The organism is Saccharothrix longispora (assembly GCF_030852425.1).
GTDB classification, from domain to species: domain Bacteria; phylum Actinomycetota; class Actinomycetes; order Mycobacteriales; family Pseudonocardiaceae; genus Actinosynnema; species Actinosynnema longispora.
Genome location: NZ_NSDM01000004.1, coordinates 392,043 through 448,520 on the forward strand (window position 1 = coordinate 392,043; position 56,478 = coordinate 448,520).

General features: G+C 73.1%; 57 protein-coding genes (2 of these 57 running past the window's edge). 40 read left to right on the forward strand and 17 right to left on the reverse strand.

Annotated features, from left to right (window positions below; all coding sequences use genetic code 11):
• Positions 1 to 246, forward strand: the 3' portion of a protein-coding gene (locus tag CKY47_RS12660) for a MarR family winged helix-turn-helix transcriptional regulator (protein ID WP_306745925.1). The gene continues 201 nt to the left of window position 1, outside the view; the window shows 246 of its 447 coding nt (coding positions 202-447); its start codon lies beyond the left edge, outside the window; it ends in the stop codon at positions 244 to 246.
• On the opposite strand, the gene CKY47_RS12665 is transcribed toward CKY47_RS12660, so the two are convergent.
• From CKY47_RS12665 to CKY47_RS12680, 4 genes are read right to left on the reverse strand one after another with little or no spacing between them, the layout of a single operon-like run.
• Positions 243 to 764 (reverse strand): DUF1003 domain-containing protein, encoded by a 522-nt coding sequence (locus CKY47_RS12665; protein ID WP_306745926.1) that lies wholly within the window; start codon positions 762 to 764, stop codon positions 243 to 245. The two genes, CKY47_RS12660 and CKY47_RS12665, sit on opposite strands and share 4 nt — an antisense overlap.
• Entirely contained in the window at positions 757 to 2,010 is a 1,254-nt protein-coding gene (locus tag CKY47_RS12670) for a magnesium transporter MgtE N-terminal domain-containing protein (RefSeq protein WP_306745927.1), read from the reverse strand. Before CKY47_RS12670 ends, CKY47_RS12665 begins: the two co-directional genes overlap by 8 nt.
• 4 nt (positions 2,011 to 2,014) lie before the next feature.
• The gene (locus tag CKY47_RS12675) at positions 2,015 to 2,911 is read right to left on the reverse strand and encodes an aminoglycoside phosphotransferase family protein (protein WP_306745928.1); all 897 of its coding nucleotides are present in this window, start codon (positions 2,909 to 2,911) and stop codon (positions 2,015 to 2,017) included.
• Complete coding sequence (locus CKY47_RS12680; protein WP_306745929.1) at positions 2,908 to 3,243, reverse strand: hypothetical protein; 336 nt, start codon at positions 3,241 to 3,243, stop codon at positions 2,908 to 2,910. Before CKY47_RS12680 ends, CKY47_RS12675 begins: the two co-directional genes overlap by 4 nt.
• Positions 3,244 to 3,356: 113 nt before the next feature.
• Here CKY47_RS12680 and CKY47_RS12685 point away from each other — a divergent pair, with 113 nt between their 5' ends.
• From CKY47_RS12685 to CKY47_RS12700, 4 genes are all read left to right on the forward strand, one after another.
• A complete protein-coding gene (locus tag CKY47_RS12685; RefSeq protein ID WP_306745930.1) occupies positions 3,357 to 4,316 on the forward strand; it encodes an HpcH/HpaI aldolase/citrate lyase family protein in 960 nt (319 codons plus the stop codon).
• A gap of 35 nt (positions 4,317 to 4,351) precedes the next feature.
• Positions 4,352 to 4,906 carry an AAA family ATPase gene (locus tag CKY47_RS12690; RefSeq protein WP_306745931.1) on the forward strand — a complete coding sequence of 185 codons (555 nt, stop codon included), beginning with the start codon at positions 4,352 to 4,354 and terminating at the stop codon, positions 4,904 to 4,906.
• Positions 4,884 to 5,267, forward strand: coding sequence for a DUF4276 family protein (locus tag CKY47_RS12695; RefSeq protein ID WP_306745932.1), 384 nt, complete (start codon positions 4,884 to 4,886; stop codon positions 5,265 to 5,267). Before CKY47_RS12690 ends, CKY47_RS12695 begins: the two co-directional genes overlap by 23 nt.
• Positions 5,268 to 5,365: 98 nt before the next feature.
• Positions 5,366 to 5,527 (forward strand): hypothetical protein, encoded by a 162-nt coding sequence (locus CKY47_RS12700; RefSeq protein WP_306745933.1) that lies wholly within the window; start codon positions 5,366 to 5,368, stop codon positions 5,525 to 5,527.
• On the opposite strand, the gene CKY47_RS12705 is transcribed toward CKY47_RS12700, so the two are convergent.
• Positions 5,517 to 5,804 carry a DUF4190 domain-containing protein gene (locus tag CKY47_RS12705; protein ID WP_306745934.1) on the reverse strand — a complete coding sequence of 96 codons (288 nt, stop codon included), beginning with the start codon at positions 5,802 to 5,804 and terminating at the stop codon, positions 5,517 to 5,519. The genes CKY47_RS12700 and CKY47_RS12705 overlap by 11 nt on opposite strands.
• Positions 5,805 to 5,945: 141 nt before the next feature.
• Here CKY47_RS12705 and CKY47_RS12710 point away from each other — a divergent pair, with 141 nt between their 5' ends.
• The 8 genes from CKY47_RS12710 (at position 5,946) to CKY47_RS12745 (ending at position 14,491) form a co-directional block, all read left to right on the forward strand.
• A complete protein-coding gene (locus CKY47_RS12710; protein ID WP_306745935.1) occupies positions 5,946 to 7,142 on the forward strand; it encodes an acyl-CoA dehydrogenase family protein in 1,197 nt (398 codons plus the stop codon).
• A gap of 195 nt (positions 7,143 to 7,337) precedes the next feature.
• On the forward strand, positions 7,338 to 7,829 hold the full coding sequence (locus CKY47_RS12715) for a general stress protein (RefSeq protein WP_306746017.1): 492 nt from the start codon (positions 7,338 to 7,340) through the stop codon (positions 7,827 to 7,829).
• A 193-nt stretch (positions 7,830 to 8,022) separates the two neighbouring features.
• On the forward strand, positions 8,023 to 9,249 hold the full coding sequence (locus CKY47_RS12720; protein ID WP_306745936.1) for an ABC transporter substrate-binding protein: 1,227 nt from the start codon (positions 8,023 to 8,025) through the stop codon (positions 9,247 to 9,249).
• 86 nt (positions 9,250 to 9,335) lie between these two features.
• Complete coding sequence (locus CKY47_RS12725; protein ID WP_306746018.1) at positions 9,336 to 10,220, forward strand: carbohydrate ABC transporter permease; 885 nt, start codon at positions 9,336 to 9,338, stop codon at positions 10,218 to 10,220.
• Complete coding sequence (locus CKY47_RS12730) at positions 10,220 to 11,065, forward strand: carbohydrate ABC transporter permease (RefSeq protein WP_306745937.1); 846 nt, start codon at positions 10,220 to 10,222, stop codon at positions 11,063 to 11,065. Before CKY47_RS12725 ends, CKY47_RS12730 begins: the two co-directional genes overlap by 1 nt.
• Positions 11,066 to 11,069: 4 nt before the next feature.
• Positions 11,070 to 12,251: an ABC transporter ATP-binding protein gene (locus tag CKY47_RS12735; RefSeq protein WP_306745938.1), complete on the forward strand. Its 1,182-nt coding sequence runs from the start codon at positions 11,070 to 11,072 to the stop codon at positions 12,249 to 12,251.
• A gap of 290 nt (positions 12,252 to 12,541) precedes the next feature.
• Positions 12,542 to 13,432 (forward strand): SDR family NAD(P)-dependent oxidoreductase, encoded by an 891-nt coding sequence (locus CKY47_RS12740; protein ID WP_306745939.1) that lies wholly within the window; start codon positions 12,542 to 12,544, stop codon positions 13,430 to 13,432.
• 87 nt (positions 13,433 to 13,519) lie between these two features.
• The gene (locus CKY47_RS12745) at positions 13,520 to 14,491 is read left to right on the forward strand and encodes a hypothetical protein (RefSeq protein WP_306745940.1); all 972 of its coding nucleotides are present in this window, start codon (positions 13,520 to 13,522) and stop codon (positions 14,489 to 14,491) included.
• Between the two features lie 173 nt (positions 14,492 to 14,664).
• On the opposite strand, the gene CKY47_RS12750 is transcribed toward CKY47_RS12745, so the two are convergent.
• Together CKY47_RS12750 and CKY47_RS12755 are read right to left on the reverse strand one after the other, a co-directional pair.
• Positions 14,665 to 15,504 carry a chromosome partitioning protein ParB gene (locus CKY47_RS12750; protein ID WP_306745942.1) on the reverse strand — a complete coding sequence of 280 codons (840 nt, stop codon included), beginning with the start codon at positions 15,502 to 15,504 and terminating at the stop codon, positions 14,665 to 14,667.
• Complete coding sequence (locus CKY47_RS12755) at positions 15,494 to 16,186, reverse strand: metallophosphoesterase family protein (protein WP_306745943.1); 693 nt, start codon at positions 16,184 to 16,186, stop codon at positions 15,494 to 15,496. The genes CKY47_RS12750 and CKY47_RS12755 overlap by 11 nt, the downstream gene beginning before the upstream one ends.
• A gap of 99 nt (positions 16,187 to 16,285) precedes the next feature.
• On the opposite strand from CKY47_RS12755, the gene CKY47_RS12760 reads away from it, so the two are divergent.
• Entirely contained in the window at positions 16,286 to 17,380 is a 1,095-nt protein-coding gene (locus tag CKY47_RS12760) for a DUF2332 domain-containing protein (protein WP_306745944.1), read from the forward strand.
• Between the two features lie 156 nt (positions 17,381 to 17,536).
• Here the strand turns inward: CKY47_RS12760 and corA are convergent, their stop codons facing one another.
• Positions 17,537 to 18,613, reverse strand: a complete 1,077-nt coding sequence (corA, locus tag CKY47_RS12765) for a magnesium/cobalt transporter CorA (protein WP_306745945.1) — start codon at positions 18,611 to 18,613, stop codon at positions 17,537 to 17,539.
• A 292-nt stretch (positions 18,614 to 18,905) separates the two neighbouring features.
• Between corA and CKY47_RS12770 the strand changes: the two genes are divergently transcribed.
• Positions 18,906 to 19,409: a MaoC family dehydratase gene (locus tag CKY47_RS12770; protein ID WP_306745946.1), complete on the forward strand. Its 504-nt coding sequence runs from the start codon at positions 18,906 to 18,908 to the stop codon at positions 19,407 to 19,409.
• A gap of 81 nt (positions 19,410 to 19,490) precedes the next feature.
• The gene (locus tag CKY47_RS12775) at positions 19,491 to 20,576 is read left to right on the forward strand and encodes a DUF2332 domain-containing protein (RefSeq protein WP_306745947.1); all 1,086 of its coding nucleotides are present in this window, start codon (positions 19,491 to 19,493) and stop codon (positions 20,574 to 20,576) included.
• Positions 20,577 to 20,590: 14 nt separating this feature from the next.
• On the opposite strand, the gene CKY47_RS12780 is transcribed toward CKY47_RS12775, so the two are convergent.
• Positions 20,591 to 21,004 carry an NUDIX hydrolase gene (locus CKY47_RS12780; protein ID WP_306745948.1) on the reverse strand — a complete coding sequence of 138 codons (414 nt, stop codon included), beginning with the start codon at positions 21,002 to 21,004 and terminating at the stop codon, positions 20,591 to 20,593.
• A gap of 143 nt (positions 21,005 to 21,147) precedes the next feature.
• On the opposite strand from CKY47_RS12780, the gene CKY47_RS12785 reads away from it, so the two are divergent.
• From CKY47_RS12785 to CKY47_RS12805, 5 genes are read left to right on the forward strand one after another with little or no spacing between them, the layout of a single operon-like run.
• Positions 21,148 to 21,306 (forward strand): hypothetical protein, encoded by a 159-nt coding sequence (locus CKY47_RS12785; RefSeq protein WP_170185132.1) that lies wholly within the window; start codon positions 21,148 to 21,150, stop codon positions 21,304 to 21,306.
• 37 nt (positions 21,307 to 21,343) lie between these two features.
• A complete protein-coding gene (locus CKY47_RS12790) occupies positions 21,344 to 21,904 on the forward strand; it encodes a PH domain-containing protein (RefSeq protein ID WP_306745949.1) in 561 nt (186 codons plus the stop codon).
• Positions 21,905 to 21,918: 14 nt separating this feature from the next.
• A complete protein-coding gene (locus CKY47_RS12795; RefSeq protein ID WP_306745950.1) occupies positions 21,919 to 22,776 on the forward strand; it encodes a PHP domain-containing protein in 858 nt (285 codons plus the stop codon).
• A 45-nt stretch (positions 22,777 to 22,821) separates the two neighbouring features.
• Positions 22,822 to 23,661, forward strand: a complete 840-nt coding sequence (locus CKY47_RS12800; RefSeq protein ID WP_306745951.1) for a RecB family exonuclease — start codon at positions 22,822 to 22,824, stop codon at positions 23,659 to 23,661.
• 10 nt (positions 23,662 to 23,671) lie between these two features.
• Positions 23,672 to 23,974, forward strand: coding sequence for a hypothetical protein (locus CKY47_RS12805; RefSeq protein WP_306745952.1), 303 nt, complete (start codon positions 23,672 to 23,674; stop codon positions 23,972 to 23,974).
• Between the two features lie 43 nt (positions 23,975 to 24,017).
• Here the strand turns inward: CKY47_RS12805 and CKY47_RS12810 are convergent, their stop codons facing one another.
• The 3 genes from CKY47_RS12810 to CKY47_RS12820 form a co-directional block, all read right to left on the reverse strand.
• Positions 24,018 to 24,890: an alpha/beta fold hydrolase gene (locus tag CKY47_RS12810; RefSeq protein WP_306745953.1), complete on the reverse strand. Its 873-nt coding sequence runs from the start codon at positions 24,888 to 24,890 to the stop codon at positions 24,018 to 24,020.
• 34 nt (positions 24,891 to 24,924) lie between these two features.
• Positions 24,925 to 26,262, reverse strand: coding sequence for an Rv3212 family protein (locus tag CKY47_RS12815; protein WP_306745954.1), 1,338 nt, complete (start codon positions 26,260 to 26,262; stop codon positions 24,925 to 24,927).
• 446 nt (positions 26,263 to 26,708) lie between these two features.
• Positions 26,709 to 28,400 carry a DEAD/DEAH box helicase gene (locus CKY47_RS12820; protein WP_371320661.1) on the reverse strand — a complete coding sequence of 564 codons (1,692 nt, stop codon included), beginning with the start codon at positions 28,398 to 28,400 and terminating at the stop codon, positions 26,709 to 26,711.
• A 353-nt stretch (positions 28,401 to 28,753) separates the two neighbouring features.
• Here CKY47_RS12820 and CKY47_RS12825 point away from each other — a divergent pair, with 353 nt between their 5' ends.
• Positions 28,754 to 29,431, forward strand: coding sequence for a ferritin-like fold-containing protein (locus tag CKY47_RS12825; protein WP_306745956.1), 678 nt, complete (start codon positions 28,754 to 28,756; stop codon positions 29,429 to 29,431).
• A 42-nt stretch (positions 29,432 to 29,473) separates the two neighbouring features.
• Positions 29,474 to 29,704, forward strand: coding sequence for a DUF3107 domain-containing protein (locus tag CKY47_RS12830; RefSeq protein WP_184927778.1), 231 nt, complete (start codon positions 29,474 to 29,476; stop codon positions 29,702 to 29,704).
• 117 nt (positions 29,705 to 29,821) lie between these two features.
• Here the strand turns inward: CKY47_RS12830 and CKY47_RS12835 are convergent, their stop codons facing one another.
• Together CKY47_RS12835 and CKY47_RS12840 are read right to left on the reverse strand one after the other, a co-directional pair.
• Entirely contained in the window at positions 29,822 to 30,127 is a 306-nt protein-coding gene (locus tag CKY47_RS12835; protein ID WP_306745957.1) for a DUF4873 domain-containing protein, read from the reverse strand.
• On the reverse strand, positions 30,127 to 30,849 hold the full coding sequence (locus CKY47_RS12840) for a TetR/AcrR family transcriptional regulator (protein WP_306745958.1): 723 nt from the start codon (positions 30,847 to 30,849) through the stop codon (positions 30,127 to 30,129). Before CKY47_RS12840 ends, CKY47_RS12835 begins: the two co-directional genes overlap by 1 nt.
• Before the next feature lie 75 nt (positions 30,850 to 30,924).
• Between CKY47_RS12840 and CKY47_RS12845 the strand changes: the two genes are divergently transcribed.
• The gene (locus CKY47_RS12845) at positions 30,925 to 31,824 is read left to right on the forward strand and encodes an AurF N-oxygenase family protein (RefSeq protein WP_306745959.1); all 900 of its coding nucleotides are present in this window, start codon (positions 30,925 to 30,927) and stop codon (positions 31,822 to 31,824) included.
• A 20-nt stretch (positions 31,825 to 31,844) separates the two neighbouring features.
• Complete coding sequence (locus CKY47_RS12850; protein WP_306745960.1) at positions 31,845 to 32,753, forward strand: alpha/beta fold hydrolase; 909 nt, start codon at positions 31,845 to 31,847, stop codon at positions 32,751 to 32,753.
• A 161-nt stretch (positions 32,754 to 32,914) separates the two neighbouring features.
• Here the strand turns inward: CKY47_RS12850 and CKY47_RS12855 are convergent, their stop codons facing one another.
• On the reverse strand, positions 32,915 to 33,562 hold the full coding sequence (locus tag CKY47_RS12855) for a TetR/AcrR family transcriptional regulator (RefSeq protein WP_306745961.1): 648 nt from the start codon (positions 33,560 to 33,562) through the stop codon (positions 32,915 to 32,917).
• 138 nt (positions 33,563 to 33,700) lie between these two features.
• Here CKY47_RS12855 and CKY47_RS12860 point away from each other — a divergent pair, with 138 nt between their 5' ends.
• From CKY47_RS12860 to CKY47_RS12910, 11 genes are all read left to right on the forward strand, one after another.
• Positions 33,701 to 34,684, forward strand: a complete 984-nt coding sequence (locus CKY47_RS12860) for an alpha/beta fold hydrolase (RefSeq protein ID WP_306745962.1) — start codon at positions 33,701 to 33,703, stop codon at positions 34,682 to 34,684.
• An 82-nt stretch (positions 34,685 to 34,766) separates the two neighbouring features.
• Complete coding sequence (locus CKY47_RS12865; protein WP_306745963.1) at positions 34,767 to 35,798, forward strand: DUF3152 domain-containing protein; 1,032 nt, start codon at positions 34,767 to 34,769, stop codon at positions 35,796 to 35,798.
• 102 nt (positions 35,799 to 35,900) lie between these two features.
• Entirely contained in the window at positions 35,901 to 37,073 is a 1,173-nt protein-coding gene (gene moeZ / locus CKY47_RS12870; protein ID WP_306745964.1) for an adenylyltransferase/sulfurtransferase MoeZ, read from the forward strand.
• Between the two features lie 174 nt (positions 37,074 to 37,247).
• The gene (locus CKY47_RS12875) at positions 37,248 to 38,051 is read left to right on the forward strand and encodes a TIGR02569 family protein (RefSeq protein WP_306745965.1); all 804 of its coding nucleotides are present in this window, start codon (positions 37,248 to 37,250) and stop codon (positions 38,049 to 38,051) included.
• A 165-nt stretch (positions 38,052 to 38,216) separates the two neighbouring features.
• On the forward strand, positions 38,217 to 40,205 hold the full coding sequence (locus CKY47_RS12880) for a molybdopterin oxidoreductase family protein (protein ID WP_306746019.1): 1,989 nt from the start codon (positions 38,217 to 38,219) through the stop codon (positions 40,203 to 40,205).
• Positions 40,202 to 41,647 carry an FAD-dependent oxidoreductase gene (locus CKY47_RS12885; RefSeq protein WP_306745966.1) on the forward strand — a complete coding sequence of 482 codons (1,446 nt, stop codon included), beginning with the start codon at positions 40,202 to 40,204 and terminating at the stop codon, positions 41,645 to 41,647. Before CKY47_RS12880 ends, CKY47_RS12885 begins: the two co-directional genes overlap by 4 nt.
• Positions 41,648 to 41,747: 100 nt before the next feature.
• Complete coding sequence (locus CKY47_RS12890; RefSeq protein WP_306745967.1) at positions 41,748 to 43,100, forward strand: MFS transporter; 1,353 nt, start codon at positions 41,748 to 41,750, stop codon at positions 43,098 to 43,100.
• A 116-nt stretch (positions 43,101 to 43,216) separates the two neighbouring features.
• Entirely contained in the window at positions 43,217 to 45,733 is a 2,517-nt protein-coding gene (gene nirB / locus CKY47_RS12895; RefSeq protein ID WP_306745968.1) for a nitrite reductase large subunit NirB, read from the forward strand.
• Positions 45,730 to 46,050 carry a nitrite reductase small subunit NirD gene (gene nirD, locus CKY47_RS12900; protein WP_306745969.1) on the forward strand — a complete coding sequence of 107 codons (321 nt, stop codon included), beginning with the start codon at positions 45,730 to 45,732 and terminating at the stop codon, positions 46,048 to 46,050. Before nirB ends, nirD begins: the two co-directional genes overlap by 4 nt.
• The gene (locus CKY47_RS12905; protein WP_306745970.1) at positions 46,047 to 47,162 is read left to right on the forward strand and encodes a uroporphyrinogen-III synthase; all 1,116 of its coding nucleotides are present in this window, start codon (positions 46,047 to 46,049) and stop codon (positions 47,160 to 47,162) included. The genes nirD and CKY47_RS12905 overlap by 4 nt, the downstream gene beginning before the upstream one ends.
• Entirely contained in the window at positions 47,159 to 47,824 is a 666-nt protein-coding gene (locus CKY47_RS12910) for a sirohydrochlorin chelatase (protein ID WP_306745971.1), read from the forward strand. The genes CKY47_RS12905 and CKY47_RS12910 overlap by 4 nt, the downstream gene beginning before the upstream one ends.
• Before the next feature lie 3 nt (positions 47,825 to 47,827).
• On the opposite strand, the gene CKY47_RS12915 is transcribed toward CKY47_RS12910, so the two are convergent.
• On the reverse strand, positions 47,828 to 48,397 hold the full coding sequence (locus tag CKY47_RS12915; protein WP_306745972.1) for an HAAS signaling domain-containing protein: 570 nt from the start codon (positions 48,395 to 48,397) through the stop codon (positions 47,828 to 47,830).
• A 140-nt stretch (positions 48,398 to 48,537) separates the two neighbouring features.
• On the opposite strand from CKY47_RS12915, the gene CKY47_RS12920 reads away from it, so the two are divergent.
• Together CKY47_RS12920 and CKY47_RS12925 are read left to right on the forward strand one after the other, a co-directional pair.
• Entirely contained in the window at positions 48,538 to 49,500 is a 963-nt protein-coding gene (locus CKY47_RS12920; protein WP_306745973.1) for a pirin family protein, read from the forward strand.
• Positions 49,501 to 49,509: 9 nt separating this feature from the next.
• Positions 49,510 to 49,911, forward strand: a complete 402-nt coding sequence (locus tag CKY47_RS12925) for a tetratricopeptide repeat protein (protein WP_306745974.1) — start codon at positions 49,510 to 49,512, stop codon at positions 49,909 to 49,911.
• Here CKY47_RS12925 and CKY47_RS12930 read toward each other — a convergent pair.
• Positions 49,877 to 50,200 (reverse strand): MGMT family protein, encoded by a 324-nt coding sequence (locus CKY47_RS12930; protein WP_306745975.1) that lies wholly within the window; start codon positions 50,198 to 50,200, stop codon positions 49,877 to 49,879. The genes CKY47_RS12925 and CKY47_RS12930 overlap by 35 nt on opposite strands.
• Before the next feature lie 71 nt (positions 50,201 to 50,271).
• Between CKY47_RS12930 and CKY47_RS12935 the strand changes: the two genes are divergently transcribed.
• Together CKY47_RS12935 and CKY47_RS12940 are read left to right on the forward strand one after the other, a co-directional pair.
• Positions 50,272 to 53,433 (forward strand): ATP-dependent helicase, encoded by a 3,162-nt coding sequence (locus CKY47_RS12935; protein WP_306745976.1) that lies wholly within the window; start codon positions 50,272 to 50,274, stop codon positions 53,431 to 53,433.
• An 82-nt stretch (positions 53,434 to 53,515) separates the two neighbouring features.
• Positions 53,516 to 56,478 carry the 5' portion of an ATP-dependent helicase gene (locus tag CKY47_RS12940; protein WP_306746020.1) on the forward strand. It continues 604 nt past the right edge of the window, so the window shows 2,963 of its 3,567 coding nt (coding positions 1-2,963); it begins with the start codon at positions 53,516 to 53,518; its stop codon lies beyond the right edge, outside the window.

Genomic DNA, 56,478 nt, shown 5'->3' on the forward strand with positions numbered 1-56,478 from the left:
GGGGTGACGAGGCTGGTGGACCGCCTCGAACGCGCCGGGCTCGTGCTGCGGGAACGCGCCGACGGTGACGGGCGCGGCGTCGTGGCGGTGCTCACCCCCGAGGGCCTGGACCGGCTGCGCGTGGCGTCCGGCACCCACCTGACCGGGGTGGCGCGGCACTTCGCCGAGGGGTTCGGCGACGACGAACTGGAGGCGTTCGGCCGGTCGTGCGACCGGCTCGGCTCCGTCGACCGGGACGGGCACTAGGACGGCACGTCGTCCTTGACCGGCTCGTCCCTGGCGGTCTCCCGGGGGCCGCGCCTGCGCTGCTCGCGGAAGACGCGTTCCAGCTCGCTGCGCAGGTAGTCGCGGGTCGCCACCTCGCCGACCGCCAGGCGCAGCGCCGCCAGCTCCCGCGCCAGGTACTCGGTGTCGGCCTTGGTCTGCGCCGCCCGCGACCGGTCCTCCTCCAACGACACCCGGTCCCGGTCGTCCTGCCGGTTCTGGGCGAGCAGGATCAGCGGCGCGGCGTAGGCGGCCTGCGTGGAGAACGCCAGGTTCAGCAGGATGAACGGGTACGGGTCCCACCGGAACGACACGGCGACCAGGTTCAGCGTGATCCACACCAGCACGAACAGCGTCTGCCAGAACAGGAACTTCCCGGTGCCCATGAACCGGGCCAGCCGCTCGGAGAACCGGCCGAACGTGTCCGGGTCCAGCGACAACCGGAAGCGCCCGGGCGTGCGCGGCTGGTCGAGCCGTCGGCGCGGCAGCAGCTCAGGCATGGGTCAGCCCCGTTTCCCGCCAGTTGTCCGGCAGCAGGTGGTCGAGCACGTCGTCCACGGTGACCGCGCCCAGCAGGTGGTCCGACTCGTCCACCACCGGCCCGCACACCAGGTTGTAGGTGGCGAAGTAGCGGGCCACGTCCGGCAGCGACGCGTTCGGCGACAGCGTCCCCAGGTCGGTGTCCAGCACGCCCGCCACCAGGTCGGACGGCGGTTCGCGCAGCAGCCGCTGGATGTGCACGCACCCCAGGTAGCGGCCGGTCGGCGTGGCCGTCGGCGCGCGGCACACGAACACCATGCTCGCCAGCGCCGGCGTCAGGTCCGGGTTGCGCACGTGCGCCAGCGCCTCGGCGACCGTCGCGTCCGGGGACAGCACCACCGGTTCCGGCGTCATCAGGCCGCCCGCGGTGTCGTAGCTGTACGCGAGCAGCCGCCGCACCGGCGCCGACTCCGCCGGCTCCATCAGCTCCAGCAGCCGCTCCTTCTCCCGCTCCGGCAGCTCGGCCAGCAGGTCGGCGGCGTCGTCGGGGTTCATCGCCTCCAGGATGTCCGCGGCGCGCTCGTCGCCCAGGTGCGCGATCACGTCCTTCTGGTCGTCCTCGGCCATCTCCTCGATGACGTCGGCGAGCCGCTCGTCGTCCAGCGCCTCGGCCACCTCGTAGCGGCGCTTGGCGGGCAGGTCGTGCAGGGCCAGGGCCACGTCGGCGGCGCGCATCCCCTCGAACACGGCGACCAGGTGCTGGGCGCCCTGCGGCTGGTCCGCGAGCTGCGTGGCGGACGGCCCCGCGATCTCCTCCCAGCGCAGCACCACCACCGGTCCGCGCCTGCCCAACCGCCCGGTGCGCTCGCGCACGGCGACCCGCGTCATCCGCCAGTCGCGGGTGCGCGACGGCTCCATCGCGGCGTCCACCAGCACCGCCGCCGCGCCCGAGGCGAGCGTGACGCGGGCGTCGAGCAGCTCGCCCACCACCAGCACCTCGTTGGCGCGCTGGTGGAACTGCCGCAGGTTCACCGAGCCCGTGGCGAGCGTCACCGCGTTCGGGTCGATCGAGGTGACCCGCAGCATCGGCACGAAGATCCGTCGGCGGGTGGCGAGTTCCAGGACGAGCCCCAGCACGCGCGGCGGCTGCCGGTCCGCGCGGAGGCCGACGACCAGGTCCCTGACCTTGCCGATGGACTCGCCGTCGGGACCGAACACGGGCAGGCCGGCGAGCTGGGCGGCGAAGACGCGGTTCACGGAGACCACCCGATCAGGCTAGTTCGTCGGCGCGGGCCGCGCCGCGTTCCACTGTGGACCGGCGGACGGCGGCGGTGATCGCCTCCAGGGCGGGCAGCACGGCGCGGTGGCCGCCGCGCAGCGCCCACAACCGGTTGTCGACCGCCCGGTAGAGCGTCCAGGCCCGTGCCCGCTCCGCGTCCAGCTCGCCGACGTCGCACAGCGCGGCCAGCCGGTCGCGCAGGCCGCGTTCGCCGTCCAGCTCGTCGAACCTGTTCCACAGCAACGGGATCACGCCGAACTCGCGGTCGCCCGACAGGGGTTTCGGGTCGATCAGCAGCCACGGCTCGCGGTCGCCGCGCAGCACGTTCGCGTAGTGCAGGTCCTCGTTGACGAGGGTCGTGCCGGCGGTGCGCGCCAACTCCCGGCCGAGGTCGCGCGCCTCCCGGACCAGGGCGTCCGGCAGCGGTCGGCCCAGTTCGGCGTTCTCCGCCACCAGGTCGCCGACCCGGTGGCGGCGGAACCCCGGGCCCTCCAGCCGCAGCCGGCGCAGCAGGCCGCCCGCGACCGCCACCGCCTCCTCGGCGGGCACGTCGAGCAGCGACCGCGTGTGGTCCAGGCGCTCCAGCAGCAGCGCGCCGTGCTCGTCGTCGTGGTCCAGCAGTCGCACGACGCCGTCGCCGTCCCACGCCCGCAGGGCCTGCGGCTCCTGGCGGGTCTCCTCGTCGAGCCAGGTGAGCTTGAGCACGGCCGGGTGCCCGTCCGCCCGCCGCACCGGCAGCACCACGGCGACGTGGCCGTGCATCAGCGCGCCGTCCGGGGTGAGGTCCCAGCGGGCGCAGAACCGGGTGGCCAGCGCGGGCAGCGTCGTCCGCCACGCCAGGGCCTCCTCGCCCAGGTGCGTGCCGAAGTGCGCGGGAACGGTGATCACGCGGGCTCCAGGCGGAAGACCTCGTCCCAGGCGGGGGTGGTGTTCAGGCGCGCGGCCCGCAGGGCGCCGGCGGTGTCGTCGTCCGGGGCGACGCGACGGGCGGTGACCGGCACGTCGACCAGGTGCGAGCGCGTCGTCGGCGAGCGGACCGTGAGCGTGCAGGCGACGCCGTCGGCCAGGCCCGGCACGACCTGCTCGGACCCGCCGACCGCCACCAGCACCACCCCGTCGCGCCACAGCGCCCACACCAGCCGCGCGTCGTGCCCGTCCGGCCTCACCCACACCGCCGCGGCCTTGCGCAGCGCGGCGTCCAGCACCTGCTCGATCTCCACCGGTCCAGCCTGCCACGGCCCTGTGAGCCGGGACTCACGGAATAGCGGGCACCCGGAGGGCGTGCCAGGCTTCCCGTGCACGTAGTTACCGGCCGGTACGAGGAGGTACCCCAGTGGTCGACCAGCAGCGTCCCCGTCGTTCGTGCCTGGCCGTGCCGGGGTCGAGCCAGAAGATGATCGACAAGGCCCGCACGCTGCCCGCGGACCAGGTCTTCCTCGACCTGGAGGACGCCTGCGCCCCGCTGGCCAAGCCCGGCGCGCGCAAGACCATCGTCGCCTCCCTCAACGAGGGCGACTGGGGGTCGCGCACGCGCGTCGTCCGGGTCAACGACTGGACCACCGAGTGGACCTACCGCGACGTGACCGAGGTCGTCGAGGGCGCGGGGGCCAACCTCGACTGCGTCATGCTGCCCAAGGTGCAGACGGCGGAGCAGGTGCACGCGCTGGACCTGCTGCTGACGCAGATCGAGAAGACCATGGGCTACGAGGTCGGCCGGATCGGCATCGAGGCCCAGATCGAGAACGCCCTGGGCCTGATCAACGTCAACGCGATCGCCACCGCGTCGCCGCGCGTGGAGACGATCATCTTCGGCCCGGCCGACTTCATGGCGTCGATCAACATGAAGTCCCTGGTCGTCGGCGAGCAGCCGCCGGGGTACGACGTGGGCGACGCGTACCACTACATCCTCATGCAGATCCTGATGGCCGCGCGGGCGCACGACAAGCAGGCCATCGACGGCCCGTACCTCCAGATCCGCGACGTCGAGGGCTTCACGCGCGTGGCGGGCCGCTCGGCCGCCCTGGGGTTCGACGGCAAGTGGGTCCTGCACCCCGGCCAGATCGACGCGGCGAACGAGGTGTTCAGCCCCAAGCAGGACGACTACGACCACGCCGAGAACATCCTCGACGCCTACGACTACTTCACGTCCGAGGCGGGCGGCAGGCGCGGGGCCGTGATGCTGGGCGACGAGATGATCGACGAGGCGTCCCGCAAGATGGCGCTGGTGATCTCGTCGAAGGGGCGTGCGGCGGGCATGTCCCGCACGAACGTGTGGTCGCCGCCGGAGGACTGACGCCCTCAGGCGCTCCCGGTCGGTAGGGCGATCGAGTGGCCGACCGGGAGCCGGGGTCGATCGAGGTGGAGGGCTACGCCTCGATCCGTTCCGCACGCGTGGACCTCGGCCGGTTGAACGTGCTGATCGGCGCGAACGGCGCGGGCAAGAGCAACTTCATCCGCGTGTTCGAACTGCTGGGCCGGCTGGTCGAGGAAGACCCGGGTGATTTCGTGGGGCTCAACGGCGGCGCTTCCGCGCTGCTCAACTCCGCCGGGGTGGACGAGATCCGGGTGTTCCTCGAAGGGCGGCCCCACAGCTACGAGGCCGTGCTCGAACCCGGCAGCAACGACGAGCTGATCTTCAAGAACGAGGTGCTCAGCCGCTCCTCCGACGTGGTGGCGGACGACTTCGACCACTGGAACATCTCGGGCGGCAACCGAGGCGAGACCAGCTTGCACGGGCTCGACCGGGAGGACGACGTTCCGATCGCCGCCCACCTCGTCGACCTCCTGCGCGGCTGCCGCGTCTACCACTTCCCTGACCACGCTGTTCGACTACTGCGCGTTCCCCGACGAGTGTCCCGGCATGGCCGATCGGCCATCCGGTGACGTCCACCGGCGGGTGGAGCACGTCGAGCGCTGCCTGGCCGAGGTGGTCGGTGATCGGCGGTTCCGGCCGGACCTCGTGCTGCACGAGTTGGAGGCGTGGGTGTTCGCCGCCGCCGATGAACCGGGTCTGCTCCCCGGGCCGGAGTCGGCCGAGCGGCTCAAGCGGGACGTCGCCGCGGCCGGCGGACCGGAACTCGTCAACGACGGCCCGGCCACCGCGCCGTCCAAGCGACTGCTGGACTACTGCCCGACCTACCTCAAGACCCCTGACGGGCCGATCGCCGTCGAAGAACTCGGCGTGGCCCGGGCGAGGGCCGTGTGCCCGCACCTCGACGCCTGGCTGCGCACCTTCGAAGAGTGACGGGACGCGCACTCACCGCCCGCCCTCGCGGTGAGCATTCCCACAGATCAGGCCGGGGATTGGCGATCATGCCCCACCCCGTGTGCATGGTGGGGGGCGTGTCCAGACATCGAGCCGAGCGGAAGAGGCTGTTCCGGCGCAGGCCCGCCGACGACCTGCTCCAGCGCAGTTTCCGGAACTGCCCCCGCTGCACCCGCGACGTCCACGTGTTCTTCGACGTGTGCCGCCACTGCGGCGGCGCGCTGGAGATCAGCGCGTAGGCACCGGCGGCAGTTCGCGGACCAGCCACACGACCAGCACGACCCACAGGACGATCGCCAGCACGCCCAGCGCGGTCACGATCGCGCCGATGACCATGCCGGCGGTGGCCATGCCCCAGCCCTCCTCGCCCGTCCGGCGGATCTCGTTCCGGGCGAGGACGCCGAGCACGATGCCGGCCGGGGCGAACAGGAACGCGGTGACGAGCGCCGCGATGGCCATGCCGTTGGTGCGCCGGTACGGCGGTGGCGGCGGGTAGTGGCCGGGCTGCTGGTGCATCGATCCCCCTCGCGGTGAAGGGCCACAGGCTAACCCGCTGTTTCGGTTCAGCGGGTGGTGCTCAGCACTCTCGTGGCGCGAACGAGCGTTAACCGGTCCATACTCGCCGGTAACCTCACGCGTCTACGAAGGGAACGTGCGATGGCGCGCCTTGCCCAGACCGCAGGACTCACCGACGTCCAGGAGGAGATCCTGTCGACGGTCCGCACCTTCGTGGACAAGGAGATCATCCCGCACGCCCAGGCGCTGGAGCACGGCGACACCTACCCGGCCGACATCGTCGAGGGCATGAAGGAGATGGGCCTCTTCGGGCTCACCATCCCCGAGGAGCACGGCGGGCTCGGCGAGTCCCTGCTGACCTACGCCCTCGTCGTCGAGCAGATCGCGCGCGGCTGGATGTCGGTGTCCGGCGTGATCAACACCCACTTCATCGTGGCGCACATGCTCAAGCAGCACGGCACGCCCGAGCAGAAGGCGAAGTACCTGCCGCGCATGGCCACCGGCGAGGTGCGCGGCTCGTTCTCCATGTCCGAGCCGGAACTGGGCTCCGACGTCGCCGCCATCCGCACCAAGGCCACCCGCGACGGCGACGACTACGTGGTCAGCGGCCAGAAGATGTGGCTGACCAACGGCGGCACGTCCAACCTCACCGCCGTGCTCGTCAGGACCGACGACGGCCACGACAAGCCGCACCGGAACCTCACCACCTTCCTGGTGGAGAAGCCCGAGGGCTACGGCGAGGTCGCGCCCGGCCTCACCATCCCCGGCAGGATCGACAAGATGGGCTACAAGGGCGTCGACACCACCGAGATGGTGTTCGACGGCTTCCGCGTCGCCGCCGACCAGGTGCTCGGCGGCGAGACCGGCCAGGGCTTCCGCCACATGATGGACGGCGTCGAGGTCGGCCGCGTCAACGTCGCCGCCCGCGCGTGCGGCATCGCCCTGCGCTCCTTCGAGTTGGCCATCGAGTACGCGCAGCAGCGCCGCACCTTCGGCAAGGCCATCGCCGAGCACCAGGCCATCGCGTTCAAGCTCGCCGAGATGGCCACCAAGGTCGAGGCCGCCCACCTGATGATGGTCAACGCCGCCCGCCTCAAGGACTCCGGTGCGCGCAACGACGTCGAGGCGGGCATGGCCAAGCTCATCGCCTCCGAGTACTGCGCCGAGGTCACGCAGGAGGCGTTCCGCATCCACGGCGGCTACGGCTACTCCAAGGAGTACGAGATCGAGCGCCTGATGCGCGAGGCCCCGTTCCTGCTCATCGGCGAGGGCACCAGCGAGATCCAGAAGACCATCATCAGCCGCGGCCTGCTGCGCGACTACCGGTCCAGGGGCTGAGCGGGCCGGGGCCGGACCCGCGCGGGACCGGCCCCCGGGGGACTCGTCCCCCCGGGGCGGCGCAGGTCACGTTCGCGTCAGTTTCGGCTCCACCCGTTTCGCGCCGGTCGCGCGGTGTTGGCAGGATGGGGAGATCAGCACCGCGAAGAGGTGGTCACCGTGACGAGTTCCTTCTCCGGCCAGAACCGACCCGGCATGCCGCCGCGGCTGCCCACGCCCCCCACCGGGTGGCCGATCGGCTCCTACGGCACCTACGAGGAGGCGCAGCGGGCGGTCGACTTCCTCGCCGACGGCGACTTCCCGGTGCAGGAGGTGACGATAGTGGGCGTCGACCTGATGCTCGTCGAACGCGTCACCGGCCGCCTCACCTGGGGTCGCGTGCTCGGCACCGGCGCCGCGTCCGGCGCGTGGTTCGGCCTGTTCGTCGGCGTCCTGCTCAGCCTGTTCAACACCAGCCCCGGCGCGAGCCTCGGGCCGATCGTCGCGGGCCTCGTCGTCGGCATCGCCTTCGGCCTGATCTTCGCCGCCGTCGGCTACAGCTCCACCCGCGGCAAGCGCGACTTCCAGAGCGCCAGCCAGCTCGTGGCCGGCCGCTACGACGTGCTGTGCCAGCCGCGTTCCGCCGAACGGGGCCGCGACCTGCTCGCCAAGCTCGCCCTCCGGCCGTCGGAGGTGAAGAAAGACTGACGTTTGCCGCTCGTGATCATGGGGTAGAGCCGGTCTGGGCTCCTGTGGTTGCGGCACCTGATCACCGGGCCTACGTTCGATCCACCGGTCGGCTCCACGTCGACCGGTGGGCACGACGAGGTGCCGGGCAGAGCGGTCTGGCTCCTCCGCCGTCGGGAAGGAGGCAGGACCGGTGAGGGGCAGAGGTCATCGGTTGGCCGCCGCAGGAGCGGTCGCGCTGGTCGCGACGTCCGTGCTGGCGGGGTGCGGGTCGGGTGACGGCGGCATCGTCGTCAACGTCTACAAGTACCCGCAGGAGAACTTCCAGAAGATCGTCGACAACTGCAACGCGGCTGCCGACGGCTACGAGATCGTCTACCACAAGCTGCCGCGCGAGGCGGACGGCCAGCGCGAGCAGATGGTGCGCCGACTGGCCGCCGAGGACCCGGGCATGGACGTCCTCTCGCTGGACGTCACCTGGACCGCGGAGCTGGCCAAGGCCGGCTGGATCAGGGAGTACACCGGGGAGGCCAAGGCCGAGGTCGAGGACGGCACCCTGGAGACGCCCCTGGAGACCGCGCGTTACGAGGGCAAGCTGTACGGGGCGCCGGACAACACGAACGTGCAACTCCTCTGGTACCGGGGCGACCTGGTGCAGGAACCGCCGGCCACCTGGGCCGAGATGATCCGGCTCGGGTCCGAACTGGAGTCCCGGGGTGAGCCCGGCCTGGTCGAGGCGACCGGCAAGCAGTACGAGGGCCTGGTCGTGCTCTACAACTCGCTGGTCAACTCCGCGGGCGGGCGGATCCTCGACGAGAACGGCACCAAGGCGGTCGTCGACGAGGGCGCGGTCAAGGCGCTGGAGGTGCTCAAGACCTTCGCCACCTCCGACGTGGTGGACCCGTCGTTCTCCAACGCCGCCGAGGACGACGCGCGCCTGGCCATGGAGGCGGGCGACGCCGCCTTCATGATCAACTGGCCGTACGTCTACGCCGCCGCGCAGGAGAAGCCCGAGTTCGCGAAGAACCTCGAGTGGGCGCCCTTCCCGGCGGTCGAGGGCGGCGAGTCCACGGCCACCGTCGGCGGGCTCAACTACGCCGTCAGCACGTTCACCGAGCACCCCGACGAGTCGTTCGACGCGGTGCTGTGCCTGCGCAACGCCGAGAACCAGAAGTTCCAGGCCGTCAACGACGGCGTGCCGCCCACCATCGAAGCGGTGTACGACGAGCCGGAGATGGCGGAGGCGTACCCGATGAAGGACGCGATCCTGGAGACGCTGAAGAACGCGAGCGCCCGCCCGAGCAGCCCGGCGTACCAGAACGTCTCCACGGTCATCTCCACGATCCTGTCGCCGCCCGCGAACATCGACCCGCGGGCGACCGCGGACCGGCTCCGCTCGGAGCTCCAGGACGCGCTCGACTCCAAGGGGGTGCTGCCGTGAGCCAGTCGATCAACGCCGAACCCGTCCGCGACGCCGAGCTCGCAGACCGGGGCGAACCGGCGCTCTCGCCCAAGGCGAAGGCCGCGCTGAGCGAGGGCAAGAAGGCCGAGCGCCGCCTGGGCCTGCTGCTGTGCGCGCCCGCGATCCTCATCATGGCCGCGGTCGCGGGCTGGCCGATCATCTACTCGGTGTGGCTCTCGCTCCAGCGCTACGACCTGAAGTTCCCGGACCGCACCGAGTTCGTCGGCCTGGAGAACTACGTCACGGTCCTGTCCAACTCCTACTGGTGGAACGCCGTGTGGATCACGATCGTGATCACCGTGGTGTCCGTCCTCGTCGAGCTGGTGCTGGGCATGGCGCTCGCCCTGATCATGCACCGCACGCTGGTGGGTCGCGGCATCGTGCGCACCGCCACGCTCATCCCGTACGGCATCGTCACCGTCGTCGCCGCGTTCTCCTGGCGGTACGCGTGGACGCCGGGCACCGGCTACCTCGCCGAGACCATCGCGGGCGGCGACCCGGTGCTCACCCAGAAGATCCCGGCCATCATGGTCGTGATCCTCGCCGAGATCTGGAAGACCACGCCGTTCATGGCGCTGCTGCTCATGGCGGGCCTGGCCCTGGTGCCGGACGACCTGCTCAAGGCCGCCGCGATGGACGGCGCCGGCGGCTGGCAGCGGTTCACCAAGGTCATCGTGCCGGTGATGAAGCCCGCGATCCTGGTGGCGCTGCTGTTCCGCACGCTCGACGCGTTCCGCATCTTCGACAACCTGTTCGTGCTCACCGCCGGGTCGCAGGGCACCGCGTCCGTCTCGATGATCACCTACAACAACCTGATCAAGGGCCTGAACCTGGGCATCGGCTCGACCATGTCGGTGCTGATCTTCCTCGCGGTGGCGATCATCGCGTTCATCTTCGTCAAGCTGTTCGGCACCGCTGCCCCCGGCAGCGACGGCGGGGGGAGGCGCTGATGGCGGGCATCGGCGGAGCCGAGACCACGGCGCGCAAGGCGCGCTGGACGGTCCTCAACGTCCTGGTGGTGGCCTACGCGCTGTTCCCGGTGCTGTGGATCGCGTCGCTGTCGTTCAAGACCAAGGAGACCTTGGGCGACGGCAACTTCATCCCGCGCGCGTGGACGCTCGACAACTACGCGTCGATCTTCTCCACCACCGAGTTCGTGCGGGCGCTGGTCAACTCGATCGGCATCGCGATCATCGCCACCGCGATCGCCGTGGTGTTCGGCACGATGGCCGCCTACGCCATCGCCCGGCTCGACTTCCCCGGCAAGAAGGCGCTGGTGGGCGTCTCGCTGCTGGTGGCGATGTTCCCGCAGATCTCGCTGGTGTCGCCGCTGTTCGAGATCGAGCGCACGCTCGGGCTGTTCGACACCTGGCCCGGTCTGATCCTGCCCTACATCACGTTCGCGCTGCCGCTGGCGATCTACACGCTGTCGGCGTTCTTCCGCGAGATCCCGTGGGAGCTGGAGAAGGCCGCGAAGATGGACGGCGCCACGCCCGGGCAGGCGTTCCGCCGGGTCATCGCGCCGCTGGCCGCGCCCGGTGTGTTCACCACGGCCATCCTGGTGTTCATCTTCTGCTGGAACGACTTCCTGTTCGCGATCTCGCTCACCTCGACCGAGGCGTCGCGGACCGTCCCCGTGGCGCTGTCGTTCTTCACCGGCAGTTCCCAGTTCGAGGACCCGACCGGGTCGATCGCCGCCGCGGCGGTGGTCATCACGATCCCGATCATCCTGTTCGTGTTGTTCTTCCAGCGTCGGATCGTCGCCGGGTTGACCTCCGGCGCCGTCAAGGGGTGAGTCAATGGCCGAGATCGTGCTGGACAAGGTGACCAAGCAGTACCCCGACGGTGCGGTGGCCGTGCGGGACGTGGACATCGAGATCGCCGACGGCGAGTTCGTCATCCTGGTCGGCCCGTCCGGCTGCGGGAAGTCCACGACGCTGAACATGATCGCGGGGTTGGAGGACATCACCTCCGGCGAGCTGCGCATCGGCGGCGAGCGCGTCAACGAGCGCGCGCCCAAGGACCGCGACATCGCCATGGTGTTCCAGTCCTACGCGCTGTACCCGCACATGACGGTGAAGGAGAACATGGCCTTCCCGCTGCGGCTGGCGAAGGTCGACGACACCACCGTGGAGAAGAAGGTCCGCGAGGCGGCCGAGATCCTGGACCTCACCGGGCACCTCGACCGCAAGCCGTCGAACCTGTCCGGAGGCCAGCGGCAGCGCGTGGCCATGGGCCGGGCGATCGTGCGCAGCCCGAAGGCGTTCCTGATGGACGAGCCGCTGTCCAACCTCGACGCCAAGCTGCGGGTGCAGATGCGCACGTCGGTGTCGCGGCTGCAGAAGCAGCTCGGCACCACCATGGTCTACGTGACGCACGACCAGACCGAGGCGATGACGCTGGGCGACCGGGTGGTGGTGATGCGGGGCGGCTCGGTGCAGCAGATCGGCGCGCCGCAGTTCCTCTACGACCACCCGGCGAACCTGTTCGTCGCCGGGTTCATCGGCTCGCCGTCGATGAACTTCGTACCGGCGGCGCTGGAGGACAACGTGCTCCGCTCGCCGCTCGGCGACGTGCCGCTCACCGACCGGGTGCGCGGGCTGCTGGAGGGCGGCGACGCGCCCCGCGAGGTGATCATGGGCCTGCGTCCCGAGCACTTCGAGGACGCCCGGCTGGTGGAGGACCACGTCCGCCCGTCCGGGGCCACCTTCACCAGCCAGGTCGACGTGCTGGAGTCCATGGGCTCCGACAAGTTCGCCTACTTCAGCCTCTCGGGCGAGCAGGCGACGTCGGCCGAACTGGCCGAGTTGGCCGCCGACGCGGGCACCGCGGACGTGCCCGGCGACGGCGTGCCGCTGGTGACCCGGATCTCCGCGTCGTCCCCGGCGGTCGAGGGGGAGCCCGCCGAGATCTGGTTCGACGCGGACAAGGTGCAGCTGTTCGACCCGAAGAACGGCCGCAACCTCACGTACAACGGCTGATCCGCGACGGTCGAACGCACAACCGTCGAAACGCGGCGAAAGGGCCGTCCCCCGATGGGGGACGGCCCTTTGTGATTGCGCGATCAATAACACTACCGGGCGTTACTGACCTGTCGGGACCATCGGTCGGGACGAAGTGCGTGGGCCATTCAGCGCATCAAACGCGCACCTGGGCGCTTTAGTGGCGCTGCACCCGGCGGCGATCCCCACCCTTGGTCGAAGGCGGGGACGACCACGACCGAACGGAGTCGGGGCAGGGGAGTCCGCCGAGCACAGAGAAGAGCGCTGAGATGGGGATTCTTGACGGCAAAGCAGTGGTGATCACCGGAGCGGGCCGGGGGTTGGGCGAGGCGTACGCGATGCACGCGGCGCAGGCGGGCGCGGCCGTCGTCGTGAACGACGTGGACGGCGACCTGGCGGACCAGGTCGCCGAGCACATCCGGGCTTACGGGGGACGGGCGGTGGCCAGCGCGCACACCGTGGCCGACCCCAGCGAGGCGGAGAAGATCGTGGGAATGTGCCTGACCGAGTTCGGCCGGGTCGACGGCCTGGTGAACAACGCCGGCCTGAACTACGAGAGCCGGCCGTGGGAGGACGACCCGGACACGATCCGGCAGACCGTCGAGGTGAACCTCCTGGGGGTCATCTACACCGGCATGGCCGCCATGCGGGCGATGCGCGAGCAGGAGGGCGGCGGTTCCATCGTGAACATTTCCTCCGGTGCCTTCCTCGGGCAGCGGAAACTCGGCACGTACTCGGCGACGAAAGGCGCCGTGGCGTCGTTGAGCGCGTCGTGGGCGCTCGACCTGGAGAGCGAGAACATCAGGGTGAACGCCGTCTGCCCGGTCGCGCACACCCGAATGGTGTGGAAGTCGGAGCGCTCGTTGCGCGCCATCCCCGCCGACCGCACCCCCGGCAAGGTCGCGCCGCTCGTGCTGTTCCTGCTCAGCGACGACGCGGCCGGCATCACCGGGCAGGTGGTGCGGTGCAACGGCCGCCAGCTCCACCTCGTCGGCCACCCGTACTTCAAGCAGCCGATCCTGGAGAGCGACACCTGGGACACCTCGTCGGTCAAGCGCGCCTTCGACGGTGTCCTCCAGGCCCACCTCGAACCGTACGGCCTGGAGAAGCGCATGCCGCCGCGCCTGCGTGAACTCGTGGAGCCCGGCCGCACGGCGTGACCTGGTCGGGGGGAGTGCCGCGGGCGTTCCCCCCGATCACCCGATGAGCGGTCCGCGCAGGTCGGGAGGGGTGTCACCATGGTCGTCATGGCCGCGCGCACGCCCCGCGTCACGGATTGGCGACTGGTGGTCCAGTCGCGGTTGTCCCGCGTGCGCGCCGACCTCGCCGCCCTCGGGCCGCCCGACCCCCTCGACCAGGAGGGGCAGCGGTGGCGCGAGGTCGCCGCGGTGGAGGCCGCCGTGGTCGAGGACATGATCACCCGCGAGGAACCGCGCCGGCGGGCCGTGGCGTCCTGGTGGTCCGGGTGGCACATCGAACGCGCCTGGCGGTCGCTGCACGAGGCCGAGATCGCGACCGTCGCGGCGGGCACCGGGTTCCTCGGGCGGCTGCCCGGCCTCAAGGCGCGGGTCGCGGAGAACCTGGAGGAGGACGACCCGCGGCGCGTCGCCCTGGAGGAGATGCGGCCGGGGGAGTACCCGCTGTCGATCGAGCGGGAGCTGGTGGTCGACGCGCTGCGCGCCTCGTTCGACAAGTCCGACTTCGCGCACGCCGGGTCGCGGGCGCTGCGCAACAAGCTCATCGCCACGTCGGTGGTGCTGTTCCTCGTGAACACGCTGCTCGGCGTGATCGGACTGGTCAAGCCCGGCCTCGTGCCCATGTGCGTCGGCTCGGAGCGGCTGCCCACGGTGTGCCCGGCGGGCAAGGCGGCGGGCGGGGCCGACGTGTGGCTGGTCCAGGTGCTCGGCGCGTTCGGCGCGGTGCTGTCGGCGGTCGTGCTGCTGCTGCGGCGGCGTCCCAGCCTGTCCCCGTACGTGATGGTCGGCTACCAGGCGTTGATCAAGGTGCTGCTCGGCGCGGCGCTCGCCGTGGTCGGCATCCTCGCCCTGGGCGCGGGCGTGACCACGGGCCTGATCGGCGTCGCGTCCCAGGCGGCCCTGCTCCTGTGGGCCGTCATCCTCGGTTACGGCCAGCAGATAGCCACCCGGCTCCTGGACAGCTACACCGACCGCGTGATGGACCAGGCCCGTCCCCTCCCCAAACTCGAACCTCCCCGCTGACCCGCGAGAGTCCAACCCCCAAGTCGCGCGAGTCGTACGTCCAGGCCCCGCGAGTCGTACGTCCAGGAGCCCTGAGTTCCACATTCGGGACTAACGCCGTGAGGCTCGAACGTAGAACTCAAGAGTCCTGAGCGTTGGACTCGCGGGGCCTGGACGTACGACTCGCGGGTGGGTCAGCGGCGGGCCCGGAGGGTGGTCATCACGTCCGGGTCCCAGCGGTGGGTGCGGATCAGGCGGTAGCGCTCGGCCGCCACCCACAGGTAGGCCTCGGTCTCCGTGCGGTCGCCCACCAGGTCCGCCTGGCGCAGCATCTCCACCACCGGCACGTACTCCTCGGCGTACCAGCGGGCCGCGACCGAGGCGCGGTCCAGGAAGCGGCCCTCGTCCTGCATCAGCCGGAACCCCCACGCCTCCACGTGCTCACCCAGTTCCGCGTAGTCCCACGGGTCCGACAGCGCCACGGCCGCCCGCGCCCGACCGCCCAGCGGCACCCGCTCCAGGAACAGCCGCCGGTAGTCCTTCACGATCAGGTCGCCGCGGTGCCGGATGCCGTGCGCCGCCACCCGCGTCAGGACCTCCGTCACGTAGGCGTCGATCACCTCCAGGCCCAGCGCGTGCGCCACCGACACCCGGTGGTGCCCGTCCTGCACGAAGTGCAGGTCGCCCACCCGGTACAGCTCGACCGGCGGCACCGCCTCGCCGCGCCGCTGCGCGACCGCCAGCCGCTCCCAGCGCGCCCGCACGCGCGCCGACGTGGGCCGGAACCGGCGGTCGAAGTCGCGGGTCCGGTCCACGCTGCCCACGATCGAGTCGAGCCGGACGGTGCACAACCCCAACCGCTTCTCGCCGACCATGCCCAGCGCCTCCACGACCTCGTGGAACGGCAGCGTGATGTTCACGTCGTCCGGTTCCCGCCGCAGCCACGCGGCCAGCCGCGACAGCACCTGACGCCGCCGCGCGCGCTGGAAGTCGTTCTCCGCGTCGGCCCGCGGGAACCCGGTGTCACCGCGCACGGCGCACCCCCTCCCCGGGCGCGGCCACGCCCGCCGGGACGTCCAGGACCTTCCACCCCACCACGTTCACCACCCGCGTCGCCCCCAGTTCACGGTCCGGTCGCGGCACGCCGTGCGGGTGCACGTGCCCGTGCAGCATCAGCGGCGGGCGCAACCGCCGCACCGCGTCGTGCAGGCACGCGAACCCCCGGTGCGGCGCGTCCGGCTCGTCGCCGCACCCCAGCGGCGGGGAGTGGGTGAGCAGCACGTCGACGCCGCGCCCGTCGCGCAGCCGCCGCCACCGGGCCAGCCGCAGCACCCGCCGCAGCCGCCGGGCCTGCTGCCGCTCCGTCCACTGGTTCGGCCCCGCGTTGTACCGGATCGACCCGCCGAGGCCCGCGATCCGCAGCCCGGCCACGTCCACCACCCGCTCGTCGGCGTTCACGCCGCCCGCCGGTCCCGGCCACCGCGCGGGCAGGCCCGCCCGCGTCCACAGCCCGCGCACGTTGGCGTACCCGCCCAGGTCGACGTCGTGGTTGCCCGGCACGAACACGCAGGGCCGGTCCAGCACCGACGACAGGTGCTCCAGGTAGTCGAACGGCAGGTCGCCGGCCGCGAGCACCAGGTCCACGTCGAGCGCGCGCACCCGGTCGGTCCACAGCCGCTCGACCACCTCGTCGGACACCGCGAGCACCTTCGGCACACGACGAGCGTAGGCGCTGTCCGCGCAGGTGACACCTCGTCGGTGAAAGGGTGAAATGCGCCGGTGGTCCTTCCGCCGCGCGGGGGGAGTCGGGCTAGCGTGACAGGGGTGCTCGCCGAGCTGTTCCTGGACGCCGCCCGCTCCTGCCGGACACACAGCCCCCTCACCCACGCGCTGCTCGTGGGGGCGGCCGACGACCTGGTCCGCGGCGGGATCACCGCGCGGGTGATGGCCGGCGCCGAGTGCGACCGCCAGGGCAGCGTGCCGGGCCTGCGGTTCGCGAGCGCCCTGCACCGGCTGGTCCTGGAGGGTCGGGCGCCGACGCTGGCCAGGCACTACCCGACCGCGGGCGGCACCCCCGACCTCGGCGCGCTGTGGGACGACGCCCTGCCCGTGCTGCACGAGCACACCGACGAGCTCCAGGCGGCGATCACCAGGACGTTCGTGCAGACCAACGAGCCGGGCCGCAGCGCGCCCCTGTTCGGCGGCCTCCAGACCGCCACCCACCTGGCCGCGGCGCAGGTCGGCAGGCGCACGCCGTTCCCGGTCCGGCTGCTGGAGGTCGGCGCGTCCGGCGGGCTGAACCTGCGCCCGCACCGCATCGCCTACCGCGTCGACGGCGTCCGCCTCGGCGACCCCGGCAGCCCGCTGACGCTCGACCCGGGGTGGACCGGCCGGCCGGCGGTCGCCCTGGACCACAACCTGCGGCTCGTCCGCCGCGCCGGCTGCGACCTGCACCCCGTCGACGTGTCCGCGGAGGACGGCAGGCTGCACCTGTCGTCGTTCGTCTGGGCGGACCAGCCGGCCCGGCTGGAGCGGCTGCGGGCCGCGATCGACCTGGCCCTGCTCGACCCGGTGCCCGTGCGGCGGGCGACCGGCCCCGAGTGGCTGGCCGAGCAGCTCGTGCGGCCCGAGCGGGACGTGCTCACGGTCGTGTGGCACTCGGTGGTCTGGCAGTACGCCTCACCGGCCGACCGGGCCATGGGCCGGGCCGTGCTCGCCGAGGCCGCCGCCCGCGCCACGCCGATGGCGCCGCTCGCCCTGCTCGTGTTCGAACCGCGCCGCACACCCCGGCCGACCGGGTACCGGTTCCAGCTGCTGCTGAAGCTGTGGCCGGCCGGGCTGTCGCTGCGGCTGGGCACCGGCGTGGGCCACGGCATCCCGTTCACCTGGGACACCAGGGCGTGGGACTGACCGCGTCCGGTCCGGTGTGGACGGTCAGGCGCCGTTGGCGATGAGCAGCGTCACCGTGGCGAGCCAGCCCAGCAGGAAGGTGAGGATCCAGAACCGCAGGTTGGTGAGCATCCGGGTCATGTCGACATCCCGTCGGAGGAGAAGGGGCGGAGGTCCTTACAGCCACTCGTTCCGGCGGAATATTCGGTACAGCGTCAGGCAGACCACGATGATCACGGAGATCACCATGGGGTAGCCGTAGCGCCACTGCAGCTCCGGCATGTGGTCGAAGTTCATGCCGTACACGCCGACCACCATGGTCGGCACGGAGATGATCGCCACCCACGAGGCGAGCTTGCGCATGTCCGAGTTCTGCTGGAGCGTGATCTTCGCCAGCACGGCGTTGACCAGCGTCGTCAGCAGCTCGTCGAAGTTCATGACGCGCTCGGACACCTCGGTGAGGTGGTCGTCGACGTCGCGGAAGTACGAGCGCACCTGCTCGGGGATCAGCGGCGTGTAGCCCTCGGCCAACCGGCGCAGCGGCACGGCCAGCGGCATCACCGCGCGGCGCAGCTCCAGCACCTCGCGCTTCATGAGGTAGATCTGGTCGGCGCTCACCCGGCTGCGGGGCTGGAAGACCAGCGCCTCCATCGAGTCGATGTCGTCCTCGATGTGGTCGGTCACGTCGAGGTAGTTGTCGACCACGTGGTCGGCGATCGAGTACAGCACCGCGGCCGGCCCGACCTTGAGCTTGTCGTCGTCGCCCTCCAGCTCGCGGCGCACCGCGGCGAGGCCCGAGTGGTTGCCGTGCCGGACCGTGACCACGAAGTCGCGGCCGAGGAACACCATGATCTCGCCCGACTCCACGATCTCGTTCGCCGCGTCGGGGGAGGCGTTCTGGATGTAGCGGACCGTCTTGAGCACCATGAACAGCGTGTTGTCGTAGCGCTCCAGCTTCGGCCGCTGGTGGGCGTGCACGGCGTCCTCGACGGCCAGCTCGTGCAGGCCGAACGTGTCGGCGACGCCCTGGATCTGCTCCTCGTCCGGCTCGTGCAGGCCGATCCAGACGAAACCGTCACCGCGCCGGCGGACCTCCTCCACCGCGTCGGTGTGCGACCAGCGGCCGGGCAGGCGCGCGCCGTCGACGTACACGCCGCAGTCCACGACGTACGCCGACAGCGGCACGGGGACGGGCAGGGCGGGGCGCTCCGGCAAACGGCCTCTCAGGCCGCCGAGCGAGGGCAGGCTGCGCACGAGGAACCTCCAGTGGGGGAGCGTCGACTCGGAACAACGACGACGGCACGTCCCCGACCGGTGGTGCTGGGCCTGTCCCGGGGAGCTACCCCCGGAGAGCGGGCCCCCCGATGAGGACGCGCGAGGTACTCGCAGGATGGGGGTCGTTACTCATCGGTAGTCCTCACCTCCTCGGGTTGCGGTCGCGGCGGTGGAGTCGCTCACAGACCGGTTGCCGAGGGTACTCCCCCGGTGCTCACACTGTCGTCCCGGTCCAACGAGAGCCGGACCACGACAGCCAACGGAGGCCGCGGTGCAGTTCGGGCGCTACTACGAGGAGTTCGAGGTCGGCGAGGTCTACAAGCACTGGCCGGGGAAGACGGTCACCGAGTACGACGACCACCTGTTCTGCCTGCTGACCATGAACCACCACCCGCTGCACATGGACGCGCACTACGCGGCGGAGACCACCGACTTCGGCAGGAACGTCGTGGTCGGCAACTACGTCTACTCCCTGCTGCTGGGCATGTCCGTGCCCGACGTGTCCGGCAAGGCGATCGCCAACCTGGAGGTCGAGTCGCTCCGGCACGTCAAGCCGACGTTCCACGGCGACACCATCTACGGTGAGACCGAGGTGCTGGACAAGACCCCGTCGAAGTCCAAGGACGACCGGGGCGTGGTCTACGTGGAGACGCGCGGGTACAAGCAGGACGGAACGGTCGTCTGCGTCTTCCGGCGCAAGGTGATGGTCCCCAAGCGCTCGTACGGCGACGCGCGCGGTGGCGAGCAGCCGGGGCGGCCCGAGCCGGTGCTCTGAGCCCGCGGCCCGGGTTCGGCGCCCGAGTTCGACACCCGGGTTCGGCGCCCCGGGCCCGGTGCCCTGAGTCGGAGGAGTGACGTGACCTCGTTGGACCTGGTGCGGCAGCGGCTGTCGGCGTTCGCGGAGGAGGAGGCGCGCGGCGTCTCCCCGCTCTACGAGCACCTGTCCGCCCGCGCCGCGGACGACCCGGAGGTCGCCGGCCTGCTGACCGCAGCCCCGGAGCGGTTCGCCCACCCGACCCTGCTCCTGGCGGCGGCGCACCGGCTGGTGCAGGCCGAGCCGTTCCACCCGCTGTCGCGCTACTACCCGTCGCTGGGCGGCACGCACGGCCCGGACGACGAGACGTGGCCGCTGTTCCGGGAGTTCCTGCTCGACCGGGCCGACGGGGTCCGCCACCTGGTGTCCACGCGCAGCACGCAGACCAACGAGGTGCGCCGCTCCGCGCTGCTCTACCCGGCGCTGGCGCGGGTCGCGGGGCCGGTCGGGCTGCTGGAGGTCGGCTGCTCGGCCGGTCTGCTGCTGGGCCTGGACCAGTACGGCTACCGCTACCAGACCCAGCAGGCCGGCCAGCTCGTCGCGGGGCCCGCCAAGGCGGCGCTCGGCCTGCACTGCGCGCTGGAGCTGGCGCCCGGCGCGGAGCTGCCGAAGATCCCCAAGTCGGTGAAGGTCGCGGCGAAGGTCGGCCTTGACCGGGCGCCCGCCGACCTGGCCGACGAGGAGACCTACGCCTGGCTGGAGGCGTGCGTGTGGGCCGACCAGCCCGAGCGGCTGCGGCTGTTCGGCGTGGCCGCGACCGTGCAGCGCAAGTCGCCGCCGGAGTTCGTCACCGGTGACGCGGTCGCCGACCTGGGCGCGGCGGCCGCGCGGGTTCCCGAAGCGCTGCCGCTGGTGGTGATGACGAGCAACGTGCTGCCGTACCTGCCGGGGGCGGAGTTCGTCGAGGCGCTGCGCGGCCTGGGCAGGCCGCTGTGGTGGCTGAGCCACGAGGGCTACGGCGCGGCCCTGGAGCACGTCCTGCCGGACCGCGCCGACCTGCGGCCCGGCGTCGGGGAAGCGGCGTTCGGCGTGGTAGGGCTGGTCCGGTTCGAGGACGGCGCGGTGCGCTCCGCCCGCGCCCTGGGGCGCACGGCCCCGCACGGCCAACGGCTGACGTGGCTCCCCTGATCGGGCGAACGTGATCAGCCCCGGGGGAGCTGTCCCCACGCCTCGAGCGTCTCCCGGAGCATCTCGGTGAGTGGGAGTGTGGCCAAGATCGCAGCGGTCACCCACCGTGCGTCAACAGCGTCGTCGCCCGGTCGGAGGGTGCCGGATCGCACCTGGCAGGCGTAGTCGTGGATCTCGTAGAGGCCCCGCGGGCCCGGTCGGGTGACAGATCCGATCAACGCCCCCACGGTCACGGAGAGTCCCGTCTCCTCCTCCAGTTCCCGCACAACTGCGGTCTCGTCGGATTCGCCCTGCTCCACTCGTCCGCCGGGGATCGACCACAGTCCCTCGCCTGGGGGATTGCCGCGACGCACGAGCAGCAGTCGCCCTGTCGGGTCATGTGCGATACCGCCGACACAGCGGATGCGGAGGTCCCGTTCAGCCGTCACAGTTACTCAGTGTAGTCACCCCGGGTTGGCGGTGCAGACCACTGCCCCGAGTGCGGTACAAATCTCCCGAGGTGCCGCCGGGTGCGGTACAACGGTTTTCACTGGCGCCAAACGGGTGCGGGTAGCGAACGGGGTTGATCACCGTGAATCTGAAGAAGATTCTCACTTTCGCCGGGGTCGGCTTGGTCCTGTTCTTCCTGATCGCCGAGCCCCAGCAAGCGGCTCAGCTGGTGCAGAACATCCTGGGCACCCTCCGGGAAGCCGCTGAGGCGCTCATCACCTTCGTGAAACAATTGTTCTGAGTCGCCCGGCTCCTCCACCCGGCGAGAGGTCGAAGGCATGTTCGCACCACGGGACCCCGACGAGTACCTGCTCCCCACGGAGCGTCGGGTCATCCGGGTACGCAGGCACTGGAGCTACCTGCTCTGGGATCTCCTGGAGGCGGGGGCGCTGCTCGCGGGCGCCATGATCATCTCCTACCTGCTGCCCGACAACGCGGGCATCATCCAGAACATCCTCTGGTATGCCTCACTGTTCGTGCTGCTCAGGCTGGCCTACTTCGTCATGGAGTGGTGGGTGGAGCGGATCGTCGTGACCGACAAGCGGTTCATGATCTCCTCGGGGGTCTTCGAGACCAAGGTCGCCATGATGCCGATCAGCAAGGTCACCGACCTCACGTACGAGCGGACGGTGCTCGGGCGCATGTTCGGCTTCGGCACCCTGGTGGTGGAGTCGGCGGGTCAGATCCAGGCCCTCAACCGGATCGAGTACCTGCCGAACCCCGAGGAGGTCTACGACGCCATCTCGGAGCTGACCTTCGGCGACAAGAAGGCGCAGGCGGAGCGCTTCTCGATGATCAAGGCGCAACGGGCGGCGCGCGGCAAGAAGATGGTGCCGTAGTAGAGACTGGGCGGGTGCGAATCGACCTGCACACCCACTCGACCGAGTCCGACGGCACGGACACGCCCGCGCAGCTCGTGGCGGCGGCAGCCGCCGCGGGCCTCGACGCGGTCGCGCTGACCGACCACGACACAGCCGCCGGCTGGGCGGAAGCGGCCAACGCGCTGCCACCCGGCCTGCGGCTCGTGCGCGGTGCGGAGCTGTCCTGCGCGTCCGACGACGGCAGTGGGCGTCGCATCACCGTCCACCTGCTCGCCTACCTCTACGACCACACGTCGCCGGCGCTCGTCGAGGAGCAGCTGCGGCTGCGCCTGGAACGGCGGCAGCGGCTGCGCGTGATGGCCGAGCGCATGGTCGAGGACGGCTTCCCCATCGACCCCGACGAGCTGATGGCGGCCATGCCCGCCGACGCGCCCGCCGGACGGCCCCACCTGGCGATGGCGCTGATCCGGGCCGGCGTCGTCACGTCGGTGGACGAGGCGTTCGCCCGCTACCTCACCGGCGGCCGGTACTACGTGCCGCGCACCGACACGCCCGTCGCGCGTGCCATCGAGATGATCTCCGAGGCGGGCGGCGTGACGGTCCTCGCGCACCCCTTCGCCTCCTCTCGCGGCCCCATCGTGTCCGAGCAGGTCGTCGCCGACCTGGCCGCGCTCGGCCTCGGCGGCGTCGAGGTGGACCACCCCGACCACGACCCCGCCACCCGCGCCCGCTTGCGCGGACTGGCCGGCGAGCTGGGGCTGCTCATTACCGGGTCGAGCGACTACCACGGCACCAACAAGACGGTGGAACTCGGCGCGGAGACCACGTCACCCGACGTGCTGGACGCCCTCGCCGACCGCGCGACCGGGTGCAAGGTCATCGTCGGTTGAGGTAGCCGCGCGGATCCCGTCGGTGCCCCTCTGTAGCTTGGGTGCGTGCAGGAGCAGCTCGGGTTCGACTTCGGGGCGATGCCCAAGAAGCTGGTGAAGGTCACACCGGCCAAGCTGGCGACGTGGGCCGACTGCCCGCGTCGCTTCCGCATGGCCTACCTCGACCGGCCGACACCCCCGCGCGGCGGCGCGTGGGCGCACAACACCCTCGGCGCCGTGGTGCACAACGCGCTCAAGGCGCTGTTCGACCTGCCCGCCGACCGCCGCACCCCCGACCAGGCCGTGGCCCTGCTGCACCGGCAGTGGAAGGACGACGGGTTCCGCGACGCCGACCAGGCCGCCACCTACCGCGACCGCGCCGAGGGCTGGCTGCGCGACTACGTCGGCGACCTCGACACCTCGATCGAACCCGTCGGCATCGAGCGCTGGGTGTCCGCGCCCACGTCCAGGATCGTCGCCGAGGGACGGGTCGACCGCATCGACCTGCGCGACGGCGAACTCGTCATCGTCGATTACAAGACCGGCCGCCACGCCCTCACCACCGACGACGCCCGCGGCTCCCTCGCGCTCGCCCTCTACGCCCTCGCCGCCCGCCGCACCCTGCGCAAGCCGTGCCACCGCGTCGAGCTGCACCACCTGCCCACCCGGTCGGTCGCCGTGTGGGAGCACACCGACGAGAGCCTCGCCCGGCACGTGACGCGCGCCGAGGAGTCCGCCGACGACATCGGCCTCGCCACCGACACCCTCAAGGCCGGCGGCGACCCGGAGATCCTGTTCCCGCCCCGCACCGGCAACCAGTGCACCTGGTGCGACTTCCGACGCTCGTGCCCCGAGGGGCAGCAGGCCGCGCCGACGCTCGACCCGTGGGCACTGCTCGCGCCGTAGAGTTGACCGCGTGACGATGGTGGAAAGCAGACCCGAACCGCGCCTCGCCAGGCTGTGGCGCGGAGTCAGCGGCGCGCTCGCCGTCGGCCTCGCGCTGCTGGCCCTGGCCATGATCGGCGTGCAGGTCTACGCGAGCGTCCACGACCTGCCCGGCCCCGGCATCGACGTCGTCCTCGGGCACGTCGCCGCCGCGACCGCCGCGGTGGTCGCCCAGGTCGTCGCCGACCGCAAGCGCGGTGCGGTCGTGGCCGTGTGCGGCCTGGTCGTCGTGCTGCTCGTCGCGGTGACCCTGTGGTTCTTCTGGTGGGCCTGAGCCCCTGCCGGGCCTGAGCGGTCGACCGCGCGGTGCCGGCGGTTCAGGACAGCCAGGACCGCCACGTCGGCAGCAGCGTCGCCAGCAGGGCGTCCGGCGCCTCCGTGTTCGGGCTGTGCATCACGCCCGACAGCACGGCGAAGTCGGCGTCCAACCGCTCGGCCATGTCGCGCTGGCTCGCCGCCGACCACGCGTCGTCCCGGTCGCCGCACACCACCAGGCACGGCACGCCCGACGACCGCAGCGCCCGGGCCAGCTTCGCCACCAGGTCCGGTTCGCTGCGCAACGCCTCGCCCATGCCCAGCAGCGCGGCGGGGGACGAGCGCACGAACCGCTCCCGGTAGAAGTCCTTCAGCTCCCGCGACATCGACCGCCACCGCGGGTTCATCGCCTGTCGCGTCTCGTTGACCTGCTGAGACGCCTCCACGCCCTGCTCGCGCAGCACGACCTCGCCGTAGTCCAGCGCGGTGCGGCGCGCACCCGGCGGCAGCTCCGACGGACCCGACGCGAGCAGCGTCAACCCCGACACCGGCGCGCCCGCGAGCACCGCGCCCCGCGCCACCAACCCGCCGTAGGAGTGGCCCAGCAGCAGCACCCGCCTGCCGTCGGCGGCCAGCTTCGCCACCAGGTCGGCCAGTGCCGCGCCCAACGCCGCCGGCCGGTACTCGGCCTCCGAGACCGGGCCCACCGACTCGTACTGGCCGGGCAGGTCGATCGCGACCACCTCGATCCCCGCGTCGGAGATCGGGTCCACCAGCGGAGCGAAGTCCTCCTTGGACCCCGTGTAACCGGGCAGCAGCAGCGCCGTGGCGCCGAGGTCGCGCCCCGCCGCCGGGGCGCGCAGGGCCGCGACGGGACCGTGCCGGCCGGGCAGGTCCACGCGGTCCGCGCGGTGCGGGCTGAACTGCGAGTGCACGCGGCAAGTCTGCCGCACCCGCGGCCGGCGCGCGTTACCGGAGCGCGACGAGCGTGTCGCCCCGCTGCTCCAGCACCACCGGACCCTCGGTCGCCATCTCCACCGGCCCGCGGTGGTCGCCCCGGTCCACCGGGATCTCCGCGACCTGCCCGCCGCTGACCTGGTCGACCACCTTCAGGCCCGTCGGCGTCGGCAGCAGCAGCTGGCCGGCGAGCGTCGTGCCCGCGCCCAGCGTGCCGTCCACCACCCACAGCGGGGCCAGGTCCGCCGACGACAGGGCGATCGTCTTCGAACCGGTGAACCAGTAGGTGTTCGCGGTGCTGGTGAACGTGGGGACGACCCGGCCGGGCGGGTCGCCCTCCAGTTCGGCGGCGGTCACGTCGACCGCGTGCTCCGACACCAGGCCGCCCGTGTCGGCGTCGAACACGGCGAGCTTGCCCGGCATGGCCACCGCGACCCGGGTCGCCGTCACGGCCACCACGCGGGTGCCCTTCTCGCCGACCACCGTCGTGCTGATGACCTGCGGCTCGTCGGACTTCTCGGGGTTCGGCTTGAGGACCGTGAGGCGGTCCGACGGGTCCTGCGAGTAGCAGCGCTCCAGCACCGCCACCTTGCCGCCGGTGACGGCGAACGAGCCGTAGGTGCAGTCGGGGCGCGGCTGCTTGCCGGCGTTCACGATCGCGCGCAGGCGGCCGTACTCCATCGAGCGGACCAGGTCGTCGCGCCGGTAGACCTCGACGAACGACTCGCCGGTGGTGAGGACGTGCGAGCCCTCGTTCAGCAGGCGGGTGCCCGGCTCGGCGTCGCCGTTGCGCTGCGGGCCGCGCTTGCCGGACGCCGCTTCCAGCGTCGTGACCTCGGAGCAGTTGGTGTCCTTGCGGTGGACGGCGAACACCCGGCCCCAGGCCGTGGAGACCGTGCACAGCGGCCAGTCGCGGGCGTAGCGCCACCGCACCTCACCGGTCCGCGCGTCGCGGCCGACCACCTCGCCGCCGTCGCCGGTGACGACCACCGAGTCCAGGTTCACCGGGACCGGGGTGGCGCTGCTGGGGGCGCGCCAGCTCTCGGCCAGCGACGGGGGCAGCACGGTGACCGGCTGGAGCGGGTTGACCTGCGAGGAGCCGACCTGGCTGACCGTGTTGCGGGCGTCCGAGGTGAACCAGACGACCAGCGAGGCGACGAGGGCGACCACGGCGACCACGGCGACGCCGATGAAGTCCCCGGTCGTCCGCCAGGAGCGCTCGGGCAGCGGCTCGAAGTCGTCGTCGCGGCCCTCCCCGTCCTCCTGGGTGGCGCTCTCGCCGGGCTCCCGCAGGACGTCCTCGTCCAGCGCGACCTGCCCGTTCGACTCCGCCTGCTCCGGCTGGCCCACTGCCCGGCTCCCCGATGGTCGGTGATCACGTGCGACTCGTTCAGGCGACATGCTCCCACCACGGGGAAGAGGTCGGTGTGAGGCCGTGGTCCGGGACCGCGCGGGCGGTCGCGTGGGGCGGGCCGCGTGGGGCGGGCACGGGTGCGGCGCGGGGTGTGGGCGCGGGGTGTGGGCGCGGGGTGCGGGCGCGGGGTGCGCCACCCCGGGCGGCCGTTCACCGGGGAGGGGCGGGGTGGCCCCTCCCTCGATCCTGTCCGCGGCGACTCCCGCACGTGGCCTGGAGTGCGTCGCCAGGGTGGTCTCGGCGGCCCGATTCTCTCAACCGAGAACTGTAACGGCGTTTCCGTACATCGAGCGGGTCATGATCACCCGATCGTGTCTCCACCCCGGTCGGGCAGCGGCTGCGTGGGCCGGCTGCCCTCCTCGGGGGAATCCACTCGGGGAACCTACTCGGAGGCGGGGGCGTCCGCCGCGTCCGCGCTCCCGGTGGTCGGGCGGCGGCGGCGACGCCTGCGGGGGCGAGCCGGGTCCGGCGAATCCTCCGACGCGGACGAGGCCGACGCGGACGATGCCGACGCGGACGACGGGGCGTCGGAAGTGGGCTCGGCCGAGCTCTCCGCGGCGCCGGTCCCCGCGCCCTCGGTCGCGGTCACGCCACCGCGGCTGCGGCGACGGCGACGGCTGCGCGGCGCGGACGACTCGTCGTCGGACGACGGCGAGGACGGGGGCGACGAGGGGCTGGACTTGGGCGAGGTCTCCTCGACCTCACCGTCGCCGCCGCGTCCGGTCCGCCGCCTGCGCCGCGACTTCTTCTCGCCCTTCAGGTTCTCCTCGGGCTCCGCGTCCAGGCCGGCGCGGGTGCGCAGGCCCAGCGGCAGTCGCCCGGTCGAACCGGACGGGATGTCGAGGTCCGTGAACAGGTGGTCGGAGGTCGAGTACGTCTCCGCGGCCTCCGGCTTGCCCAGGCCGAGGGTGTCGCTGATCATCTTCCAGCGCGGCTCCTCGTCCCAGTCCACCAGCGTCACGGCGACGCCCGTGCGCCCCGCGCGACCGGTCCGGCCGATGCGGTGCACGTAGGTCTTCTCGTCCTCCGGGCACTGGTAGTTGATGACGTGCGTGACGCCCTCGACGTCGATGCCGCGCGCGGCCACGTCGGTGGCCACCAGGACGTCGACCTTGCCGGAGCGGAACGCGCGCAGCGCCTGCTCGCGGGCGCCCTGGCCGAGGTCGCCGTGCACGGCCGCCGCGGCGAAACCGCGCTCGACCAGGTCGTCCGCGACCTTCTGCGCGGTGCGCTTGGTGCGGGTGAAGATCATGGACAGGCCGCGTTCGCGGGCCTGGAGCATGCGGGCCAGCAGCTCGGTCTTGTCCAGCGCGTGCGCGCGGTAGACGAACTGCTCGGTGCGCTCGTGGATGGCGCCCGCGTCGTTCTCCTCGGCCCGCACGTGCGTGGGCTGGTTGAGGAACGTCCGGGCGAGCGTGATGATCGGCCCCGGCATGGTCGCCGAGAACAGCATGGTCTGCCGCTCGTCGGGCACCATGCGCAGGATGCGCTCGATGTCGGGCAGGAAGCCCAGGTCGAGCATCTCGTCGGCCTCGTCCAGCACCAGCCCGCGCACCTTGCCGAGCACGAGGTGCCGCTGCTCGGCGAGGTCGAGCAGCCGGCCGGGGGTGCCGACGACGACGTCCACGCCCTTGCGCAGCGCCGCGATCTGCGGCTCGTACGGTCGGCCGCCGTAGATGGCCAGCACGCGCACGCCGAGGTGCTTGGCGGCGTCGGTCAGGTCGTGGGTGACCTGGAGGCACAGCTCGCGCGTCGGCACCACGACCAGCGCCTGCGGCGTGCCGTCACCCGGCACGGTGATGCGCTGGAGCAGCGGGATGCCGAAACCCAGGGTCTTGCCGGTGCCCGTGCGGGCCTGGCCGATGACGTCGTCGCCGGCCAGCGCCAGGGGCAGCGTCAGCTCCTGGATGGCGAACGTGCGGTGGATGCCGGCCTCGGCCAGCGCGCGCACGATCTCGTCGCGGACGCCCAGCTCGGCGAAGGTGGGTGCGTCGGGCTTGACCGGCGCGTCGGCCACCAGCGGGTGCGAGACGTCCTCTTCGGGGACGCCCGCCTCGCTGTGCTCCAGTTCCACCGGGTCGATGTGCGTGTCTTCGTTCGTCGCGGTCAGGGTGATCGCCTCTCTCGTACCAGCGCGCACGGCCTGTACGGGCCGCTCGACCGCGTCACCGCCACTCGGCCTGCGAAAGAGGACCGGGCGGGTCGCGGGAGGGCCAGCGAGGTGTGTGCGCGCACCCTCTCCTGGCGGCACGGTGCCGCCGCAGTTCAGCCTTCGGCACCGCTGCGAGCCCCCACTGGGCCGCGCCGCGCCGGGCGTCGAGTAGCGAGTCTACCCGGCAGCTAGGCCGATCGTGGTGCAACGACCTCGTCGGCTGCGGGTTCGCGTGCGCGGGGTGTGGCGGGGGACACCCGACTAGGCTCGCCGCCATGAGCGACGCGGAGGCTGGTGGGGCTGTGGTGGGGGGTCGGGTGGCCGAGGGGATCGTCGACCTGATGGGTGCGCTGGCCTACGGCGAGCTGTCGGCGTTCGACCGGATGGCCGAGGACGCCCGGACGGCGCCCACGCTGGCCGGCCGCGCCGCGCTCGCGCGGATGGCCGCCGCCGAGATGGGCCACTACGCGCTGCTGGAGACCTACCTGGCCGAGCGCGGCCACTCGCTGGAGGAGGCGATGCGGCCGTTCGCGGCGGGCTTCGACGCCTTCCACGCCTCCACGGCGCCCAAGTCGTGGCCGGAGTCGCTGGTCAAGGCGTACGTCGGGGACGGCTTGGCGGCCGACTTCTACCGCGAGGTCGCCGAGTGGCTCGACGATCCGACCAAGGAGCTGGTGCTGGCCGTGCTGGCCGACACGGGGCACTCGGCGTTCGCCGAACGCGAAGTCCGGGCGGCCTGCGCGAGCGACCCGAAGCTGCGCGACCGGCTCACGCTGTGGGGGCGCCGACTGCTCGGCGAGGCGTTGACGCAGGCCCAGTACGTGGTGGCGGAACGGGACGGGCTGGCCGAGCTGATCGTGCGCGGCTCGGGCGACCTGGCGGGCATCGCGGCGCTGTTCCGGCGGCTCCAGCAGAGCCACACGCGGCGCATGTCGGCGCTCGGGCTCGGCTAGGGTTGGGTTCGAAAGCCGTCAAACGCGTGCACGGAGGTCAGCGTGGAGGTCAGGGTCGGCATCGCGGACAGCCCGCGGGAGCTCGTGGTGTCCAGCGGTCTCACCCCCGAGGAGGTCGAGTCGCAGGTCGCCGACGCCCTCAAGGCGGGCACCGGGCAGCTCGTGCTGGTCGACCAGAAGGGTGCCCGCTACGTGGTGCCCGCGGCGCGCATCGCGTACGTGGAGATCGGTCCGAGCGACGCCCGCAGGGTCGGCTTCGTCTCCGGCGACTGAGGTCGTCGGTCCGGGACACCGGAAGGGGCACCCGATCGGGTGCCCCTTCCGCCGTTTCGGGGGTTCTTGCCGGCGATCGTCGCCGGGAATCGTCGGTGCGGGATCGTCGGCGGGGGCTCAGTCGACGGCGAACGGCGGCGTGGACGTCCCCGACACCCGGTAGCGCGACCACGGGTCCGGGTCCGTCAGCGACCCGGTCGCCGAACCGGTGGGGGTGCGCACCAGCGCGGTCCGCGCCCCGCCCTCGACCAGTGCGGTGACCTCGTCGTTCGCGTCGACCCGGCCGTACCAGTGGTAGCGGCCGTCGATGGGCTGGAAGAAGCCGCGCAGTTCGACGCCGACCGGCACCTCCCGCCGGCCGAACACGAGCACGGCGTCGCCCCGGTACCCGTCCTCGTGGTGCTCCCGCTCCTCCGGCGGCATCACGCCTCCCCGGCGTCGACCAGCCGCAGCCGGGGTTCGTCGGCGGAGAAGTCGGCGACCAGCGGCGCGTCCGGGTCGAGTTCGACGCCCGCGGACCGGAGCAGGCCGTCGAGGGCGTGCCAGATGATCTCGGTCAGGTAGCCGCTGAGGCTCGCGCGGGTCATCGACTGCCGGTCGAGCCACCAGTCGCCCGCGTTCTGCACCATGCCGACCAGGGCGTGCGCCCACGGCTCGGCGCCGCCGGAGTCCATGCCGAACGCCCGCAGGTAGTCGCCGAGCAGCCGGGCCAGGGCGTTGGCGATCATGGTCTTGTCCTCGGTGACCACGTCCTGCTCGACCGGGCGGTCGGTGAACGACTTGCGCACCACGAACCGGTACAGGTTGGGGTGCTCCTCGATCACCGACAGGTAGGCGTCGACGATGCGCTTGATGCGCGTGCGGATGGGGCCGTCGAGGCCGATGGCGGGGCCGAGCCGCTCCATCAGCATCTCGGTGCCGCGCTGGCCGACCGCGAGGTACAGGTCCGACTTGTCGGCGAAGTGCCGGTAGAGCACCGGTTTGCTCACGCCGGCCTCGGCCGCGATCTCGTCCATGCCCACGTCGGGGCCGTGCTGGGCGACCGCGCGGATCGTCGCCTCGACGAACTCGGCGCGACGCGCCTCGCGGTGACCCTTCCACCGCTCGCGGCGCGCGTCCGTCCCGCCCTTGACAGTTCGAGCCATGTGACGCACGCTACCAGAAGTAACTGTTACCTGTAGTAGCAGTAACCGGGAATGACACCACCGGGGAGGGGTTCGATGACGAGGGCCTTGAAGGTCGCGGACCGCGAGAAGACCGCGGAACGGCTGCTCAACTCCTCGGCGGACAGGTCCTACGACCCCGAGGTGGACATCGACTGGTCCGCGCCCCTGGTGGACGGCCTGCGCTACACCCCCGAGCACCGCTGCTCGCTGTACGGCACCGCGCTGTGGGGGCGGATGAGCCCCGAGCAGCGGATCGACCTGTCCCGGCACGAGGTCGCGAGCATCGCGTCCGTCGGCCTGTGGTTCGAGGTCCTGCTGATGCGGATGCTGCTCAAGGAGGTCTACCGGTCCGACCCCACGAGCAGGCACGCGCAGTACGCGCTGACCGAGGTCGCCGACGAGTGCCGGCACTCCACGATGTTCGCGCGCATGGTCGAGCGCATCGGCTGCCCGCCCTACGGGCCGCGCCGGCACGCGTACCAGCTGGGCAAGCTGCTGCCGGTGATCGGCTACGGGCCCGCGCTGTACGGCTCGATCCTGGTGGCCGAGGAGGTCCTCGACCGGCTCCAGCGCGAGACGATGGCCGACGAGGGCGTGCAGCCGCTCGTGCGGATGGTCAACCGCATCCACGTGCTCGAAGAGGCCCGGCACGTGCGGTTCGCGCGCGAGGAGGTCGTGCGCGGCATGGCGGACCTCAGCCGCCGGGAGCTGCCTTACCAGCGGTGGCTGATCGCGAACACGTCCATGTTCGTCACCCGGTCCCTGATTCACCCGGACGTGTACGCGGCGGTGGGGCTGGACCGGGACGAGGCGCACCGGGTCGCCCTGGGCAACCCGCACTGGCAGGGGTCGTTGCGGTGGGCGGGCGAGCGGATCATGGCGTTCCTCGACGAGGTCGGCCTCGTCGGCAAGCCGGGGATGGGCGCGTGGCGCCGGTCGTTCCTGGTCGAGTGAGGGATCGGGTGACGGGGTCGATGAAGGTCCGGACGAGGGGGACGCGGGTGGGAGTGCCCTGGGAGGCGGCTGTGCGGAACCGGTTCGTGACGTCCGACGGCACCGCGCTGCACGTCGTGGACACCGGTCCGCGCGACGCGGGGGTGACGACCGTGCTGCTGCACGGCTGGACGCTCGACCACACGTCGTGGGACGAGGTGGCGGAGGCGCTGCCCGGTCGGGTGCTGCGCTACGACCACCGGGGGCACGGCGGCTCGGCGCCCGCGCCGGTCGGCGGCGCCACGATCGCGCGGCTCGCCGACGACCTCGCCGAGCTGCTGGAGGACCGCGTGCCGACCGGGCGGGTCGTGCTGGCGGGGCACTCCATGGGCGGGATGACCATCATGGCGTTGGCCGAGCAGCGGCCCGACCTGCTGGAACGCGTGGCGGGCGTGGCGCTGGTGGCGACGTCGTGCGGTGAGCTGGCGGGGTCGACGCTGGGGCTGCCGGGCGCCCTCGGGCGGGCGTTCCTGGCCGGCGAGAAGGCGATGAACCGGCGGATCGCGGCGTTCCGGCGACCCGAGCTGCTGCGGCGCACGGAGGTCGTGCGGCCCGGGTTGAGGTGGCTGCTGTTCGGCGAGCGGCCGTCGTGGGCGCACGTCGCGCGCACCGCCGCCATGGTCGGCCGCTGCCACCCCGTGAGCATGGTGGCGTTCCGCGACTCGTTGAACGAGCACGACCGGCGCAAGGCGTTGGCCGAGCTGGCCGGGATTCCGTGCGTGGTGCTGTCGGGCGGCGCGGACCGCCTCACCCCGCCGCGCCACGCCCGCGTGCTGGCCGACGAGCTGCCGCACGCCGAACTGGTCACCTACCCCGGTGCGGGCCACATGCTGACGCTGGAGCGCGCGGCCGGGGTCGCGGCGCACATCACCGCCCTGCACTCGACCTGAACGCAGGACTCACCGCTCCCGGACGTACGACTCACCGCTCCTGGACGTACGACTCGCGGGTCCTGGACGTACGACTCGCGCGAGAGTCCGACGTCCAGGACCCGCGAGTCGTACGTCCAGGAGCCGTGTGTCCTGCGTTCGGGCGCCTTGGGCGGGGCGGGTCAGTGCTGGAGGGGGAAGCCGCCGCCGATGCCGCGCCACGCCAGGTTGGAGATCAGGGAGACCGCGTCCTCCTTCGCGAGCTGGCGGTCGTCGGCCAGCCAGGCGCGGGCGGTCACCTGGGACAGGCCGACGAGGCCCACGGCCAGCAGGCGGGCCCGGTGGGGGTCCAGGCCGGTGTCGGCGGTGATCGTCTCGGTGATCGCGTCGACGCTGTCGGTGGTGGCCCGCTCCACGGCCTGGGCCACGGCCGGTTCGCCGCGCAGGTCCGACTCGAAGACCATGCGGAACGCCTGGCCCTCGCCGTCCACGAAGTCGTAGAACGCGCCGACCGTGGCCTTCACCCGCTGCTTGTTGTCCGTGGTGGACGCGAGCGCGGTGCGCACCCGGTCCACCAGCTCGTCCACGTGGGACTCCAGCAGGGCCATGTACAGCTCGAGCTTGCCGGGGAAGTGCTGGTAGAGCACCGGCTTGCTGACGCCCGCGCGCTCGGCGATCTCGTCCATCGCCGCGGCGTGGTAGCCGTTGGTCACGAACACGTCCTGCGCCGCGGCCAGCAATTGGGCACGCCGGGCCGTGCGGGGGAGTCGAACACCCCGTCCCGCAGCGCCGCCGTGGTGCCCGACCGCAGTCTGGGCCGTCTCCGTCATGGTGCCTCCAGCCAACCAATCATCGCGGAACCGAAAGGGGGGTGCCCCGCCGGCTCGTCGGCAACACTACTCGCTGGTAGCAGCCTCACGGGAAAAGCTCCTCGTTTCGCGAGACGCCCCAGCAGGCATCCTGGTGGGGTGACCCAGACGCAGGAGCCGACGAGAACCTCCATCACCCACGTGCCCCTGTCCACCTCGCCGCTGCCTCCCCTGGACACAACGATCGGACCGTGGCCGGGTGACTGCCGGGAGGTCGCGGGCCACCGGGTGCACGTCCGCCACACCCCCGGCGACACCGGCGAGAAGGCCGTCTACGTGCACGGACTCGGCGGTTCGGCGACGAACTGGACCGACCTGGCCGCCCAGCTGTCGGGTCACGCCGAGGGGCACGCGCTGGACCTGCCGGGTTTCGGCCGCTCCGAGCCGATCCACGGCTACGACTTCCGGATGACCACCCACGCCGAGGTCGTCATCGAGTACGTCGAGTCCCTGGGCGGCGGCCCCGTGCACCTGCTCGGCAACTCCATGGGCGGCGCGATCACGCTCATGGCCGCCGCCAAGCGCCCCGATCTGGTGAAAACGCTGACCCTGGTGTCCCCGGCGGTGCCCGACCTGCGGCTGAGCCTGCGCCGGGTGTCCGACCGGCGGCTGCCGCTCGCCTTCCTGCCGGTGGTGGGCGCGAAGGTGCGGGCGCAGCTGGCCACCGTGACGGCCGAGGAGCGCACCCGGCAGATGCTGCGGCTGTGCTTCGCCGACCCGTCGCTGGTGCCGCCGAACCGGATCGCGCAGAGCGAGGAGGAGTACGCCGAGCGCTCGGCCCAGGCGTGGGCGGGCAACGCGCTCAACGCCTCCACGATCGACCTCATCCGCACCTGGCTGGTGCCCCGTTCGAAGTCGATGTGGCTGCTCCCGCCGCGGATCACCGCGCCCACGCTGGTGGTGTGGGGCGCGGAGGACCGGTTGGTCAGCGCGCGCAAGGCGCCCCGGGTGACCCGGCTGCTGCCGCGCGGCAGGCTGCTGGTGCTGCCCCGCACCGGGCACGTCGCGCAGATGGAGCGGCCGGTGTCCGTGGCGCGCGCGGTGCTGGGCATGTGGGAGTCGGTCGAACGCGGGGAGTGGTGAGCGGCGGGACGTGGTGGATCGGTTCAGTGACCTGGTCAACCGGAGTCCGCCACAGGGGTCCGGTTGTGGCACCCTGGTCGCCGTGAACCGGACGACGCAGGACCCGGCGCCCTCCTCCGGCGACCGCCCGTCGCTGTCCGAAGACCGCTACCGCCGGGGCGCGCGCCGCACGGGTGGCGAGCCGCTCGCCGCCTCGTGGACGCCGGCCGGGCGCAGGGCGCGACGTCGCGGGCGCGGACTGAAGGGCCTGATCGCGAACTACGGCTGGCGCATCTACGCCGTTCCCGTGCTCCTGGTGCTGACCGCGCTGGTCGTGCTCGACACGGCCGCGCCGACCACGTTCGGCACCGCGACCGACCAGGCGGCCGAGGGCGCGCCGACCGGCGACGCGGCGGCGGCGTCCACCCCCCGGTCGCCGGTGGCCAGCGAGAAGCCGCCGCCCCCGATCGACCTGAAGAACTTCCCGACCGCCGTGCTGCCGGAGGGGCCCAGGTTCTCGGAGCAGGGCGCCGGCACGTGGCAGCTCGTCCCCGGCTCCATGCCGCAGCAGGTCGGCACCGGCACGCTCTACCGGTACGACATCGCCATCGAGGACGGGGTCGAGGCGGCGGACTACGGCGGCGACCGCGACGCGTTCGCCCGCACGGTCGACGCGTTCCTGGCCGACCCGCGCAGCTGGGTCGGCACCGGCCAGGTGGCGATGCAGCGCGTCGAGGGCGGCGACGTCGACTTCACCATCAGCCTCACCACGACGAGCACCACGCACGCCATGTGCGGCTTCTCCATCCAGTTCGAGGCGTCGTGCTGGCACCCGCCGTCGGGGCGCGTGATCATCAACGCCGCCCGCTGGGTGCGCGGCGGGAAGGCGTTCGGCAATGACATCGGCGCCTACCGCACCTACGCGATCAACCACGAGGTCGGGCACGCGCTGGGCAACCGGCACGAGGGCTGCGCGGTCGACGGCGGACCCGCGCCGGTGATGATGCAGCAGTCGTTCGGCGTGGCCAACGACTACGTCGCGCAGCTCAACTCGGTGGACGGCGGCGACCGCAACGCGGTGGCGGCCGACGGCAAGGTCTGCACGCCCAACCCGTTCCCGGTGGCGCCCCAGTAGGGCGGTTCCCGCGCCTTGGGACGACTTCCCATCGGGGAAGACGGACGGGCAGGCTGGTGTTGTCCCTCGGTAGAGGACATGTGTGGTCGAGGAGGACTGGAGATGGCGCTTCCGCCGCTCGTTGAGCCCGCAGCGGAACTGACGAAGGAAGAGGTCGCGCGGTACAGCCGCCACCTGATCATCCCGGACGTCGGGGTCGACGGTCAGAAGCGGCTGAAGAACGCGAAGGTCCTGGTCGTCGGCGCGGGTGGGCTGGGCAGCCCGGCCCTGCTGTACCTGGCGGCGGCGGGGGTCGGCACGCTCGGCGTCGTCGACTTCGACATCGTCGACGAGTCGAACCTGCAGCGGCAGGTCATCCACGGCCAGTCGGACATCGGCAAGCCCAAGGCGGAGTCGGCGCGCGACTCGGTCGCCGAGATCAACCCGTTCGTCAAGGTGGTGCTGCACCAGACCCACCTGAACTCGGAGAACGCGCTCGACATCTTCCGCGACTACGACCTGATCCTGGACGGCACGGACAACTTCGCCACCAGGTACCTGGTGAACGACGCCGCCGTGCTGCTGGGCAAGCCGTACGTGTGGGGTTCGATCTTCCGGTTCGAGGGCCAGGTCAGCGTCTTCTGGGAGGACGCGCCGAACGGCCAGGGCCTGAACTACCGCGATCTCTACCCGGAGCCGCCGCCGCCAGGCATGGTGCCGTCGTGCGCCGAGGGCGGCGTCCTGGGCGTGCTGTGCGCGTCGATCGGCTCGATCATGGTCACCGAGGCGATCAAGCTGCTGACCGGCATCGGCGACCCGCTGCTCGGCCGGCTCATGGTGTACGACGCCCTGGAGATGTCCTACCGGACCATCCGCATCCGCAAGGACCCGGAGAGCCCCAAGATCACCGAGCTGATCGACTACGACGCGTTCTGCGGCGTGGTGTCCGACGACGCCCAGCAGGCCGCGGCGGGCAACACGATCACGCCGCTGGAGCTGAAGCAGAAGCAGGACGCCGGTGAGGACTTCCTGCTGGTGGACGTCCGCGAGCCGCACGAGTACGAGATCGTGAAGATCCCGGGCTCGGTGCTCATCCCGAAGGACCGCATCCTGTCCGGCGAGGCGTTCGCCGAGCTGCCGCAGGACAAGCAGGTCGTGCTGCACTGCAAGTCGGGCGCCCGCTCGGCCGAGGCGCTGGCCGCCCTGCACCGGGCCGGTTTCTCCGACGCCGTGCACGTCGGCGGCGGTGTGCTGGCCTGGGCCCGCGAGATCGACCCCAGCCTGCCGACCTACTGACCGGACCCGGTCCGATCCGCCCCGACGCGGGGGCGGATCGGACCGGTGACGTCCGTCACGCGGGCCACCGCCGATTGAGACCGCAATAATGCGGCTAGGCTGAATGTGTGGACACCACGGCTCCGGGCTCCGAGGTCCACCAACCGAGCGCCCGGTGCAGGTAGCGTGCCGGCCGTGAACCCGTCGTCGCCACCGGAGCCGCCACCGTCGCACGTGCGCGCCGCGTTCGGCGCGCGCGACGCCGAGCCGGAGCTGATCGACGGCGGACCGGCGTGGCGGTGCGGCGACGCGGCCATCCGCCCCGCGGGCAAGCCCGCCGAGGCCACCTGGGTCGCGAAGACCCTCGACGCGCTCGACGTGGACAACCTCCGCGTGGCCAGACCCCTGCGCTCCACCGACGGCCGCTACGTCGTCGGCGGCTGGGCGGCGACCAAGTACCTGTCCGGCCAGGCCGAGCCGCGCCACGACGAGGTCGTCGAGGTCGCGGTGAAGCTGCACCAGGCCACCGCCGGGCTCACCCGGCCCCGGTTCCTCGACACCCGGACCGACCTGTTCGCCACCGCGGACCGCTGCGCGTGGGACGAGGAGAAGACCGAGCTGGCCCCGGACCTCGGCGGCCGGCTGTTCGAGCTGTACGCGGCCCACCGCAAGCCGGTCACGGCGAAGCCGCAGGTGGTGCACGGCGACCTGTTCGGCAACGTGCTGTTCGCGGGTGACGCCGCCCCCGCGATCATCGACTTCACCGCCTACTGGCGGCCGGGCTCCTACGGGGCCGCCGTCGTCGCGGTCGACGCCCTCGCCTGGGGCGGCGCGGACCACGGCATCCTCGGGCGCTGGGCGCACCTGGAGGAGTGGCCGCAGGTCGTGCTGCGGGCGGTGCTGTTCCGGCTCGCCGTGCACGCGCTGCACCCCCGGTCGAGCGTGCAGTCGCTGACGGGCCTGGAGCGCGCTGCGGCGCGGGTCGTCGAACTGCTCTGAACGCGTGACCTCACCCGCGCGGCAGGTGGGGTGAGCAGTCAAGTTCGCGCGGACGAAACATGCCGCGGTCCGCCGTTAACAGCCCGTTCCTACCGTCGGCCCGTGACCCGAACCGACGCGCCGAAGACGGACACCCACTGCCCGTACTGCGCGCTCCAGTGCGCCATGTCCATCGCGGACGGCGTGGTGTCGCCCCGGGAGTTCCCCACCAACCGCGGCGGGCTGTGCCAGAAGGGCTGGACGTCGGCCGAGCTGCTGACCTCGCCCGCCCGGCTGACCACGCCGCTGGTCCGCCGCGACGGCGACCTGCGCCCCGCCGGCTGGGACGAGGCGCTGGACGTGGTCGCCGCGAAGCTGCGGGCGCTGCGCGCGGAGCACGGACCGGACTCGGTGGGCGTCTTCGGCGGCGGCGGGCTGACCAACGAGAAGTCCTACCTGCTGGGCAAGTTCGCCCGGGTCGCCCTCGGCACCTCGCAGATCGACTACAACGGCCGGTTCTGCATGTCCAGCGCCGCCGCGGCGGGCCTCCGGGCGTTCGGCCTGGACCGGGGCCTGCCGTTCCCGGTCGCCGACCTGGGCCGCGCGGACGCCGCGCTGCTGGTCGGCGGCAACCCGGCGGAGACCATGCCGCCGTTCGTGCAGCACCTCAGGGGCGCGCGGCTGGTCGTGGTCGACCCGCGCCGCACGGCCACCGCCGAGCTGGCCACGCTGCACCTCCAGCCCGCGCCGGGCACCGACCTGGCGCTCGCGCTGGGCCTGCTGCACACCGTCGTCGCAGACGGGCACCTGGACGAGGAGTACCTGGCCGAGCGCACCACCGGCTTCGACGAGGCGTGGCGGATCGCCGCGACCTGGTGGCCGGAGCGGGTGGAGCGGGTCACCGGCGTGCCGGTCGCGGACCAGCGCGCCGCCGTGCGCCTGCTGGCCGAGGCGGAGAACGCCGTCGTGCTCACCGGCCGCGGCACCGAGCAGCACGCCGGCGGCACGGACACCGTGTCGGCGTGGATCAACCTCGCCCTGTCCCTGGGCCTGCCCGGCCGCCGGTACTCCGGCTACGGCTGCCTCACCGGCCAGGGCAACGGCCAAGGCGGCCGGGAGCACGGCCAGAAGGCCGACCAGCTGCCCGGCTACCGGAAGATCGACGACCCGGCGGCCCGCGAGCACGTCAAGGGCGTGTGGGGCGTGGACGACCTGCCCGGCCCCGGCCGGTCGGCCTACGAGCTGCTCGACGCCCTCGGGCAGCCCGGCGGGCCGAGGGCGCTGCTGGTGTTCGGCAGCAACGTGGTCGTCTCCGCGCCCCACTCGCGGCACGTCGCCGACCGGCTGGCGGCCCTGGACCTGCTGGTCGTGGCCGACCTCGTGCTGTCCGAGACGGCCGCGGTCGCCGACGTCGTGCTGCCGGTCACCCAGTGGGCGGAGGAGAGCGGCACCATGACCAACCTCGAGGGCCGCGTGCTGCTGCGGCAGCGGGCCGTGGCCCCGCCCGAGGGGGTGCGCGGCGACCTCGACGTGCTCCAGGGCCTCGCCACCCGCCTCGGCCAGCCCGCCGAGCGGTTCCCCACCGAGCCCGAGGTGGTGTTCGAGGAGCTGCGGCGGGCGTCGGCGGGCGGCCCCGCCGACTACTCCGGCGTCACCTACCGGCGGCTGCGGGACGGCGAGGCGCTGCACTGGCCCGTCGTCGCGGGCGGACCGGCCGGGCGCGGCACGCCCCGCGTGTTCCTCGACCGGTTCGCCCACCCCGACGGCCTGGCCCGGTTCGTCCCGGTCGAGCACCGGGGGCCGGCCGAGCCGCCCGACGCGGAGTACCCGCTCCAGGCCACCACGGGCCGGGTGCTCCAGCACTACCAGTCGGGCGCGCAGACCCGGCTGGTGGCCGAGCTGAACGCGGCCGAGCCCGAGGCGTACGTGGAGGTCCACCCGGACACCGCGACCCGCGCGGGCCTCGCGCACGGCGACCGCGCGGCCGTCGTGTCGCGTCGCGGCCGGACGCTGGCGCGGGTGCGCTGCGTGCCGTCCATGCGCGTCGACGTGGTGTTCCTGCCCTTCCACTACGCGGGCGAGGGGCGCGCGAACCTGCTGACCAACCCGGCGCTGGACCCGACCAGCCGGATGCCCGAGTTCAAGGTGTGCGCGGTCCGATTGGAGACGGTATGAGGAACGTGGTGGTCGTGGGCTACGGCATGGCCGGCGCCCGACTGGCCGACGAGGTCCGCCGTCGCGACCCGGGCGGGGAGCGGGTCGCGCTGACCGTGCTGGGCGACGAGCCGCACCCGGCGTACAACCGGGTGCTGCTCTCCAGCGTCGTGGCGGGCTCCCTCACGCCGGACGCGGTGCGCCTGCACGCCCCCGACTGGGCCGCGAAGCACCACGTGGACCTGCGGCTCGGCGGCGCGGTCACCAAGGTCGACCGCACCCGCCGGGTCGTGCACGTGGACGACACCGAGGTGCCCTACGACGCGCTGGTGCTGGCCACGGGCTCGCGGCCGTGGGTGCCGCCCACGCCGGGCCTGCTCGACGGCAACGGCGCCCTCGCGCCCGGCGTGGTGGCGTTCCGGTCGCTGGACGACTGCGCGCGGATCGTGGCGGAGGCGTCGCCGGGCACGCCGGTCGCGGTCCTCGGCGGCGGCCTGCTCGGCCTGGAGGCGGCCCGCGGCCTGGCCGGTCGCGGCTGCCTGGTCACCGTCGTGCACCCGGTCGGGCACCTGATGGAGCGCCAGCTGGACGCGGGCGCGGGCCGGGTGCTCGCCAGGACCCTCCAGGGCCTCGGCATCGAGTTCCGGCTCGGCACGCCGGCCTCGCGGTACGCGCCGGGCGAGGGGCTGGAGCTGGCCGACGGCACGCACGTCCCCGCGGACCTGGTGGTCGTGTCGGCGGGCGTCCGGGCGGAGACGGCGCTGGCCGAGCAGGCGGGCCTCGACGTCGACCGGGGCGTCCTGGTGGACGACGCGCTGCGCACCAGCGACCCGCGCGTGCACGCCCTCGGCGACTGCGCCCAGCACGTGGGCACGGTGTCCGGGCTGGTCCAGCCCGCGTGGGAGCAGGCGGCCGTGCTCGCCGACCGGCTCACCGGCGTCGCGCCCGCCGCCCGCTACGCCGGCACCACCGTCGTGACCAGGCTCAAGGCCCGGGACGTGGACCTCGCCGCGCTCGGCGACGCGCACGTGGAGGTCGACTCGCCCGACGCCGAGGTGCTGTGCTTCCAGGACCCGGCGCGCGGCCGGTACGCCAAGCTGGTGCTGCGCGACGACCGCGTCACCGGGGCCATCGTGCTCGGCGCCCCGGACGCCGCGGCGGCCATCGTCCAGCTCTACGACCGCGGCCTGCCCGCGCCCACCGACCGGCTGGCGCTGCTGCTCGGCCGCGCCCTGCCCGCCGGGGCCGCCGAGGCGAGCCCGGCCGACCTGCCCGCGTCCGCGGTGGTGTGCCGCTGCAACACGGTCAGCAAGGGGCAGCTGGTCACCGCGTGGCGCGCGGGCGCCACCTCGCTGTCGGCCATCGCGGACGCCACCCGCGCGAGCACCGGCTGCGGCGGCTGCAGGGACGCCGTGTGCGGCATCGTCGACTGGCTCGCGGCCTCACAGCCCCAGTCCGCGTGATGTGCGCCGGAGTTGCCGGCGGCGACACGTGGTCGCACGCCTCGGTAACCGGCCGTTCCTACCGTTGGCACGCAACGAGAACCGCTGTCCTGGAGGTCCGATGAGCACGGTCGTGGAGACGAGGGGCGCCGCGTCGCCGGCGAAGCGCGGCGGGCGGTGGATCGACCACTGGGAGCCGGAGGACCCGGCGTTCTGGGAGACCACCGGCAAGCGGGTCGCCCGCAAGAACCTCGTGTTCTCGATCCTGGCGGAGAACCTGGGCTTCACCGTGTGGAGCCTGATGTCCATCGTGGTGGTGAGCCTCGGCACCGTCGGGTTCTCGTTCGGCGTCGGCCAGGTGTTCTGGCTGCTGATCGTGCCGAACCTGGTGGGCGCGGTGCTGCGCATCCCCTACACGTTCGCGGTGCCGCGCTTCGGCGGGCGGGCGTGGACCGCGATCAGCGCGGGCCTGCTGCTGGTGCCGTGCGCCATGCTGGCGATCGCGGTCTCCGACCCGGGCACGCCGTACTGGTTCTTCCTGCTCACGTCGGCCGCGATGGGCTTCGGCGGCGGCAACTTCTCGTCCTCGATGGCGAACATCTCGTTCTTCTACCCGGAGGGCAGGAAGGGCCTCGCGCTCGGCCTGAACGCGGCGGGCGGCAACCTGGGCGTGGCGATGGTGCAGCTCGTCGTGCCGATCGTCATCTCGATCGGCACCGGCGTGAACCTGGCCTACGCGGCGCTGTTCTGGATGCCGTTCATCGTGGTCGCCACCGCCTGCGCCTGGTTCTTCATGGACAGCCTCACCCAGGCCAAGCCGGACGGCACGTCCTACCGCAGGGCGCTGTCCAACAAGCACACGTGGGTGATGTCGTTCCTCTACATCGGCACGTTCGGGTCGTTCATCGGCTTCTCGTTCGCGTTCCCGTCGCTCATCAGGATCAGCTTCGCCGACTACAAGGGCTTCGTCGCGCTGGCGTTCATCGGCGCGCTGATCGGCTCGGTGAGCAGGCCGCTGGGCGGGTGGCTCGCCGACCGGTTCGGCGGCGCGCGGATCACCCTGGCCACGTTCCTCGGGCTCGCCGCCGGCACGGTCGGCCTGCTGGTGAGCATCGAGGTCGGCAGCTTCGCGCTGTTCTTCGGCTCGTTCGTCGCCCTCTTCGTGCTGGCGGGCGTCGGCAACGGCTCGACCTACCGGATGATCCCGGCGATCTTCGCCACGCAGAGCGACGACGTGCGCTCGGCCAAGCGGCAGGCGGCGGCGGTGGTCGGCATCGCGGGCGCGATCGGCGCGTTCGGCGGCGTGCTCGTCAACCTGGTGTTCAAGTTCTCCCTGGAGGGCAGCAGGACCCTCGCCCCCGCGCTGACCGCGTTCCTCGTGTTCTACGGGTTGTGCGTGGCCACCACGTGGTGGTTCTACCTGCGGCGGCGCGTCCTCGTGCGCGTGCCCAGCCTCGCCTACGCGGGCGTGTGACGCACACCGCTCCGACGTGCGGCGTGAGCGTCCTTTAACGCCCGCGCAACATTCGCGACCTTGGCACGACACGGTGCCCGGTGAGCATGGCCGGGCAGGAGGAAGGGATTGGTCCCATGACGCGAACGCTCGTGGTGGTGGGTCACGGCATGGTCGGCCACCGCCTCGTGGAGGCCCTCCGCGAGAAGGACGCGACCGACCGGTGGCGGGTCGTCGTATTCGCCGAGGAGACCCGCCCCGCCTACGACCGCGTCGCCCTGTCGTCCTACGTGGACGCCTGGGACGCCTCGGCGCTGGCCCTCGCGCCGCACGACGGCGCGGTCGAGCTGGTGCTCGGCGACCGGGTCGTGGAGCTGGACCGGACCGCGAAGGTGGTGCGCACGGCGAGCGGCCGCGCGCAGCCCTACGACGCCCTCGCGCTGGCCACCGGCTCGGTGCCGTTCGTGCCGCCCGTGCCGGGCCGCGACCTGCCCGGCTGCCACGTCTACCGCACCATCGACGACCTGGACGCCATCCGCGCCACCGTGGAGGGCGCCCGGTCCAGCGGCCGGCACGCGGGCATGGTGCTCGGCGGCGGCCTGCTCGGCCTGGAGGCCGCGAACGCGCTGCGCGGCATGGGCGTCTCCCCGCACGTCGTGGAACTCGGTCCGCGCCTGATGCCGCTCCAGGTCGACGAGGGCGGCGCGGGCCTGCTCAAGCGGCTGGTGGAGAAGCTCGACCTCACCGTCCACACCGGCACGTCCGCGTCGTCCATCGAGCGCGACCACCGCGGCCGGCTCGTGGCGGCGCTGTCCAACGGCGTCGAGCTGGACCTCGACGTCGTCGTGTTCTCCGCGGGCATCCGGCCGCGCGACGAGCTGGCCCGCTCCGCCGGCCTGGCCGTCGGCGAACGGGGCGGGATCGTCGTGGACGGGGCGTGCCGCACGTCCGACCCCGACGTGTACGCCGTCGGCGAGTGCGCCAACCTCGACGGGGTGGTCTACGGGCTGGTCGCGCCGGGCTACTCGATGGCGGAGGTCGTCGCGGACCGGCTGCTCGGCGGCTCCTCGGCGTTCCCGGGCGCCGACCTGTCCACCAAGCTCAAGCTCCTCGGCGTCGACGTGGCCTCGTTCGGCGACGCGCACGCGAAGCAGGAGGGCGCGCTGGAGGTCGTGGTGAACGACGCCGTCGCGGGCACCTACGCCAAGGTCGTGGTGTCCGACGACGCCAGGACCCTGCTCGGCGGCATCCTCGTCGGCGACGCCTCCAAGTACCCCCTGCTGCGACCCCTGGTCGGGCGCGCGGTGCCCGGCGACCCGGTGGCGCTGATCGGCCCGTCGGGGGGCGTCGAGCTGTCCCTGCCGCACGACGCGCAGGTGTGCTCGTGCCACGCCGTCACCAAGCAGCGGGTCGTGGACGCGGTGGCCTCCGGTGACGCGGTCGACGTGCCGGGGATCAAGGCGTGCACCAAGGCGGGCACCGGCTGCGGCTCGTGCGTGCCGATGCTGAAGAAGTTGCTGGCCGAGTGCGGCGTGGAGCAGTCCAAGGCGCTGTGCGAGCACTTCGACCAGTCCCGCGCCGAGCTGTTCGAGATCGCCCGGTCCACCGGCGCCACCACGTTCACCGGGCTGGTGTCCCGCTTCGGCCGGGGCCGGGGCTGCGACATCTGCAAGCCCACCGTCGCCTCGATCCTCGCCTCGCTGGACAACGGGCACATCCTCGCCGGCGAGCAGGCCGCGCTCCAGGACACCAACGACCACTTCCTGGCCAACATCCAGCGCAACGGCACCTACTCGGTCGTGCCGCGCATCCCCGGCGGCGAGATCACCGCCGAGAAGCTCATCGTCATCGGCGAGGTCGCCCGCGACTTCGGCCTCTACACCAAGATCACCGGCGGGCAGCGGATCGACCTGTTCGGCGCGACCGTGGACCAGCTGCCGCGGATCTGGAGGCGGCTCGTGGACGCGGGTTTCGAGTCCGGCCACGCCTACGGCAAGTCGCTGCGCACGGTGAAGTCGTGCGTCGGCACCACGTGGTGCCGCTTCGGCGTGCAGGACTCGGTGTCGCTGGCCATCGAGCTGGAGCTGCGCTACCGGGGCCTGCGCTCGCCGCACAAGCTCAAGTCCGCGGTGTCCGGGTGCGCCCGCGAGTGCGCCGAGGCCCGCGGCAAGGACTTCGGCGTCATCGCCACCGAGAACGGCTGGAACCTGTACGTGGGCGGCAACGGCGGCTTCACCCCGCGCCACGCCGACCTCATCGCCTCCGACGTGGACACGGCGACGCTGATCAGGCTCATCGACCGGTTCCTGATGTTCTACATCCGCACGGCGGACCGGTTGCAGCGCACGTCCGCCTGGATCGAGAGCCTCGACGGCGGCCTCGACCACCTGCGCGCGGTGATCGTGGACGACAGCCTCGGCATCTGCGCCGACCTGGAGGCCGCGATGTCCAGGCACGTGGACAACTACGCGGACGAGTGGCGCGGCGTGCTGGACGACCCGGAGAAGCTCGCCCGGTTCACCTCCTTCGTCAACGCGCCGGGCACGCCCGACCCCACGATCTCGTTCCGCGAGGAGCGCGGGCAGAAGGTGCCGGTCCTGCTGGGGGTACCAGCCCTGAGCGGAGCGAACGACCCAGCGGAGGTATCGCGATGACACCCGTGTGCGAGTTGAGCGCCCTGCTGCCCGACCGGGGGGTGGCCGCCCTGCTGCCGGACGGCTCGCAGGTGGCGGTGTTCCTGACCTCGGCGGGCACCGTGCACGCGCTGGGCAACATCGACCCGTTCAGCGGCGCGGCCGTGCTGTCGCGGGGCATCGTCGGCGACCGCGGCGGCGTGCCCGTCGTGGTGTCCCCGGTCTACAAGCAGGCGTTCGAGCTGACCAGCGGCACGTGCCTCGACGACCCGTCGACGGGCGTGCCCGTGCACCCGGTGGTCGTGGCCGACGGCGTCGTCCAGGTCGGGTCCCCGTGACCGCCGCCCCGCTGGCCGGGTACACGGTCGGCGTGACCGCCGCCCGGCGGGCCGACGAGCTGGGCGCCCTGCTGGAGCGCAAGGGCGCGACCGTGCTGCACGGCCCGGCCATCCGGATCGTGCCGCTGCCGGACGACACCGAGCTGCTCGCCGCCACCCGCGCGGTGGTGGAGGAGCCGGTGGACATCGCGGTGGCGACCACCGGCATCGGCTTCCGGGGCTGGTTCGAGGCCGCCGAGGGCTGGGGCCTGGCGGCGCGGCTGCTGGGGAGGCTGTCGGCGGCGCGGGTGCTGCCGCGCGGCCCCAAGGCCAAGGGCGCGGTGCGGGCGGCGGGCCTGGTCGAGGCGTGGTCCCCGGAGGGGGAGAGCAACGCCGAGCTGCTGGACCACCTGCTGCGCGCCGGGGTGGCGGGCAAGCGCGTCGCGGTGCAGCTGCACGGCGAGCCGCTGCCGGACTTCACGTCCACCCTGCGCGAGGCGGGCGCCACCGTCATCGAGGTCCCGGTCTACCGGTGGACCGGCCCGGCCGACCCGGGGCCGCTGGAGCGGCTGCTCGACGCGGTCCTCGCGGGCCAGGTCGACGCCCTGACGTTCACCAGCGCGCCCGCCGCCGCGTCCGTGCTGCGCACCGCCCGCGCCACCGGCAGGTACGACGAGCTGGTCGCGCTGCTGCGCGGCGACGTGCTCGTCGTGGGCGTCGGCGCGATCACCGCGGGGCCGCTGGTGGCCGCCGGCGTCCCCGTCGTCCAGCCGGCCCGCGCCCGCATCGGCGCGCTGGCCCGCGAGCTGACCCTGCAACTCCCCGCCCGCGCGACCCGCCTGAGCATCGCCGCCCGGGAGGTCGAGCTGCGCGGCCAGGCGGTCGTCGTGGACGGCGAGCTGCGGCCCGTGCCGCCCGCCCCGATGGCCGTGCTGCGGGTGCTGGCGGCGGCGCGCGGCCGGGTCGTGTCCCGGCGCGACCTGCTCGCGGCCCTGCCCGGCGGCGGCGAGGAGCACGCCGTGGAGACCGCGATCGGCCGGCTGCGCACCGCCCTCGGCGAACCGCGCATGGTCGCCACCGTCGTGAAGCGCGGCTACCGCCTCGCCACGGACCCCGCCGGGGTGGCCGTATGACCCTCGTCCTCGTCGCCCACGGCACCCGCGACCCGGCGGGCGCCGAGGTGGTCGAGGAGATCGCCTCCCTGGTCCGGGCGCGGCTCGGCGGCGTGCCGGTGCGCGTCGCCTACGCCGACGTGCGGCGGCCCGACGTGACGTCGGTGCTGTCGTCGGTGCGGGGACCGGCCGTGGTGGTGCCCGCGTTCCTCGCGGCCGGCTACCACGTGCGGGTCGACATCCCGACCCAGGTCGAGGCGTCCGGTCACCCGGACGTGGTGGTCGCGGACCCGATCGGGCCCGCCCTGGCACCCGCCGTGCTGGCCCGCCTGCACGAGGCCGGCTACCGGCCGGGCGACTCGGTGGTGCTGGCGGCGGCCGGGTCGTCGGACGCGCGGGCGCTGGCGGACGTGCGGGCCGTGGCCGACGCCCTGGCGCGCCGGGTCGGGCCGGTGGCCGTCGGGTACGCCGCGACCGCGTCGCCGAGCGTCCCCGAGGTCGTGGGGCGCGCCCCGGGACGGGTGGCGGTGGCGTCGTGGCTGCTGGCGCCGGGGCTGTTCCACCGGGCGGTCGCGGCGTCCGGGGCGGACGTGGTGGCCGCGCCGATCGGGGCGCACCCGAGGGTCGTGGAGGCCGTGCTGCTGCGGTACTACGAGGCCCGGTGCTTCCGGGGCGTGGCCTGACCCCTACTCGCGGTCCGCGCGCGAGAAGAAGTACCAGGTGGCGGTCAGCGCGGCGACCTGCGTGGCGGTGAAGGGCAGGACGAGCAGGCCGGAGTACCAGTCGTCCGCCAGGAGGGCGAGCAGCACGTGCAGCGCGGCGGGCACGCCGACGAGCAGCACCCGCACCGGGATCGACCACCGCCGGGACGCGCCGACCAGCACCGCGCCCGCCAGGTGCCCGAAGGGCACCAGCACCGCGCCGACCAGCAGCAGCGCCAGGCCCAGGACGTCGAGGACCCGCAGCGGCTCGCGCGCGGGCTCCCAGTCGTCCGGGTCGGCGGGGCGGGTGTCGGCGGGGGCCTCGGCGTACGCCTCGGCGAGTTCGGTCGACACGACGTCGCCGGGTGTGCCCAGCCGGTCCAGCAGGTCGCGCACGTCGTCCTCGGCGGCGTCCTCCGGCAGGGTGCGCGCGAGGTAGGCGCGGACCTCCTCGTCCAGTTCCGCGCGGCGCGGCTCGGGCAGGGCCACCGACTGCCGCCGCAGGGCGTCCAGGTAGGTGGCGACCAACGGGTGGTCGACGATCGGGCTGTTCATGTGACGCCCCCTCTCCTCGGGGCATCTTCCCCCATCCGCGCGATCTCGTGGTGACGGCGGGTGGCGGAATAGTTGAACTCTCAATCAGGTTGACACGGTCGAGGCCACCGCACCGGGTGGCCGGCCCGAAGGAGGCAGCCATGCCCGCCGTCACCGCCGACACCCTCACCCTGCCCCGCCTCCCCGTCCTGCCCGAGGCCACCACCGCGTGGCGGCCGGTGAAGCGGGTCGTCCGGGCCCGCAGGTCGCTGGAGGGCGAGGGCTTCCAGGTCCGCCGCCCCTTCCCGGGCGTGGACCTCGCGCTCGCCGACCCGTTCCTGCTCCTCGACCACATGGGCGCCGTCGAGTACGGCCCCGGCGAGGCGAAGGGCGCGCCGTGGCACCCGCACCGCGGGTTCGAGACCGTCACCTACATCATCGACGGGGCCTTCGAGCACGAGGACTCGGCGGGCGGCGGCGGCCTGATCACCGACGGCGGCACGCAGTGGATGACGGCCGGCTCCGGCGTCCTGCACTCGGAGCTGCCGCCGCAGGACCTGGTGGCCCGGGGCGGTCTGTTCCACGGCGTGCAGCTGTGGGTCAACCTGCCGAGGGCCGCGAAGTGGACCCCGCCGCGCTACCAGGACATCCGGCCCGCCGACGCGGTGCTGCTGGCCGGCGACGACGGCGGCGCGCTGGTCCGCGTCATCGCCGGTGACGTCGCGGGCTTCCGCGGCCCCGGCGCGACGCACACGCCGATCACCTACCTGCACGCCACGCTCGCCCCCGGCGCGCGCCTCCGGCTCCCGTGGCCGGAGGAGTTCAACGCCATGGTCTACGTGCTGCACGGCCGCGGCACGGTCGGCCACGAGCACCGGCCGCTGGAGGAGGGGCAGCTCGCGGTGCTCGATCGCGGGCGGGCGATCACCCTCCGGGCGGAGACCGACCAGGACGTGCTGGTCCTGGGCGGGCTGCCGCTGAACGAGCCCGTCGCGCGCCACGGCCCGTTCGTCATGAACACGCGCGCCGAGATCATCGAGGCCATCGAGGACTTCCGGGCCGGGCGGCTCGGCGGGACGCACGTCCCGCACGCGGGCCCCGCGGACGAGAAGATCGACCAGTAGGAGGACGACGTGATCAGCGAACTGCTGCGCAAGGGGCGGATGTTCCTCGCCGCCGGCGACCCGAGCGGCGCCGCCCGCTACCTCGCGGAGGCCGCCGAGCAGGCGCCGACCGACCGCACCGTGCTGACCGAGCTGGCGCTGGCGCACTTCCGGTCCGCCTCGCTGGGCAGGGCGGAGGAGGTGCTGACCAGGCTGGTCGAGCTGGACCCGTCCGACGGCTACGCCCGCCTGCTGCTCGGCCGCACGCTGAGCAGGCGGAGCAGGCACGCCGAGGCGCTGCCGCAGCTCAAGCTCGCGGCCGCGCTGACGCGGGACCCCGACGTGCACGCCGAGGTGGCCCGCGTGCAGGCGCGCCTCGACGGGCGCGACCGCGCGGTCACCACAGGCCCGGGGGCTCTTCCTTCTCCCTGACGGCGTCCTCCCACCGGTACGCGCGCAGGTCCACCTTGCCGTCGAGCGACGGCACCCCCTCCTCGCGGAGCAGCCGCAGCTGCTCGTCGGCGAGGTGGGGGGCGCACGTGCCGTTGGCCTTGAGCACCCGGTGCCACGGCAGGTCGTGCCCGTCCTGGTTGAGGACCGCGCCGACCATCCGGGGCGACGGGGCGCGGGCGATGTCGGCGACGTCGCCGTAGGTGGCGACGCGCCCGCTGGGGATGGAGCGCACGACCTCGCGGACCATCTCGTGCAACTGTTCGTCCACGCCGACAGCTTTCCACGAGGTGCCCGTGCCGCCCCTGTCGGTGCGACGTGGTTGCATCTACCGCCGTGGTGGTGAACAGGGCTCCGTTGCTGGTGCGCCCGGAACGGCAGGAGGAGCCCCGGCACGACTGGGAGCCCGCCGCGCGCCGGGTGTTCGAGCACCCCGGCGGTCCGCTGCGCGTGCTCGGCGGACCCGGCACGGGCAAGACGACGCTGATCGCGGAGGTCGTGGCCGACCGCGTGCTGCGCCGGGGCGCGCACCCCGAGCGGGTGCTGGTGCTCACCGCGAACCGCCGCGCCGCCGAGGCCATGCGCGCCCGGATCACCCGCCTGCTGACGGCGCGGGCCGTCGACGACGGCGTGCTGCCCACCACGCAGGAACCCCTGGTCCGCACGGTCCACTCGTACGCGTTCGCCGTGCTGCGCAACCAGGCCGCGCTGCTCGGCGAGGAGCCGCCGCGCCTGCTGGCCGGCCCCGAGCACGACGCCGTGGTGCGCGAGCTGCTGGAGGGCGACGTGGCGATGGGCGCGCCGAAGTGGCCCGAGCGGCTGCGCCCCGCGCTCACCCTGCCCGGCTTCGCCGCCGAGCTGCGCGACCTCATGCAGCGCGCCACCGAGCGCGGCCTCGCCCCCGAGGAGCTGACCGAGCTGGGCCGCAAGCAGTCCCGCGAGGAGTGGGTCGCGGCCGGCCTGTTCGCCACCCAGTACGAGCAGGTCAACCTGCTGACCAGCAGCGGGCAGGGGCACGCGCCGTCGTACGACGCCGCCGAGCTGGTCGACAACGCGCTGCTCGCGTTCGAGACCGAACCGGGCGTGCTCGACGGCGAACGCCGCCGCGTCCGCCACCTCCTGGTCGACGACGCCCAGCACCTCGACCCGCTCCAGCTCGCGTTCCTCGCGAGCCTCGGCTCCACCGCCGACGAGTTCATCCTGGTCGGCGACCCGGACCAGGCGATCTTCTCGTTCCGCGGCGCCGACCCGACCCTGCTGGCCGACGCGGACGCGCCCACCGCCGTGCTGCGCGAGGGCCACCGCATGGCGCCGGAGGTCCGGGCCGCCGTCGGCCGCCTGGCGCTGCGCCTGCCCGGCGCGTCGCCGACCCGCGAGGTGAGCCCCGTCGACGGCGAGGGCCACGTCCGGGTGCGGCTGTTCGCGTCCGGCGCGCAGGAGGCCGCGTGGGTGGCCGACCAGCTGCGCCGCGCCCACCTGATCGACGGGGTGCCGTGGTCGCGGATGGCCGTCGTCGCGCGGTCCGCCACCCGCGTCCTGCCCGTGCTGCAACGGGCGCTGCTCGCGGCGGGCGTGCCGGTCGCCGTCCCGCACGACGAGCTGCCGCTCGCCCAGCAGCCCGCGGTCATCCCGTTCCTGGCGCTGCTGCGCTGCGCCGCCGTCCCCGGCAGCCTCGACGAGGACACCGCCGCGATGCTGCTGTCCTCGCCGCTGGGCGGCGCGGACCCGTTGGCGCTGCGTCGGTTGCGCCGCGGCCTGCGGCGGCTGGAGCTGGCCGCCGGCGGCGACCGGTCCAGCGGCGAGCTGCTCGCCGAGGTGATCGAGACCGCCGACCGGCTCGCCGCGCTGGAGGACGCCGAGGCGCAGCCCGCGCGGCGCGTCGGCGGGTTGCTGCGCACCACGCGCAAGGCCATCGCCGACGGGCTGAGCGTCGAGCAGGTGCTGTGGGAGCTGTGGCGGGCCACCGGCCTGGAGAACCGCTGGGTGGCGCAGTCCGCCCGGCGCGGCACCACCGGCATGCAGGCAGACCGCGACCTGGACGCCGTCGTCGGCCTGTTCGAGGCCGCCGCGAAGTACGTCGACCGGCTGCCCGGCGCCGGTCCCGAGGGCTTCGCCGACTACCTGGCCGCGCAGCGGTTCGCGGGCGACACGATGGCCGCGTCCGCGCCCGTGGGCGAGGCGGTGTCCGTGCTCACCGCGCACGCCGCCGCCGGTCGCGAGTGGACGGTCGTGGCGGTGCCCGGCGTGCAGGAGGGCTCGTGGCCGGACCTGCGGCTGCGGGGTTCGCTGCTCGGCGTGGAGCGGCTGGTCGACCTCGTCGCGGGCGTGCCGTCGGAGACGGTGTCCGCGATCGCGCCGCTGCTGGCCGAGGAACGGCGGCTGCTGCTCGTCGCCGCCAGCCGCGCCGAGCGGACGCTGCTGGTCAGCGCGGTGCGCGGCGAGGACGAGCAGCCGTCGCGGTTCCTCGACGAGATCGAGGAGCTGTCCACCGACGAACCCGAGCGGCGCACCCACACCCCCGAGCGCGGCCTGGTGCTCGCCGAGCTGGTCGGCGAGCTGCGCCGGGTCGTGTGCGACGACGACGAGCCCGCCGGGCGCAGGGAGCGCGCGGCGGCGCAGCTCGCCCGCCTCGCCGCCGAGGGCGTGCCCGGCGCGCACCCCGACTCCTGGTACGGCCTGCACGACGTGACCACCGACGATCCACTGTGGACCGAGGAGCACACGGTCAGCGTGTCGCCGTCCACGGTCGAGACGCTGGCCACGTGCCCGCTGCGGTGGGTCGTCGAGCGGCACGGCGGCCAGGACCCGGCGGAGCTGGCCTCGATCACCGGCACCCTCGTGCACGCGCTCGCCCAGGCCGCCGCCACCGGCGCCGACGAGAAGGAGCTGCGGGTCCGGCTCGACGAGGCGTGGGCCGCGGTGGACGCGGGCGCGCCCTGGTTCTCCCGCCGCGAGCGGCAGCGGGTGGAGCGGATGCTCGACACGTTCCTGGCCTGGCTCGCCTCCAGCCGCGACCAGCTCACCCAGGTCGCGGTCGAGGAGGAGATCTCGGTCGAGGTGCCGAAGCAGGACGGCGGCCCGTGGCTGCGCGTGCGGGGCCGCGTCGACCGGCTGGAGACCGACCGCGAGGGTCGTCCGGTCGTGGTCGACGTCAAGACCGGCCGGAACCCGGTCACGAAGAAGGAGGCGCAGGAGCACCCCCAGCTGGCCGTCTACCAGCTCGCCTCCGCGCTCGGCGGCTTCACCCACCTCGGCCTCGGCACCGACCCGGGCGGCGCGCGGCTGCTGTACGTGGCGAAGGAGAACAAGAAGACCGGCGCCACCGAGCTGGAGCAGTCGCCGCTGGACGAGCAGGGCGTCCGGGTCTGGCTGGAGGCGGTGCAGGTCGCCGCCGGCTCGTCCGTCGGGCCCGGGTACCGGGCCGCCGAGAACGCAGACTGCGACCGCTGCCCGGCGCGCACCACGTGCCCGATCCACGCCTCCGGCCGACAGGTCAGCCAATGACCGGTTGACCTGGGAGTTCGCCCCGGCCCTGCGGGTCGCCGAAGCGTCCGCGGGCCGACAACGGAGAATGCCCGGTGTGGTGATGCCGGACGAGGTCGAGCGGGTGGGCGGGTCGGGAGCCCTCGCCAGTCCGTTCGAGGTCGCCGAGGCGCTCGGCCTGCCCAGGCCCACGCCCGAGCAGGCCGCCGTCATCGCCGCGCCCACCGCGCCCGCCCTCGTCGTGGCCGGCGCGGGCGCGGGCAAGACCGAGACGATGGCCGCCCGCGTCGTCTACCTGGTCGCCAACGGCTTCGTCACGCCCGACCGCGTCCTCGGCCTCACGTTCACCCGCAAGGCCGCCCGCCAGCTCTCCGACCGCGTCCGGGCCCGCCTGCGCCGACTGGGCGGCTCCCCGCTGCTCGACCGGCTCGACCCGGGCGGCGAGCGCCGGGCCGCCGTCCTCACCGGCGAACCGGTGATCCTCACCTACCACGCCTACGCGGGCAGGCTCGTCGGCGAGCACGGGCTGCGGCTGCCCGTGGAACCCGGCGTGCGGCTGCTCACCGAGACCGCGGCGTGGCAGCTCGCGCACCGCGTCGTCTCCACCTGGACGGAGGACATCGACACCGACAAGGTGCCCGCCACCGTCACCGGCTACCTGCTGGCGCTGGCCGGCGAGCTGGGGGAGCACCTGGTGCGCCCGGAGGCCCTGCGCGAGCACGCCGACCGGCTGTGCGCGCTGGTCGAGAACGCGCCGAGGACCAAGCGGCAGGGCGACAACCTGCCGCAGTCGCTCCAGGCCGTCGTCGACGCCCAGCGGCTGCGGGCGAACCTCCTGCCGCTGCTGGAGGCGTACCAGGCGCGCAAGCGGCGCGAGGCGGCCATGGACTTCGCCGACCAGATGTCGCTGGCCGCGCGGCTGGCCGCCGAGTACCCCGAGGTGGCGCGGGGCGAGCGCGAGCGCTACGGCGCCGTGCTGCTCGACGAGTACCAGGACACCGGCCACGCCCAGCGCGTGCTGCTGCGGTCGCTGTTCGGGCGGGGCGAGCCGATGCCCGTGACGTCGGTCGGCGACCCGGCCCAGGCGATCTACGGCTGGCGCGGCGCGTCCGCCGCCAACCTGCCGCGGTTCGTCCACGACTTCCCGCCCGCTCGCAAGTACGGCCTGCTCACCAGCTTCCGCAACCCGCCCGAGGTGCTGGCACTGGCCAACGCCGTGTCCGCGCCCCTGCGCGCCACGGGCCTGGACGTCGACGAGTTGCGCGCCCGTGACGGCGCCGGGCCGGGCGACGTCCGGGTGGCGTTGTTCGACAACGTCCGCGAGGAGCTGGACTGGGTCGCCGACACCGTCGCCGCCCAGTGGGAGCAGCACCTGGACAGCAGCGACGAGCCGCCGACCGCCGCCGTCCTGGTCCGCCGCCGCTCCGACATGGCCGCCATCGCCGCGGTCCTGCGCGACCGCGGCCTGCCCGTCGAGGTCGTCGGCCTGGGCGGGCTGCTCGACGAACCCGAGGTGCGCGACCTCACCAGCGCCCTGCGCGTCCTGGTCGACCCGCTCGCGGGCACGGCCGCCGCCCGCCTGCTCACCGGCTCGCGCTGGCGCCTCGCCGCGTACGACCTGGCCGCCCTGTGGAGCCGGGCGCGCGAACTGGCCGGGTCGCCGACCCGCCAGGCCGTCGTGGACGACCCGCTGTCCGTCCTCGCCGACGCCCTGCCCGGCGAGCACTCCGAGCAGGCCGGCCTCGCCGACGCGCTGGACGACCCGGGCGACCCCACCGCCTACTCGGCGGAGGGCTACCGCCGCATCCGCCGGCTCGGCGCGGAGCTGTCCGCCCTGCGCCGCCGCCTCGACCAGCCGCTGCCCGAGCTGGTCGCCGACGTCGAGCGCACCCTGCTGCTCGACATCGAGGCCATGGCCAGGCCCGGCGGCGTGGGTCGGGCGCACCTGGACGCGTTCGCCGACGTGGTCGACGACTTCGCCGCCGCCAGCCCGTCCGCGACGCTGCCCGCCCTGGTGGACTACCTCTACACCGCCGAGCAGGCCGAGGACGGCCTGGAGCCCGGCGAGGTGGAGGTCGCGCCGAACCGGGTGCAGGTGCTGACCATGCACTCCGCGAAGGGCCTGGAGTGGCACGTCGTCGCCGTGCCGCACGTGGTCAAGGACATCTTCCCCGGTCGCAAGAAGTCGTCGAGCTGGCTGCGGTCGGTCACCGCACTGCCCGCCGACCTGCGCGGTGACGCCGAGGACCTGCCGACGCTGCGCGTGCCGCCCGGGGCCGACCGCAAGGAGGTCGAGGAGGCCCTCGTCCGGCACGAGGAGGACTTCGACGCCCGCCGCCTGGTGGAGGAGCGCCGGCTGCTGTACGTGGCGCTCACCCGGTCCGAGCACAGCCTGCTCGTGTCCGGGCACTGGTGGGCCGAGTCGGGGGAGAAGCCCAAGGGGCCGTCGGCGTTCCTCACCGAACTGCGCGAGGCCGTGCTGGCGGCCGAGCACCCGCCCGCCGACATCGCCCACTGGGCGCCGCGACCGGGCGAGGACGACCCCAACCCGCTCGCCTCGCAGACCAAGACCGCCCAGTGGCCCGCCGACCCCCTGGGCAGGCGGCGCGCGGCCGTGGCGGAGGGGGCGGAGCTGGTGCTGGCGGCGCTGGAGCGCCACCTCGCCGGGCCCGTGCCCGCCGCCGAGCCCGAGCCCGCCGAGCCCGAGCCCGTCCCCGACGAGCCCGGACCCGTCGAACCGGTGGACCTCGAACCGCCCCCGGACTTCGACTACGAACCGCCCGAGGAGCCGGACGACGACGAGCCGCCGCTCCCCGAGCCGGACCACCCCGAGCCGGACCACCCCGAGCCGGACCACCCCGAGCCGGACCACCCCGAGCCGGACCACCCCGAGCCGGAGCCCGCCGAGCCGGAGCCCGCCGAGCCGGAGCCCGCCGAACCTGCCGAACCTGCCGAACAGGACGGACCGGCCGCGCCGGAGGAGGACCCCGACGACCCCGAGGGCTGGGCCCGCGACGTCGACGTCCTCCTCGCCGAGCGCGCCGCCGCGGCCGACCGGCGGGAGCG

Coding starts and splice junctions, on each gene's coding strand:
- CKY47_RS12705 (WP_306745934.1), bottom strand. CDS start 5,804: ATGCACCAGCAGCCCGGCCACTACCCGCCGCCACCGCCGTACCGGCGC.
- CKY47_RS12825 (WP_306745956.1), top strand. CDS start 28,754: ATGAGCGACGCGGAGGCTGGTGGGGCTGTGGTGGGGGGTCGGGTGGCC.
- CKY47_RS12715 (WP_306746017.1), top strand. CDS start 7,338: ATGCCGCCGCGGCTGCCCACGCCCCCCACCGGGTGGCCGATCGGCTCC.
- CKY47_RS12915 (WP_306745972.1), bottom strand. CDS start 48,397: ATGAACAGCCCGATCGTCGACCACCCGTTGGTCGCCACCTACCTGGAC.
- CKY47_RS12910 (WP_306745971.1), top strand. CDS start 47,159: ATGACCCTCGTCCTCGTCGCCCACGGCACCCGCGACCCGGCGGGCGCC.
- CKY47_RS12885 (WP_306745966.1), top strand. CDS start 40,202: ATGAGGAACGTGGTGGTCGTGGGCTACGGCATGGCCGGCGCCCGACTG.
- CKY47_RS12695 (WP_306745932.1), top strand. CDS start 4,884: ATGGCCGATCGGCCATCCGGTGACGTCCACCGGCGGGTGGAGCACGTC.
- CKY47_RS12845 (WP_306745959.1), top strand. CDS start 30,925: ATGACGAGGGCCTTGAAGGTCGCGGACCGCGAGAAGACCGCGGAACGG.
- moeZ (WP_306745964.1), top strand. CDS start 35,901: ATGGCGCTTCCGCCGCTCGTTGAGCCCGCAGCGGAACTGACGAAGGAA.
- CKY47_RS12880 (WP_306746019.1), top strand. CDS start 38,217: ATGTCCATCGCGGACGGCGTGGTGTCGCCCCGGGAGTTCCCCACCAAC.
- CKY47_RS12835 (WP_306745957.1), bottom strand. CDS start 30,127: ATGCCGCCGGAGGAGCGGGAGCACCACGAGGACGGGTACCGGGGCGAC.
- CKY47_RS12840 (WP_306745958.1), bottom strand. CDS start 30,849: ATGGCTCGAACTGTCAAGGGCGGGACGGACGCGCGCCGCGAGCGGTGG.
- CKY47_RS12710 (WP_306745935.1), top strand. CDS start 5,946: ATGGCGCGCCTTGCCCAGACCGCAGGACTCACCGACGTCCAGGAGGAG.
- CKY47_RS12740 (WP_306745939.1), top strand. CDS start 12,542: ATGGGGATTCTTGACGGCAAAGCAGTGGTGATCACCGGAGCGGGCCGG.
- CKY47_RS12665 (WP_306745926.1), bottom strand. CDS start 764: ATGCCTGAGCTGCTGCCGCGCCGACGGCTCGACCAGCCGCGCACGCCC.
- CKY47_RS12855 (WP_306745961.1), bottom strand. CDS start 33,562: ATGACGGAGACGGCCCAGACTGCGGTCGGGCACCACGGCGGCGCTGCG.
- CKY47_RS12735 (WP_306745938.1), top strand. CDS start 11,070: ATGGCCGAGATCGTGCTGGACAAGGTGACCAAGCAGTACCCCGACGGT.
- CKY47_RS12850 (WP_306745960.1), top strand. CDS start 31,845: ATGAAGGTCCGGACGAGGGGGACGCGGGTGGGAGTGCCCTGGGAGGCG.
- nirB (WP_306745968.1), top strand. CDS start 43,217: ATGACGCGAACGCTCGTGGTGGTGGGTCACGGCATGGTCGGCCACCGC.
- CKY47_RS12730 (WP_306745937.1), top strand. CDS start 10,220: ATGGCGGGCATCGGCGGAGCCGAGACCACGGCGCGCAAGGCGCGCTGG.
- CKY47_RS12745 (WP_306745940.1), top strand. CDS start 13,520: ATGGCCGCGCGCACGCCCCGCGTCACGGATTGGCGACTGGTGGTCCAG.
- CKY47_RS12920 (WP_306745973.1), top strand. CDS start 48,538: ATGCCCGCCGTCACCGCCGACACCCTCACCCTGCCCCGCCTCCCCGTC.
- nirD (WP_306745969.1), top strand. CDS start 45,730: ATGACACCCGTGTGCGAGTTGAGCGCCCTGCTGCCCGACCGGGGGGTG.
- CKY47_RS12890 (WP_306745967.1), top strand. CDS start 41,748: ATGAGCACGGTCGTGGAGACGAGGGGCGCCGCGTCGCCGGCGAAGCGC.
- CKY47_RS12790 (WP_306745949.1), top strand. CDS start 21,344: ATGTTCGCACCACGGGACCCCGACGAGTACCTGCTCCCCACGGAGCGT.